This is a genomic window from Serratia sp. CoH_122_TC_1 (assembly GCF_058191755.1).
In genome coordinates, this window is sequence record NZ_JBXWLA010000001.1 from 1 (window position 1) to 57671 (window position 57671).

A 57671-nucleotide genomic window follows, 5' to 3' on the forward strand; every position below is an offset into this window, starting at 1 on the left:
GGCCTGCAATTAGCACTTACCCATCCGCAGTTGGTCGAAAAACTGGTGGTGGTCAACGGCTGGTCGACGCTGGACAGCCAGACCCGGCGCTGCTTTAACGTCCGTCAGGACCTGTTACTCAACAGCGGTGTGGAGGCCTACATACGTGCCCAACCTCTCTTCCTGTTCCCCGCCGACTGGCTGTCACAGCATGAGGCCCTGCTGGATGAAGAACTGCGGCATCAGACCGCACATTTTCAGGGCACGGAGAACCTGTTGCGCCGCCTGAAGGCATTGGTGAACACGGATTTCCGGCCGTACCTGGCGGACATCACCACGCCGACTCTTGCGTTGTGTTCCCGTGACGACCTGCTGGTGCCCTATCGCTGCTCGCATCAGTTGGCTCAAAGCCTGCCGAATGGCGAACTCGTAGAAATGGGATACGGCGGCCATGCCATGAGCGTGACCGACACCGAGAGCTTTAATCGCATCCTGCTGGACTGGTTGCTGAAAGCGCCGAACGCCAAAACCAGCTTCGTACTCTAGACCTGGAGGAACCTCATGCAAAGCCACATGCTGCTTGCCGATGCACCGCTACAACCGCGGTGCGTAGAAAAACAAGACTTCCGCGATGCCATGGCACGCCTGGGATCGGCGGTGAATATTATTACTACTGACGGCCCCGGAGGCCGTGCCGGTTTTACCGCCTCCGCGGTATGCAGTGTCACCGACACACCGCCCACTCTGTTGGTGTGCTTGAACCGATCGGCATCGGTCTATTCGGTGTTCAAACAGAACCAAACGCTGTGCGTTAATACGCTGGCAGCAGAACACGAGTCGCTGTCAAATTTGTTCGGCGGTAAAACACCGATGGACCTGCGATTCTCGGCGGCACGCTGGTCTACGCTGGTAACCGGCGCCCCGATTCTGCACGGTGCCATCGTGTCTTTCGACTGCCAGATTAGCCAACTGGTCAGTGTCGGCACCCACGACATTCTGTTCTGCCAGGTCGTGGCGCTAACCCGTAATGACGACGGCCACGGCCTGGCCTACTTCGATCGGCGTTATCACTCTTTGCTGAAACAGTAACTGGCGAATAACAGCCTGAAGCAGGCTCACCCACACCGCAAATCTGCCCCACACAATTTTGGAGATAACGATGGCGAATACCTGGTTTCCTCTATGGCGCGTGAAACAAGGCAGTCTGGACGGTGCAATCGTCGCACCCGATGAACGGTTACCGCTTGCGCAGACGCTGGTGATGGGTTTACAGCATGCGGTGGCGATGTTTGGTGCCACCGTTCTGATGCCACTCCTGATGGGCTTTGATGCAAATCTGGCGATTTTAATGTCCGGTATCGGCACGCTGCTGTTTTTTCTGGTGGTAGGTGGACGGGTACCGAGCTACCTCGGCTCCAGTGCGGCTTTTGTCGGGTTGGTCATCACCCTGACAGGTTACAGCGGCCAAGGGGCCAACCCCAATATTGCGCTGGCACTCGGCGGTATCATCGCTTGCGGCCTGGTGTATCTGTTCATCGGCTTTGTGGTGATGAGCGTTGGAACACGCTGGATAGAGCGTCTGATGCCGCCGGTGGTGACAGGTGCCGTGGTCATGGCGATTGGGCTTAACCTGGCACCTATCGCCGTACGCAGCGTTTCGGCCTCCCATTTTGACAGTTGGATGGCGGTGGTCACCATTCTCTGTATTGGCTCGGTAGCCGTATTTACCCGCGGGTTGATGCAGAGGCTATTGCTTCTGGTGGGGTTAATCGTCGCCTATCTGATCTACGTGGTGGCAACCAACGGTTTTGGTCTTGGCAAACCGGTGGATTACAGCGCACTGAACCACGCCGCTTGGTTTGGATTACCACAGTTCACCACGCCAGTATTTAACCTGCACGCTATGCTGCTGATCGCCCCGGTAGCGATTATTTTAGTGGCAGAAAATCTCGGGCATGTGAAAGCCGTGGCGGTAATGACCGGCCGGGATCTCGATCCTTACATCGGCCGCGCCTTCGTCGGTGACGGGCTGGCCACACTGCTATCTGGCTCGGTGGGCGGTACCGGGGTGACCACCTATGCTGAAAATATCGGCGTAATGGCCGTGACCAAAGTTTACTCTACGCTGATATTCGTTGCGGCGGCTATCGTAGCTATCCTGTTGGGCTTTTCACCGAAGTTCGGTGCGCTGATTCACACGATTCCCGGTCCCGTGCTAGGTGGCGCATCCGTCGTGGTGTTCGGTTTAATTGCCGTCGCCGGCGCACGTATCTGGGTGCAGAACCATGTAGATCTTGGTGATAACGGCAACCTGATTATGGTGGCGGTTACGTTGGTGCTGGGCGCCGGGGATTTTGCCTTGACCATTGGCAACTTCACTATGGGGGGTATCGGCACCGCCACATTCGGTGCCATTATCCTCAACGCGCTGTTGCGCAAGCGGAAAACATTGCCACTGGCGGACAGCCCCCTGCGTTAATGCCTCGCAATGGCCCGGCAACCGGGCCTTATTCAGCAAGCGCCGCCGCTTTTCCTTTGCGGCGTATGCGCAGTTCGCTGACCAACACCCCTAATACGATTAATGCACAACCTAACAACGCGATCCCGGGCAGGCGCTCACCGGCAAGGCGCCCAACCAGCCCGGCCCACACCGGCTCGCCCGCATAGATAACCGTGGCACGTGTCGGTGAAACACTGCGCTGCGCCCAGTTCATCGTTAGCTGAATGATGGCGCTGGCAAGCCCCAGTCCTATCGCGCTGTAGAGCAAATAATGGGAGTACGGCGGCACAGACTCGCCGGTCGGCACCATCATCAAAAACGCCGCCACCGAGGCTGTCGCCAATTGCACCACCGTTACCCGTTTAACATTCACCTTGCCGGCATAGGCACCAATCAAAATGATCTCGGCAGCCATGCCCAACGTACCTATCAAGGTCAGTAGCTCACCCACACTGAGCGTCATGTCGGTACTGCTCGGTGCCGCCAGCAGCATCAAGCCGGTGAATGCCAACAACACGCCGACCCACGCCATCACGCCGGGGAAACGCCCCAGCACGAGCCACTGCAACAGCGGTACCATCGGCACATACATAGCGGTAATAAACGCCGACTGACTGCTGGATATGGTTTGCAACCCCACGGTTTGCAGGCCGTAACCGAACATAATGGCAATACCGATAAACACGCCCGCTTTTAATTCATACCAGGTCAGCCCACGCAACGTGCGAAAGGAGAACAGCATCAGCACCAAGGTGGCGGCGGCAAATCGCAAGCCCACGAAAAAGAACGGGCCGCTGAACTTCATCGCGTAATGTACCGCCAGGAAGGTTCCGCCCCAGATCATGGTGATAAAAATCAACACCGCTTCCTGCCGCTTTATCGTGGGTATAAAGGTGGAAATAAAGGATTTTTTTACTGCAGACACCGGCTTGCCCTTCCTGCTGGGTGCAATATAATGCACAGATCCTGCCAGTATGAGGTAAAGCCCGCGGATGAGCAATGCAGAGAACAGCGGTAAACATGAAGCGCCCAAGGTGCTGCAATATCTGAGCAGCAATCTGCGCAGCTATCGCCAACATGCGGGACTAAGCCAAGTCGCGTTGGCAGAAAGATCCTGTGTCAGCCGCCGCATGCTGGCGGGTATTGAAGCCGGTGACCGCAACGTTAGTCTGGCGGTACTGGACAAGCTCGCCGACGCACTGAATATCGCCTTCACCGATCTGATCCAAGCGCCCGAAGCACGCGGTAGCCACCTGGTGGGTGAGTTGGCCTGGCAAGGGCAGCAACCAGAAAGCCAGGCGCTGTTCTCCGCCAGCGTGCCGGCGCGCCAACGGGTTGAACTGTGGGAATGGACATTGATGCCGGGCGAACACTATGACTCCGTGCCCGATGCTGAAGGCTGGAGCGAAATTATCTACGTGATCGCCGGCAGCCTGACGTTGGTATTGGAACAGCAAACATTGATTCTGGATGCCGGACAAACCCAGGTATTCAACAGCGATCAGCACTATGCTTACGCTAACCGGACAAATCACCCGTTACGTTTTATTCGCAACGTCACCTTCTGATCACCACGGCAGCCCGCGTTTTCCCTGCGCTGTCACCTGTCTGTCGTGCATATGTCATGTTGCTGTCGTGGCGATCGGCAATGTCTGCCCCTACACTTTGCCTTAGTGATGACTCACGTTGGAGAACGCAATGCAAACCTACCGCATCAGGCAACTACGGCTGGACAAGGGCTGGTCACAGGAACAATTGGCCACTATCGCCGGCCTCAGTACCCGCACCGTACAACGTATTGAAAATGGCGAGCAAGCCAGCCTGGAAACCCTGACCGCAATTGCCGCCGTATTGGGAGTACAGGTCAGCGACCTCTATCAGCCGATACCCGCACAAGATGAAAACACGGGTGAGGCCGAACAAACGCTTCGTCGGCAGGTTGAAGCGGAAGCCAAGTTGCTGAGCATGGCGGTACGTTTTGCCCTTATCGGCCTGATGCTGTTTGCCATCAACTGGTTTACCCATCCGCAATACCTCTGGTCGCTGTGGGCCATCGGCGGTATGAGCTTCGCGATCCTCATGCGGGCTATGCGGACCTTACTGCTACGTGACGTCATCAGCCGCTGGCAGCAGCAACGCCTGGCACAAAAACTCAGGCGTATGCCGTAACCTGCAGCCACTCGGCCAGCCGGGCCAGAGCACTGTCCGGCTGGATTTCCTGCGGCGTCAGCAAGCAGTAGCCGCTACCATCCGGCATGAAGCCAAAAGGCGCACTCAACAACCCGGAAGCAACGTCATCCCGCACCTGCTGCCATGGGCCGATAGCAACACCTATCCCCGCCACCGCCGCCTGCAAACTGAAGTAAAAGTGATCAAAACGCTGGTCCGTTCGCCCCTCAAGTGCCATACCCTGGAACTGCGCCCACTGTTGCCAGGCATCGGGACGCGTAGCGGAATGCAGCAATACGGCATCATGACTCAGGGTGGACTGGCCAGCATTAACGGCAATAAAACGTTGCACCATTTCAGGCTTGCACACCGGCCCGACCCGTTCATCGAACAGCGCCACGCTGTGCAGTTTATCGCCCCAGTCAAAATCGTTACGGCGGATAGCGGCGCTAATACCGTCTTGAAACGAAAACGGCCCGCCCCCCGCAACCAGCTGCAGGTTGATATCAGGGTGTGCTAACTGAAAAGCAGGCAAACGCGGTATCAGCCAACGCATCAACAGCGTCGGCTCACACGACAAGACCAGCGGGGCATCCTGCGCCTGCTGTCGCAGTGTTTGTGCCGTATGTTCCAGAATGCCGAACGCCTGTTGTGATGCTTGCAACAGCATTCTTCCGCCATCAGTGAGATGTACCCGCCGATGGCGGCGTTCGAACAGCGCAACGCCGAGCTCATCTTCCAGCGCCCTGACCGCACGGCTGACCGCGCCGTGCGTCAGGCTCAGGCTGTTTGCCGCCTGAGTGAAACTTTCCAACCTTGCTGCCGCCTCAAAACAACGCAAGCCCCCCAGCGACAGCGGCCGGTTAATCTTGCGTGAGTTTTTCTCACCGATATCGTCAGTTTTCATCGTTTGTCACCGTCGGCCATTCCTTTTATAAATCAGCCACTCTCTTCTGATTTTCCTACAGGATAACTATGACCGAACTCATCGCTGTCGTCACCATCACTTTACTCGCCGTCATCAGCCCGGGGCCCGATTTCGCTATGGTGTCACGCAATAGCCTGCTGCTTTCCCGCCGTGCCGGCGTGCTGACTGCCTGCGGCATTGGCGCTGGTGTGCTTATCCACGTCAGCTATACCCTGATTGGGGTGGGTGTATTGATCCAACAATCATTGTGGCTGTTCACGCTGTTGAAAGCGGTGGGTGCCGCCTACCTGATCTACCTTGGCGTCAGTATGCTGCGCCACGCCGGCACCAATACGGTAGACTCTTCGGCCACGCCGACCGCCGTTAGCGACTTCGCCGCGCTGAAAACTGGCTTTTTAACTAACGTGCTAAACCCCAAAACCACCATTTTTATCGTCAGCCTGTTTATGCAAGTGGTTAACCCACAGACGCCATTGAGTGTGCAAATAGGTTACGGATTATTCATTGCACTTGCTCATATCCTCTGGTTCGGTGCCGTCGCCCTGCTGTTTTCCGCGCCCGGTATCAATGCGCGCCTCCTGCGGCTGCGTAAAGGCATCGACAGGGTGTTTGGTGGTTTGCTGATCACCTTTGGTGCACTGCTGGCAGTGGCAGGGATAAAATAACGCCGTAAGGATAAGTTCCGCATTCACTCCTATGCTTAGGGGGCATATCTTTCAATCCCCCCGAACGGAGCAAGGAACATGGCGAAAATTTTGGTTCTGTATTACTCAATGTACGGACATATTGAAACCCTGGCAGAGGCGGTTGCAGAAGGCGCCCGCAGAGTCAGTGGTGCTGAAGTCACACTCAAACGCGTTCCGGAAACCATCCCGGCAGACGCCTTTGCCAAAGCGGGCGGTAAGCAAAATCAAAAAGCCCCTATCGCTACGCCACAGGAACTGGCCGATTACGATGGTATTATCTTCGGCACGCCGACGCGCTTTGGCAACATGGCTGGGCAGATGCGCACCTTCCTCGATCAGACGGGCGGGCTGTGGGCTTCTGGCGCGCTATATGGCAAGGTAGGTAGCGTCTTTTCCTCTACCGGAACAGGCGGCGGCCAGGAGCACACGATCACCTCCACCTGGACCACGTTGGCGCACCACGGTTTTATTATTGTACCAATCGGCTACGCCACCCCAGAACTGTTTGACGTTTCCCATACGCGCGGCGGCACGCCTTACGGTGCAACAACCATTGCCGGTGCCGACGGATCACGCCAACCTAGCCAAGAAGAGCTGACTATCGCCCGCTACCAGGGTGAACACGTGACGAAAATCACCACCAAGCTGAAAAGTTAAGCGATAACCTGCCGTTACCTGCCTGACGGGGCCGTTGATTCGTTCGGCCCCATCTTGTTGCCAACCCGCAGCAAGGTTAAAATGCCGCTCAGCCTGCCATTCACTACCTGAACGTCACGGTCGAAATTCGTTCTGCCCGTCAAGCATCGGCATTTGCCCTGATGACGGGCGTTCTGTTTTTGCGCATAGCGAAGGGAAATAAGTCAGTGTCTAAAGATTTTGATGAACTAATAAGAGACATGGATCTTATTATTGAAAATGTAGACAGTTTTAAGGCTATGGCCCCGCGCGCACCCGAACCCCCTGCGGCGCCGCCTGCGATCCATCACTACGATTCGTTCTGCGAGAATGTGGCACTGAAAGTGGTACTTAAAGTCCTGCTCTCGTCGGTGGATAAAATCGTCAAGGTGCAGATTGCCAATAAAGTCGAGCAAGAGATCGCTCAAATAGAACAACAAGTGGTACGTGCCGGCGGCGGCCCGGTGTCACCCGAGGATCTGGCGCAAATGACGCAATACGTGCGTCGCACTGTAAATAACCTGTTGGAATAATCACCAGCACGGTTAAAAAACGTGCCAACCTTCTCAGGCGATATGAATTTTTACGTTTTTTTTATATCGTCTGCCTTATTCTTTGTATTCTTAAAGAATAAATTGACGCATTGCCGACAGGCAACTCGGGCGCAAGTATGGTCAAGAACAAGCAGATTCTGGTCGTTATTCACCTTTGCAGTTTTTTAGTTTTTCTTTACAGCCTGTCGATGATCCCACCTCTACTGGTGGCACTTTTATATAAAGAAAAAAGCGTCTTTTCCTTCTTCTATACGTTGGTCATTGCCGGCTCACTTGGCGGCCTGGGCTGGTTCAGTACCCGACAGTCCAGGGTACAATTGCGCACTCAAGACGGTTTTCTGATCATTGTGATGTTTTGGCTTCTGTTCTCTGTCGTCAGTGCCCTGCCATTGTGGATGGATAACACGTTAAACATCAGCCTGACAGATGCCATGTTTGAAGGCGTCTCCGGTATTACCACCACGGGTGCCTCGGTACTTAATGACGTCTCTGGCTTACCTAAATCCGTCCTCTACTACCGCTCTCAACTCAATTTTATCGGTGGTCTCGGCGTCATTGTCTTGGCCGTCGCAGTGTTGCCGTTGTTGGGCATTGGGGGTGCCAAGCTTTATCAATCGGAAATGCCTGGGCCTTTTAAAGAAGAACGTCTGACCCCGCGCCTGGCCGACACCTCTAAAAATCTGTGGCTTATCTATCTCGGCTTGGGGCTGGCCTGTACGGTCGCATTTCGTCTTGCCGGTATGCCGTGGTTCGATGCCCTTTGCCATGGGATTTCCACCGTTTCACTCGGGGGATTCTCCACCCGTAATGAGAGCCTGGGCTATTACGACAGTTCGGCTGTCGAAATGGTCGGCGGTATTTTTTCTATTTTGGCGGCAGTAAATTTCACGCTGTATTTCGTCGCCGTGGGCCGCCGCAGCCTGAAACCACTGTATAAAAACCCGGAACTGCGTTTTTTCCTGTTGGTACTGTCGATCATCGTGGCGATTGTCTGTTTCGAGCTTTACCGTTCGGGGATGTACGGTGCCAAGGACGCCTTCGTTCACGGTTTTTTCCTCACCAGTTCGATGATGACCGATAATGGTTTAGCCACCGCCGACTATGCCAAAATGCCCTCCCACACAATCATGCTCCTTCTGGCAGCGAGCTTTTTCGGTGGCTGCGTCGGCTCAACCTGCGGTGGCATCAAAGCGCTGCGTTTTCTGATTATGTACAAACAGAGCCGGCATGAGATTAACCAACTGGTGCACCCTAACGCCGTTTTCACGATCAAGGTCGGCAACGCCCCCATTCAGGATCGCGTGTTGCGTTCTGTCTGGAGCTTCTTTTTCCTCTACGTGTTTTTCAGCTGTTTCTTCGTCTGGTTGCTGAACCTGATGGGTTATGACCTGGTCACCTCTTTTGCGACCGTCGCCGCCTGTATCAATAATATGGGCCTGGGATTCGGGGAAACAGCCGCCGGTTTTGGCACGCTCAGCAACGCTGCAAAATGGTTGATGTGCGCGGCGATGCTGCTTGGGCGTCTTGAGATCTACCCTATGCTGATCCTCTGCTCACGCGCCTTTTGGCGTTTTTAATACTTTTACGGCGCTGTCAGCCCAGTCTCTTTATTAATTACCCACTGTGCTGTACCAACGATGACACATTCGTAATGTGAATGTGTTTCATTGTTGTATTCGTTTCATTGAGATAAGTTAATTTTACTGTATATACATACAGCATAATTTTACTTATTGAGGATATGAATATGCGCTTTAACAAGATGTTCGCTATCGCCGCACTGCTATTTACTGCCCAGGCCTCCGCAGACACGCTGGAGTCTATCGACAACTGTGCGGTCGGTTGCCCAACGGGCGGCAGCAGTAACCTGTCAATCGTTCGTCATGCTTATACGTTGAATAACAATAGCACCACCAAATTCGCCAACTGGGTGGCTTATCACATTACCAAGGACACGCCTGCCAGTGGCAAGACACGCAACTGGAAGGCCGATCCGGCGCTGAACCCAGCTGATACGCTGGTGCCGGCAGACTATACCGGCGCCAATGCAGCGCTGAAGGTGGATCGTGGGCATCAGGCACCGCTGGCGTCATTGGCGGGTGTGTCAGACTGGGAATCCTTGAACTACCTTTCCAACATCACGCCACAAATGGCCGATCTGAACCAAGGGTCTTGGGCGCGATTGGAAGATCAGGAACGAAAACTGATTGATCGAGCAGACATCAGCTCGGTGTATACCGTAACTGGCCCACTGTACGAGCGTGATATGGGCAAATTGCCGGGTACTCAAAAAGCACATACGATCCCGAGTGCTTATTGGAAGGTGATCTTCATCAACAACAGCCCGGAGGTGAACCACTATGCCGCGTTTCTGTTTGATCAAAACACCCCGAAGAATGCCGACTTCTGCCAGTACCGCGTGACAGTGAATGAAATCGAAAAGCGCACTGGGTTAATTATCTGGGCGGGTCTGCCGGATGATGTGCAGGCTTCACTCAAGGCCAAACCGGGTGTTCTGCCGGAACTGATGGGCTGCAAAAGTTAACCTATTCACCGGAAACCCGCTGCGGCGGGTTTTTTTATTTGTTTGGATTAAAAAATAATAACGGCAGAGAAAATATAAATAAGCTTTATTAGTTTTCTATTTTGCTCTGAGATCGCGCGGCCAATGTCGCTCAATGCGCTGATTGTTTACCCCTCAATAATCGTAGTTATATTGCCCTCTCCCAACCTAACGTGGCGTTGCCCCTGCTTTTTTTGTTCTTTACGTGCTGTTTTGTCATGACACCTGAGCAAGTTTATTGCCGAAAGGTTATCGCCAAGTTAATATTCTCCAAAACTATTAGACGCAAAACTATAAACAATGGAGTTATTCCATTGTTGATTATTTTTTATCACTCTTTACCCGCTTCCCTTTGCCTTATTCGGCACTAACACCTGCTGTGAGAAAAACACATGGAAAACTTGTTATCGGACGATGGTGGATTACCGGCCAAAAATGGAACCGGTTTCAGTCGACGAGAAGTCCTGTTGGGACTGGCCTCAACCCTGCTGGCAACGTCCCTGCTTAGCTATCCTTTCCTCAGTCAAGCGGAACAACATACCGCCGCGGCCAACCCGTTGCAGTTTGCTCGTTTCTTCAAAATTTCTCAGACATTAACTGAACATGAGGATATCGATCAGGGAATGTCGGCGCGTATTTTTACCGCGCTGCATAACCGGGATGCCCAGTTTAGCTCGCAGATTGAGCAGATCAGCGGCTTGCTGCACACAGGCCAAAGTGCAAAACAGTTGCAACAGCAAGCGACACAGGCAGGCCTGCAAGACGTGCTTACGGCAATCATCACCGCATGGTACACCGGTACCGTCGGCCACGGGCAAACGGCAGAACTGATCGCCTATAAAGACGCGTTGATGTATCGCCCCGCCAGCGATGCCCTGATCGTTCCTACCTATTGTGGCAATGGGCCGCTGTGGTGGACCGCTACCCCGCCTGCCGTCAATGTTCCCCTGTGATCTGAGAGCTTTTTAATGAAAAAACCTGTATTTACCGCCGATGGCGATGCATCGGCTGATATCGTGATCGTAGGCTCCGGTATTGTCGGCGGCATGATGGCCGATCAATTGGTCAGCCAAGGCTTTTCCGTGCTGGTACTGGAAGCTGGCCTGCGTATAGAACGTGCCCAGGCTGTTGAGAACTGGCGCAATATGCCTTTTGATAACCGCGCTGGCTCCGATTACCAGGGGTTATACCCGCAATCAGAGTTTGCCACCGCACCGCTTTATTTCCCGGAAAATAACTATGTAGCCCTGAGCGGCCCCAGTGCCGGCAGTTTCAAACAGGGTTATCTGCGTACCGTCGGCGGTACCACCTGGCATTGGGCCGCCTCTTGCTGGCGCCACGTGCCCAGTGATTTTCAAATGAAAACGTTATACGGCGTTGGCCGCGACTGGCCCATCTCTTATGACGAGCTGGAACCCTACTATTGCCGGGCTGAGGAAGAGATCGGCGTCGCCGGTCCCAACGATCCGCAACAACAGTCTCCGGTTGAGCGCAGTAAGCCTTATCCGATGGATATGGTGCCCTGGGCTCACGGCGATATCCGTTTTGCTGAAGTGGTTAACCCGCACGGTTACCGTTCAGTTCCTATTCCACAGGGGCGAAGCATCCACCCGTGGAAAGGCCGCCCGACGTGCTGTGGTAATAACAACTGCCAACCTATTTGCCCGATAGGTGCTATGTACAACGGCATCCATCACGTTGAGCGTGCTGAAATGAAAGGCGCCGTGGTATTGGCAGAAGCCGTGGTATACAAGATCGATACTGATGAACAGAACCAGGTTACCGCCGTCCATTGGCTGGACAACAAAAAACAATCCCACAAGGCCACAGCCAACGCTTTCGCACTCGCCTGCAACGGTATAGAAACACCGCGCCTGCTGCTGATGGCGGCAAACGAACGCAACCCGAACGGCATTGCCAACACGTCCGATCAGGTTGGCCGCAATATGATGGACCACTCTGGTTTCCACTGTACTTTCCTGGCGAAAGAACCGCTCTGGCTGGGGCGTGGCCCCGCCCAAAGCAGCTGCTTGGTTGGCCCACGTGACGGCGAGTTCCGCAAGGATTACTCAGCCAATAAAATGATCCTCAACAATATCAACCGGGTGGTTCCTGCCACCCAGCAGGCTTTGGCGAAAGGGTTAGTCGGTAAAGAGTTAGATGCTGAGATCCGCCGACGTGCCGCCTATGGCGTCGATCTCTCTATTAGTCTGGAACCGTTACCAGATCCAAATAATCGCCTGACATTGAGTAAAACCCGTACAGATGCTCATGGTCTGCCTTGCCCAGACATCCATTACGACGTTGGTGATTATGTTCGCAAAGGCGCTGAGGCTGCACATAAACAGCTTGAGCATATAGGCCAGCTGTTTGACGCCGAAGAGTTCAACATCACCACCAGCTTGAATGCCAATAACCATATTATGGGTGGCACCATTATGGGCAATAACCCCAAAGACTCGGTAGTAGACGGCAACTGCCGGGCTCACGACCATGCCAACCTTTGGTTACCGGGCGGTGGCGCCATTCCGTCTGCCAGCGTGGTGAACAGTACCCTGACCATGGCGGCATTAGGCATCAAGGCCGCAGATGACATTGCGCGTAAGCTGGCGGTGAAAGCATGAAAAAACAGCTGAAACTAACACTGTTATCTCTGCTGCTTATTGGCGGTGGCGTCGCACAAGCCGCGGATGACACCGCGTTGAGCGGCGCTGCGCTAATCAAAAAAGGTGAGCACCTTGCCATCGCCTCGGACTGTCAGGCGTGCCATACCCAACCGGGAGGAGGTACGCCTTATGCCGGCGGCTATGGCATCAGTTCCCCTATGGGGGTGATTTACGCGACCAACATCACCCCTTCAAACGCTGAAGGCATCGGCAGTTATAGCGAAGAGCAGTTTGCGCATGCGGTCAGGGACGGGATTCGTGCCGATGGCACCCATCTCTATCCCGCAATGCCCTACACCTCTTATACAAAACTGAGCGATGCGGACATCAAGGCGCTGTACGCTTACTTTATGCACGGCGTGAAACCTGTCGATCAGAAAAATACGCTGACCGATCTGCCATTCCCATTCAACCTGCGTTTTAGCATGGCGGCTTGGAATCTGTTGTTCCTGAAAGAGGGCCGATTCGCACCGGATGCCAGCAAGAGTGAACAATGGAACCGAGGGGCTTATCTGGTCAATGGGCCAGGGCATTGCGATACCTGCCATACGCCACGCAACGTGCTGATGGCGGAGGACAGTGGCCAGGCACTGGCAGGCGGCATGGTCGGCAGTTGGTATGCTCCGAATATTACGTCTGATCCCATCAGCGGCATTGGCGGCTGGAACGAGCAGCAATTGGTTCAGTATTTGAAAACGGGTCAGGTCGCCGGCAAGAACCAGGCGGCTGGCGGTATGGCCGAGGCTATCGAAAACAGCCTGCAATATTTCTCCGATGAGGATTTATCGGCCATTGCCGTTTACCTGAAAAGCACGACGCCAATCAGAGACGCCAACGACCATCAGGCTGCTGATAGCTACGGCAAGCCGTTTAATGTAGAAGCGCAACTGCGCGGGTTACATCCAGCCAATGCAAATAACACCCTGACCGACGGCGCGGCATTGTTCAGCGGCAACTGCGCCAGTTGCCATCAGGCGGACGGTAGCGGCAGTAAAAACCAGGCTTATCCTTCACTGTTCAACAATACTGCCACTGGCGCCAGCAACCCAGCCAACCTGATCTCGGCCATACTGTTCGGCGTAGAACGTAAGGTCGGCGACCAGCACGTACTGATGCCGAACTTTGGCCCGCAGTCATATGTTAATCCGCTAAACGATCGGCAGATCGCCGCTATCAGCAATTATGTCCTGCAACAGTATGGCAACCCGGCGGTTAAAGTCAGCGCTGTAGACGTTGCCGTATTGAGACAGGGCGGACCAATACCCTTGCTGGCCCGGTTACAGCCTTATATGGCTCCGGCTATCGGCATTGCGGTATTGGCGTTGTTAATCATGGTGTGGTTGATCGGAAGGAAACGGCGTTAACCCAAAGACGTGCAAGCCGGGAAGTGATTCCTGGCTTGCAGGTGTGGCTGCAAGTCATGTAGAGATAGGCTCTGTCTGATGTGGACAGGACACGGCGAGGAATACTTAGTGGGTTTGATTTTCCACACGCGTAATTCCGTGTTTCTTCATCACTTCTTCCATTGTCAGATTGTCATCATCCGGTGTCTCGTCAATAACAACATCTTGGGGACGGACATAAGGCTTGGTTGCACGCTTGAACATCCACCACCAAACAAACACCAGAAATGCACCCGACTTCAGAAAGATCATCGTCCACAATGCTATTTGATACCCACTCATCTTGATCTCCATGACAGCGCGAAACACAATCGCGTAACCCTATTCTAACCTTTGCATTGCCCTGATCAATAGTTAACGGCACATCCTCCTGGGTTCTGACCACTGTTATAGGCGTTTCTATCACGATCTGCTCTACCACGCGCTAACAACACCGTTGTGTTACCAATATGCCCCCTATTTGCCAACCTGATGCTGTATTTATGTGCATACGGGTATTACTGATACAGCTAACGCATTTTTTCCTTCGAAAAGAGGGAATTACCTGCCCTGATTGTTTTATTTTTATATAGCTAAAACGTCTAATAAAGGTGTTCAAAATAGCCGTTTAAACCAAAAAATGTCAATTTCGTCGTTTTTTCGATATACTTATCGCGTTAAATTTCACGGGCACGTTGTTTGCTCATTTTTTATGGCGTTGTTTTAAAGGATTAACCCCATTTCCCTAACGGACTAGCTAGAAGGTATTCTATGAGCCAAAACGACACTGAAATTGTGGCACGTCGTAGCCATATCAATCCTCCGGTATTTTTTATCTCTGCAGCATTAATCATCGTCCTGGTGGCATTTGCCGCCCTCTATCCTGAATTAGCCGATCGTAAATTCAAAACGCTGCAACAGGGTATATTCACGAACGCCAGTTGGTTTTACATTCTGGCGGTTGCACTGATCCTGTTAAGCGTGACTTATCTGGGTTTATCGCGTTACGGCAATATCAAGCTTGGACCGGATCACGCCCAGCCAGACTTTAGCTATGTTTCATGGTTCGCCATGCTATTTTCTGCCGGGATGGGTATTGGCCTGATGTTCTTTGGCGTCGCCGAGCCGGTGATGCACTACCTTTCGCCCCCAACCGGGACGCCGGAAACAGTGGAAGCGGCTAAACAGGCAATGCGCCTAACCTTCTTCCACTGGGGCCTGCATGCCTGGGCGATTTATGCCATCGTGGCGTTGATTTTGGCGTTCTTTAGCTATCGGCATGGTTTGCCGCTGACGCTACGTTCGGCACTGTATCCGATCATTGGCGACCGCATTTATGGGCCGATTGGCCATGCGGTAGATATTTTTGCGGTGATCGGTACCGTGTTTGGCGTCGCAACCTCATTGGGTTATGGCGTATTACAGGTTAATGCCGGCCTCAACCACCTGTTTGGTTTGCCGATCAACGCCACGGTACAGGTAATTCTGATCGTGGTGATTACCGGGCTGGCAACGCTGTCGGTAGTGTCTGGTCTGGACAAAGGGATCCGCATTCTGTCCGAACTGAACCTCGGTTTGGCCGTATTGTTATTGGTATTGGTCGCGGCGCTTGGGCCAACCGTACTGCTTTTAAAATCCTTTGTTGAAAATACCGGTGGCTACCTTTCCGATATCGTCAGTAAAACCTTTAACCTCTATGCTTACGAGCCAAAATCCAGCAACTGGTTGGGCGGTTGGACACTGCTGTATTGGGGCTGGTGGTTATCATGGTCGCCATTCGTGGGTATGTTCATAGCCCGCGTTTCTCGTGGACGTACTATTCGTGAGTTTGTCACCGGTGTGCTGTTCGTTCCGGCGGGCTTTACGCTGCTTTGGATGACCGTTTTCGGCAACAGCGCCATCAATCTGATCATGAACGAAGGCGCGCGCGATCTGGCCAACACGGTGCAAAACGACGTAGCTCTGGCGCTGTTCAACTTCCTGGAGCACTTCCCGTTCTCTAATATTCTGTCGTTTATCGCGATGGCAATGGTCGTGGTGTTCTTTGTCACTTCTGCGGATTCTGGAGCGATGGTCGTTGATACGTTAGCTTCCGGCGGCACAGATAAAACGCCGGTCTGGCAGCGGATCTTCTGGGCCTCAATGATGGGGGTCGTCGCGATTGCATTACTGATTGCCGGCGGGCTGAGCGCGTTGCAAACCGTAACCATTGCCAGTGCCCTGCCGTTCTCGATGATCTTGCTGGTGTCGATCTACGGGTTATTAAAAGCCTTGCGTATCGATGCGTACAAACGCGATAGCCAAGTGATGACCACGATTGCACCGACTGCGGCACGTAACCCAATCTCGTGGCAGCGACGCTTACGTAATATTGCCTACTTCCCGAAACGTTCTCAGGTAAAACGTTTTGTCAGTGAAGTGGTTCAGCCAGCCATGATGTTGGTGGAGGCCGAATTAGCTAAACAAAACACCACGTCCTCGATTGACGATTCGCAGGACGACCGCATCCGTTTTGAAGTTGATTTGGGTGAAGATCTGAACTTTGTCTATGAAGTTCGCCTGCGTGCTTACATTCAACCGGCCTTTGCCTTGGCTGGGTTGAACGATGAGGAACGCGACGAAGAACATAAATACTATCGTGGTGAGGTGCATCTGAAAGAAGGTGGGCAGGATTACGATGTGATGGGTTGGACACAAGAGCAGATCATTCACGATATTCTTGACCAGTACGAGAAGCATCTGCACTTCCTGCACTTGGTACGCTAATCCCCTCAGCGACGACACGGCCGCCCCATCCGGGGCGGCTTTTTTATGCCCGCGGTACAACGCACTTTTCTGGACACAAAAAAACGCGCTTTTTCCACCGTTTCTTTGGTCCTGTCCGGAAACAGAGCATCCTGTAGCTCAGCCACACTCAGATGCATATTCTTTTCCCGTAGCGTCATTCTTCGTCACTCCAGGGACGAAAAACGACGTTAGTCCATCGGACACGGTTATTCGGGTAAAGAGTAGCAACGCTCATAGTTCTTAACATTTGTTTATTTTGATGCTTTCAGTTTTATTTCAGCATAACGGACAGTCAGTTGCTTCAGATGCATCTCCAGTTGAGCCATAGCCGCGGCAGGTAAAGGTTCTTGAGCCGGTTTTTCTGACAATGCTCGCAGTTGCTCTTCAGCCGGTATCGATTGATTAAAGGACTGCATGGTGGAAAATACCACTGATTTCAGCTCACTGACGGTCATGTATTTACCTTTCTGTTCATCAAGCCCGTTCAGCCTGTCACTCAGCTTTTGTAGCGTTGCCATTCCCTGATACCAGCCATTCAGGTTTTCTGTCGGTATGCTGGCAGCGTTCAACTGCCGCTGCCACTGTCGTACCAGAGGCTTAGCCTGTTCCGGCCACAACGACTGAGCCTGTTCCAGAAGCTGCCGGCTGTAGGCAATACTCCAGCCAGGGGGAAGCTTGTCCAGCCGGGCAAGCTGCTGCTCTGTTTGTGCGATTACAGTGTGTGGTAACGGAGATTGCTGACGCAACATATCCAATTGTTCAGGCGTGAGTATTGCGGGTAACGGCGCCAGGGAGGCAGCAAACTGAGCCTGTAACGGGTCAGGTCGGTGTAAGACATGCCAGCCCCACACCGTTACCGCACTTATCACCAGCATGGTGAACATTCCAGCAGTAAAGGATTTCCACTTTTTTTCCAGTGCTGGTGTCGCCCTCAAAACTTCTACGCTCGGCTGTTGTTCCGGCTGCGCAACGTATATCCATTTCTCTGCGCTGTCCGCTGCACTATTCTCCTCCGCCGGACTACCGGAAAGAGCCCCGGTGGATGCCCCTGCATCATTCATCACCGTAGCAGGCAACGTGATACCTGATTGAATAGTCGGAGCGGTGCGGGTTGCGTCATCGCTGTTTTCCAGTCTGACGGCATTGTTGTGCATAACGGTACGTAGGGTATCGAGCTGACTGAGATGTTTAAGCTCCAGGCGCTGTAATACTGCCCCCAAGCGAGCAAGGTGCTGTTCCGCCCGATAAAGTTGGCTAAGATCGCTGTAATTCAGGGGGAGCATACGCATCAGTTGCTGTAGCCGCTGACTCAGACTGCTTAGAATTTCCATGCGGGCATGTACCGGCTGCGGCCAGAGCACGCCCCATTGATGGCTTATCAGGGTCTCCAGGATGGATAATCCTTCATTCAGACCGAACACTCCGGCCAGCTGCGCGCGGGCCAGCGTGTACCAGGCTGCCGTTTGCAGCTCCACACCATTTTGCTCAAACAGCGAAAGGCAAAGTTTTTCAGCATAACGCCAGTTCACATCCGGGCGCGCAGGATGCGTCAGCTTACTCAGTTCATCGCGCAGGGTGACATAATCCGATAGTGTGCGCGGGTCGCTACCGGTTTTGATTTTACGGGAAGGAAAGTCTTTCATGACCAGATATCCATTTAACTCGTCTACCACGCCGGAGGGTTATTGTTTATGCTGGTTTGCAATTTCATTCAGAATGTCCATATAAGAAGGGAATACCAAAGCGCTGGTGCCATCCAGTTTGCTCAGGCTTACAGCGAATTATCAAGATACTGCTGTTGTTTCAGGTGGCGCAGCAACACCCTCCCCTCAGGCATAAACTCGGTGCCGTAACGCACCAGACCTATGCTCTTCAGCTCTGCATCGATGGCGTAACGCAGCTTACCGGGCTGAGTCTGCTCCTGTATCACTACATCAACGTTTTTAAGGCGTGGTTCATATTTCAGCAGTACCTCTGAGAGCATCCCCATCAATTGATGGGCGGTCCCCGGCATTCCCTGCAGGATTTTCGCCATATCAGGCAGGCCATAATCGGGTAAATGAGCCAGCGTGCCGGCGCGGCAGTTGAGAATGCGCTGCATATTGTCCAGCACGGACAATATGACCTGATTTTCTTCGCTGACCTGATTGAGACCAAAGCCCCCGGTAAAATGACCGGTGAGCATTTCATACAGCGAAGGTGATTGGTGAGTATGAGGCATCACTTATCCTTTACGTGGAGCAGCGTCAGATGATTGTTTCCGGCCTCGATCACCCGGGCCTTGTCCGGATCGAGCTCTTCACGGCCCATCGTCAGCCTCCAGGTGTTATTGTCCATATCCGGATGGCGGAATAACCCCACCACCGCCACAAACTGCGCCTCTTCTTCCATCGGCATGTCAAGGTTCACATCCCCGCCCGGTTTCAGCACCACATCACGGTTGGCAAGCAGGTCGTCTTTCAGAATGATGCCGTCATCCTTGAGCAGTTGCTGATAGACCGTTTTATCGAAGGTCTTGCGGTCTTTCAGCTGGTAAACGCGAACCACTACCGGCTCGGACAACGCGTTGCTCTCGCGGGAGTCGGTATTCAACGCCTCACGTGCCGTGAAATCCAGGTGCAGGACCTTAATCTTCTTGTAAAAGAGGGCGCTGAAGGCCGACTTGGTGCCATCGGTGACGCTCTGCGTCACCCCGCATCCCGCCAGGCTGAATGCTATCAGCGGCAACAGCCAGCGTGCGGTTCTAGTTAAACGTATACGTAACACGTCGGTTTCCTTGTTGTGGTGTGGCAGGTTTCATACCGCTGTAATAGCCCAGCTCCGTCGTGAAGATCTGAGGAATATCCTCTGAGAGTTCCCCCTCTTCAGCGCCCAGCACGCCGTTCATGCCGAGCCAGAAAGGCCCCTCGCCCAGCGGCGGAGCCACCAGCAGTCGGGTATGGGTCGTCAGGGTGATTTTTGCCTTAAAGCGCCAGCCGAGATACACCCGCAGCATCACCAGAAAATCCTGATAGAGCAGACCATCCGGCTTCCAGCCCTGCGCTTCCAGTTCGCTATCTGTCGTGAGCGCAATCCGCAGTTGGCTAGCGGCATCCATCGCTTCATCGCCGAGCGGCGTGTTGCCGTCCAAAAGAAAATCATCATCGCCGTAAAAACCCAGCGGCTGACTTAACGCCACCGGACGCAGGCAGTACGGACTCACCTGCACAGTGGTATTCGGGGCCAGCAGGGTCACCAACGCCTGCACTCCTTCCTGGGTTTTGCCCGGTTGCTGCAGCACACCCAGCAGCGCCAGAAAGCGGGACACGGGTGTGGCAATATGGTTTGCGGTGCCGGGAATACCCAGCCCCACCAGACCCAGCAGAGACTGAGAGATGCTGTCTGTGCCTCCGGGCTCGAACGTTGCCGGGTAGGAATATTTACGCCAGATGCGGTAAAACTGGGTCAGGATACGGTGGCTGAAGATATCCAGAAAACCCTGCAGTGCCTCATGCCCTTCCCGGCGCTGGGTAATGTCATCAAGATAGGCTGTCGGCAGTGGCGAATCCACGCCGTACATTCCCATAAATGTGGTGCGGATGACCGGTGGTTTACTGTCATCATCTTCGTCGTACTCAACTGCCTTCAACTCACTGGCAGGAAAGCCCATCCCTGGATGGGGCGCAAAGCGTACCGGGTCGTCACCAGGATGGCTGGTTGAGCCCATCAGCGGTTTGCCCGGATTACGCTTCTCCAGCAGTTGACAGAAACGGTAAAAGTTAATGCGGTGAAGGTCGGCTTCCAGTCGCGGGCTCAGCCGGGAATACGGCGGTTGTGCTTCTCTTCCCATTCCAGGCGCTCTCCGGTCGGTTGCAGGATGATAATCAGGCGGTTAAACAGATAGATATCGGTGTACAAGGCGAAGAAACGGCTCAGCATCTCCCCGAACAGGGAGATATCCCCTCTTCCCGCAAAGCCGTGGCTGTCGAGCGTCACTTCAATCTGCACGCCGCGTACCAGGTAGCCCTGCTCAAAACGCTCCGTTTCACTGTGTTTCACGTCGAGGATGGCCTCAAGGCGACGGCGGTTCATCTCACTGTCTGTCCACTCGTACAGCGCCAGGGTACCGCGCAGCACGTCGGCATTATCCATCATCGACAGAAACCCGCTGCCAAGATGGCTCAGCACCCGCCAGTGGAAACGGTCCTGCGCTGGGGGATAACAGGGCAGCGTCGGCGCACACAGGTTGCGCACGGCGATGCTGGCCGAGGTGGTTTTCATTACCGTATCAAGCACCGTGCTTTGCAGCGCCCGGCGCGGCAATTGACCGTTGGTGCCGGTGAGCGTCAGCGACAGACTTTCATCTTCCGGTATTGTGTGATTATCAAAGGCTTCACCACCGAGGATCAACCAGGTGTTATGCAGCCCGGATGGCCCCCGACGCACTCGGGTGTGGTAGTAATACTCCGGCGCTGCGTGGCGCATCATTCCGCCCTTGTGGCGAAAGCTCGAGAACGGCACGTAGGTATGCCGGCTTGATGACATCACCGAATCGACCGCATATATCTCGGTATGACCATCCTGCACGCGCATCGGGCGCAGCATGTATTCGGTCTGCAGGGAGTTGAGCGTCAGCGGGTCGGACTCCAGCGGGAACAGGTTAATCACCGGCACGCAGTTCAGGCGCAGATGTTTTTCGGTAAAGCTGAAGTCATGCGCCCAGCGTTCCGCCAGCACCACGTCAATTTCAAACCAGGGAAGCTCAGCCGGAAAAGCCACGGTCTCCAGCCCACGCAGGCCGATGAACATGAACTTCTCGCGGAAAGTAAAGTACTCCAACAACAGCTGGTAGCCGCTGAAACTGCTGTTGCTCTTCGGCCAGAGGGTATCGTCATCGGCAAACCCAAGCGCAGTGAAATGCCCCTCCAGCAGTCTTCTTTCCGCATCGCCGGGCATCCGCAGCCATATCCGGGCCACATTCAGAGTGAAGGCTTCGTGCATAGCGCAGGCCAGCGGCGCATCGGCATTAAAGTAGAACGGAATATGGCTGAGATCGACACGGCTCCAGTCCGCCAGTTCGCCGCAGCTAAAGCGAAGCGTGACAACCGAGCGACCATCCACATCGGTTGCCAGACGCGCACTTTCAAGTGACAGCGGCTGAAGGGTAACCTCTTGGGTGGTAGTGTACCGGCAGCGCGTACCCTTCTCACCGATCGGCCGCGAGTTCACCTCGAAGCCTTTGGCGATGCGCATCTGTTCTTTCATTTCGCGCCAGTCGGGGGTGAACTCCACCACCGACATCGACGGAATGGTGCGCAGATAGTGCGGCCACAGCAGACTGACCAGCCCTTCGGTCAGCTCCGGCAGGTCACCGGCCTGCGGGCCACGGATTTGTACACACCAGCCGTTGTTGATGAAGCTTTTCACCATGTTGGCGGCAAACGCAAAGGAGGCGTTGGTCCACAGGTATTTGTCGTGATCCGGGCCTTTCACTTCCTCGACATAATTGAAGCTGCGCACCGGCACGGTGTCCGGGCCATACGGCAGGCGACCCAGCACGCGAGGCATCACCAGACCGATATAACGAGAGTCGTCCGTCTCGCGGAAGGATTTCCACTTAATGTACTCGGCGCGGTCAAAGTAGTTGCCGATATCTTTAATCGCCGCGACTTCTTCCATCGAGTCCTTGAGGAAGAATTTCGGGCCCGCAGAACCAATAAATGGCATATGCGCGGCAGCTGAGACTTTAGAGATATTGCGCAACAGCGCGACGTCCTGCGCAGAGGCATCAAACTCATACGCAGAAATCAGTGCGGCAATCGGTTCCCCACCCGGGCTGTCGTATTCTGCGGTGTAGGTGTGCTGGTATAATCCGCTCTGAATAATCTCCGGCGCATCTTCAAAATCCTGACGCAAATCGTCTTTCGACAGGTCCAGCAGCTCGATTTTGACGTTCTGGCGGAAATCGGTTTTGTCAACCAGGGATTTCAGCCCACGCCAGGTGCTTTCTGTTTGCTGAAATGCCTCATGGTGCATGACTGCGTCCAACTGGCGGCTAATCTGAAAGTCCAATTCCGCGATATGGTGGTCAATCAGCGTTTTGTCCAGCTTCTCGATTTTTGAACCCGCTTTCGTCAGACACTCCAGAAAGACCTGCATCCCGGCAGTCAGACGCTCATCGGCGGTCGCATCCGACATCGCCTGGTTGTCCTGCCAGATATCCAGCGCACTCAGCTCTGACACCGGGTTCAGGTTGATTTTTTCAAACAGGGAGGCATACACACTACCCGCGTCCTGACTCTTCAGCACGGTGCTTTCGCCACCCGTGGCGTTCTCATTTTTTACAGACATCAGCATTTTCTCTTCGTTAATCCGTTAAACATCACGACCGCTAGGCTTGCTTCGGTGCCAGAGCAGACAGTTCGCTGCGCAATTCAGCGCTCAGCGCTGGGTCGAGCAGAATTTTTTCCAGCTCTTTACGGAAGGTTTGGTTGTCTAAAAGATTGGCTTTGAGGTCACGGAGCAAGTTGCGCATAGCGAGCATCGCCTTTAACTGGGGTATCTGGCGGGCAACCTGTTCAGGCTCGAAGTCTTTCATTTCATTGAAGGAAAGGCTGACGTTTTCCTCACTGCCATCGCCGGCCCGCGTGTTTACAACGGAAAGGTTTACAGAAGGGGAAAACTCGGCCATCACGCTGTCGAAGTTGTTTTTATTAACGTTGACCTTTTCACGCTCCGATAACGGACGTTGCTCGGCACCGTTGCTGTAATCCCCTACCACCATTAATTTGAGAGGCAATTCGACTTTTTTCTGCGCCCCACCGACATGCAGGTCGAGTTTGATATTGACGCGCGCTTTGGGGATCTCGGACTGATAGGAGTTAGACATGGCTGTCCCTGTTCTATGAAATATATAGAAATGGTCAATACCACCGTGAAATTAATAAGAAATATTAATAATTCCAGAGCAATTCTTCCCTTACGTCACCCAGCGACGCCAATAAAGCCAGGGTCAAAAGCAGGCACATTCCATTCACCAGCGAGCATGACACAATGTTTTTAAGCATTTTTCTGAAGCCGGAAGATTTCGGATAAATACCTATTGCCGGAGTGTAGAAACGTTAGCTGGGTCATTGGAAATAAATAAATGTAACATGATATTACAGAAAGTTAATTTAACAAAAATAGATCATTAAATTGATTAATAAGAGATTTCTTAGGCGATACTTTATAAACCGCATGGGGAAAGGGTATTCAGAGAGTGATCGATTTGACTTAAGTTCAAGATGGGATAACTTACGACAACGTTGTAAGAAAAGTCTCATTTAAGGCTTTATTTAAAAAAATGAGAGGCCACGCATAACTGGGCAAGCAAAAATGCAACGATCAGATTTAGCGGTAAGGTCGCTATCTTTTACTTAAGATAAATTTATTTATCTCGTAACATACGGGGGTGAGGAAATCATGGGTTGTGCAACCCGGCTAAGAATATCGATTCTACTCTCCTATTCACACTCTCTGCGCTCCCAGGATAACGGCATGCGGTGCTTTCGACTGAAAAGGTACTATGCGCATCGATGCATCCCCCGCCGCCTCAGTAGTTCGAACCCTGTCAGTCTGTCCCCCTGCCGGGCTTTGCCCTATTCGATTGGTAATCCCTGACGCTAACACCGCCATTTCCCCGAGTAACACTCTTAACAACATCGCATAGCGCCCGCCCTTAAACCGGCGGGTATTTTTATTTATGGAGACAAAACATGCAGACCGAACCGTCAGCGAAGCCAACATCCCCAGTTCTTTTGAACAACTCCCTCAGAGCAAGGGAGAGGTGTTTGAGCGGAGCGTTATCAACATGTTCAAAAATCTTAGTGGGGACTACAAATCGAATAGTCCCTGCATATTCGGGAAAAAGATTATTGTGGAAGGTGTCGTAAAACACGACGAATGGGGATTTGGACTCAACTGGGGCTGGCAAGGTGGCAAGTTAGCCGATCTTGAGCGCATGCGATGATACTCGATGGCCAACCTATTCCCGACAACCGCCCCGATGTTACCCATCATCTGGACGAATATATCCATGAGGAGCGGCACAGCGCCCGCTATAAGGATGAGACGTTTTCTATTAAGAATTTCAGAAGGGAATGGCGCGTATCACATTTAAGTGACGGGAACGGGTTGATAAGTTGAATGACATTATCGCCAGACATTATCCGGGAGCGCTGGCAACAAGATGAAACCGGAGGTGAATGATAACCTGTCCAATGTATTCTCATGGCTACCAGCGCAAGGCAGGCGGAATTGGCATACTGGATGGCATAAAACAAAAAAGCCCATGTTAATAAATAACATGAGCTAAATAATGGCGGAGGAGCAGAGATTCGAACTCTGGAACGGTTTCCCGTCGACGGTTTTCAAGACCGTTGCCTTCAGCCACTCGGCCACCCCTCCGCAACGAGCCGAACTATAAACAGAGCTGATCCGCTTGTAAAGCCCATTACCGTTCAACCGAACGAAAAACCAGCACTTGACGCGTAAGCGTTGAAGAAACCATCAACTCCCGCTTAAGGTTGCAACAATGATAACTAAGGGTAAAGATTGGTAAACAAACTTTAATCAAACGCTTGCGCTGCCTATCATCGTCACTAATTTTGTGATGACCTGATAAGAGAGATCATTATGGACCGTATTGTCGTCTCATCCTCCTCGCGTGACTCGTTGCTGAGTACACATAAGGTTTTGCGTAACACGTATTTTCTACTTTCTTTGACGCTGGCGTTTTCGGCGCTTACCGCCACTGCCAGCACCATGTTGGGGTTGCCGGCACCGGGTCTGTTGCTGATGCTGGTCGGTTTTTATGGGTTGATGTTCCTGACCCACAAGCTGGCAAACAGCCCTGCGGGCATTCTGGCCGCATTCGCACTGACCGGTTTTATGGGTTATGCCCTGGGGCCAATCCTCAGTTCATTCATTAATACCGGTGCTGGCGACCTGATTATGCTTGCATTGGGTGGCACTGCAGTCGTGTTCTTCTGCTGTTCAGCCTACGTGCTAACCACGCGCAAGGATATGTCATTCCTGTCTGGGATGATGATGGCTGGGTTTGTGGTACTGCTGGTTGCCGTCATCGCTAACCTGTTCCTGCAGATCCCTGCCCTGCATCTGGCTATCAGCGCGCTGTTTATCTTGTTCTCTGCAGGCGCAATCCTGTGGGAGACCAGCAACATTATTCACGGCGGCGAGACTAACTATATCCGCGCCACCGTCAGCCTGTATGTGTCGCTGTACAACATGTTCATCAGCCTGTTGAGCATTTTAGGCTTCGCACGCAGCAACTGATATCGCACGTGATAAATACCTAAAGCCCCGCTCCGGCGGGGCTTTATTTTTTGCAGCGGCAAAGTTTGCTAAACTGGCGACCGTTCTGAATTACCCGTTACCGAGGCAGTATGTTGGAGTATGAAGGTCAGGTTATTGAAACCGACGCACAGGGTTACCTGAAAAACAGCGCCGACTGGCATGAGGCCCTCGCGCCTTTGCTGGCCGCCCAGGAAGAAATAACGCTTACCGAGGCACATTGGGAAGTCGTGCGTTTCGTACGCGGCTTTTACCTGGAGTTTAATACCTCACCGGCAATCCGCATGTTGGTCAAAGCCATGGCGCAGAAGTACGGTGAAGAGAAAGGCAACAGCCGCTATCTCTACCGTTTATTCCCTAAAGGGCCAGCCAAGCAGGCAACAAAAATAGCGGGTCTGCCAAAACCGGTAAAATGCATCTGATGCATTAATAGCGAATGCTGAAACCTTGATAATCGGCCGTGCCGCGTGGCTCTACCAGTACGCGATCGACACGTGCGCTACGCGGGCCGCCATTTTTCAGCCATTCCACCAGCTTGTCTACCTGCGGTTGTGCACCGCAGGCCACCACTTCAACGCTGCCGTCATCAAGATTACGCGCATAACCGCTTAATCCCAACGCAGTCGCCTGATGCTGAGTGTTATAGCGAAACCCTACGCCCTGCACCACGCCATAGACATACGCAGCAATGCAAACTTGTGTCATAATCGACCCCCTTATCACTATCGTTTATGGTATTGCCTGTGTTTCCGTACGGCGATATCACTCTTTTTACCTAGCTGGCAGCATTCTTAATTATGACCGTACGCCTGTTTCTCGCCAAAGGACGTGAAAAGTCCTTACTCCGTCGCCACCCATGGGTATTCTCTGGCGCTGTTCAACGTATTGAAGGTAAAGCCCTTTCCGGTGAAACCATTGATATTCATGACGCCCAGGGAAAATGGTTAGCGCGCGGCGCCTACTCGCCAGAATCGCAAATCCGCGCCCGTGTCTGGACTTTCCAGCATGATGAAGAGATTAACATCGAATTCTTCATCCGCCGCTTACAACAGGCGCAAAGCTGGCGCGACTGGGTTGCAGAACGTGACGGGCTAGATGGCTATCGCCTGATCGCCGGTGAGTCCGACGGCATGCCGGGCATCACTATCGATCGCTTCCAGAACTTCCTGGTACTGCAATTGCTGTCCGCAGGGGCCGAATATCAGCGTGCTCCGCTGATTACCGCTTTGCAACACTGCTACCCGGAATGTGCCATCTACGATCGTTCAGATGTCGCGGTGCGTAAAAAAGAAGGTTTGCCGTTGGCGCAAGGCTTGGTTGTGGGCGATCTGCCCCCTGATTTGCTGCCAATCACCGAACATGGCATGAAACTGCTGGTCGATATCCAGCAAGGCCATAAAACCGGTTTTTACCTTGACCAACGTGACAGTCGCCTGGCTGCCCGCAATTATTCTGCCGGCCGACGTGTACTTAACTGCTTCTCCTATACCGGCGCCTTCGCCGTATCGGCACTGATGGGCGGTTGTACTCAGGTGATCAGTGTCGACACATCGCAAGCGGCACTGGATATCGCCAAACAGAACGTCGAACTGAACCAACTTGATCTGAGCAAAGCCGAATTTGTGCGTGATGACGTCTTCCAGCTGTTGCGTGCCTACCGTACCCAGGGTGAGAAATTCGATCTGATCATTATGGATCCGCCGAAGTTCGTCGAAAACAAGAATCAATTGGCCAGCGCATGCCGCGGATACAAAGATATCAACATGTTGGCGCTGCAGTTGCTGAATCCGGGTGGAATTTTGCTCAGCTTCTCGTGTTCCGGTCTGATGCCAACCGAACTATTCCAGAAAATTTTGGCCGATGCCGCTGTAGACGCCGGGCGTGATGTACAATTTATAGAGCAGTATCGTCAGGCTGCCGATCACCCGGTTATCGCGACTTATCCTGAAGGGCTGTATTTGAAAGGGTTTGCGTGTCGGGTGATGTAACTTGAAATACGCTGTTTTGCCCTCATATAGAGAGTAAGGCACTGTTTCTCAGGAGGTCATCATGATTGCCAGCAAATTCGGTATCGGACAACAAGTTCGGCATAAGCTGCTGGGGTATTTGGGGGTCGTGATTGATATCGATCCTGAATACTCTATGGAGCAGCCTAAAGCTGATGAAATAGCAGCGAATACTGACCTGCGTTTTGCCCCTTGGTACCACGTGGTGATGGAAGACGAAGAAGGGCAACCGGTGCATACCTATCTGGCGGAAGCACAGTTAGATGGGGAAGCGCAGGATGCTCATCCTGAACAGCCATCGCTGGATGAATTGGCGGAATCTATCCGTCACCAGTTACAAGCCCCCCGCCTGCGCAATTGATGTGCCAGGCCTGAGAAACACCCATAAGGGCCTGGCACGATGCCAGGCCTTTTATTTTATTTAGCGCTCTAGCCCCAAACGCGGGATCTCGATTTTAGGGCAACGATCCATCACTACTTTCAGCCCTGCCTCGGCCGCCAATGCCGCAGCCTGCTCATTAATGACGCCTATTTGCAACCACAATGCCTTGGCACCGATCGCAATGGCGTCTTGCGCCACCTCATAGGCCGCTTCTGAATTTCGGAATACATCGACCATATCTACCGGCTGTGGGACATCATTTAGCGTGGCATAGACCTGTTGACCGAGCAGTGTTTGCCCTGCCAACTTTGGGCTGACCGGTATAACCTGATATCCCTGCGAAAGTAGATAGGCCATCACACCAAAGCTTGGCCGGTTGGGTTTATCACTGGCGCCAACCAGTGCAATGGTTTTCACCTGCTGTAGCAGGCCGGCAATGTCATGATCTTGCATTCTCCGCTCCCAATTATTCACGGGTATTTTCCTACCTCGAGTGTAACCCATTGATCTGGGATCGGCTAAACGCACACGCATGGAAACTCCCAGCCATTTTTGCGGTCTGATGCTGTCACTGCCAGCATGTGCCGCGCCCAATAAATGTCAAAATAAATATAAATGTGTACATTTGTAAATGAAACGGTAATGCTGAAAAACTTTGACACAGTCTGTAGCCTGTTCAACACTAATAGCGATGCCACTTATAAGGAGATAACGATGAAATTTGGTCTGATGGTTGCGGGGCTGCTCAGCATCAGTATTAGCATGCCTGCCGTAGCTACGACCCTGAAACTCTCCCCCGACATCGACCTGTTGGTGGTCGACGGCAAGAAAATGACAGGATCGTTGTTAAAAGGTGCCGACAGTTTAGAACTGGATGGTGGGCAGCATCAGTTGCTGTTTAAAGTGGCTAAGTCAGTACGTACAGGGCAGAGCGACCGCACGGCTTACACCTCTCTGCCGCTGATTGCGACCTTCAATACGCAGAATGTGAGCTCCGTTGCTATTGAGCTGCCACGTATTGAAAATGTTCGGGATGGCCAGAGATTCGATAAAACACTTAACTATCAGGTTATTGATAAAAATGGCAACGCGCTGGCCATGAGGCACGACGTACTGCACCCTGATGGCGCTACGCTCAGTGCCGACCTGGAAAAAGTGATGGCGGATTACAATAGCCAGAATCGCCCAGCCTCAGTGCCGGCCTTTTCACAGGTTCGCGCCACCGCGCCAACCCCCCCTCTGGCCAGTGCAGCGTTAAACGCCCCCACGGTGACGCTGAAAGGTGAAAACGTTTCTGAGCAGATGCTGCAATACTGGTTCTTACAAGCAGACAAAGAGACGCAGAAGCGTTTTCTCCATTGGGCAAACAAGCAGCCTGTGCATTAAGCTTCTGGCGCCTTTTATCTAAAGGCGCGCTTTCTTCGCATTTTCAGGTGTAAACGCTAGGCAGTGAAAAGCAGTTTCAGTAATCTGTCGCACATCACCTGATTCGCGAAGGACACCAAGATGGAATTTACTACCCGCACTATCGCCGCGCGCAAACATATTGCGCTGGTGGCACACGATCACCGTAAACAAGCCCTGCTTGCATGGGTTGAAGACAATAAGTCCGTGCTGGAACAGCATCAACTGTATGCCACCGGCACCACGGGCAACCTGATCCAACGTGCCAGCGGTATTCCCGTACAAAGCATGCTGAGTGGGCCAATGGGCGGTGATCAACAGGTCGGTGCGCTGATTGCCGAAGGCAAAATTGATATGCTGATTTTCTTCTGGGACCCGTTGAATGCGGTTCCACATGATCCCGATGTGAAAGCGCTGCTGCGCCTGGCCACCGTCTGGAATATCCCCGTCGCGACCAACCGCTCTACAGCCGACTTCCTCATCGACTCATCGCTGTTCAAAAGTGAAGTTGAAATCGCGATCCCTGACTATCAACGCTATTTGCAGGATCGTCTGAAGTAACGATGAAGGCCTGGCCACCGCCAGGCCTCAGGTTTAAGGTTTCTTCTGCGATGGCACCCCGAGATCTTGCAGTTGTTCAACAAACACTGACGGACGCTCAGGATCCTGCAACAGCCACACTTGGTGTTTGGCGCGAGTCAACGCCACATACAGCAACCGCCGCTCCTCCGCATCTGGGAAGTCTTCCGGTTGAGGTAACAACACATCTTCCAGAACGGACTCACGTGCGACAGCAGGGAAGCCATCGTTGCCCTCGTGCAAACCGGCAATAATCACATATTCAGCCTGCTGTCCTTTACTGGCATGGATAGTCATAAACTCAATAGTCAGTTTGGGCCAACGGGTTGCGGCTTTGGACAACACTTGCGGTTTCAAATGATGGTAACGGGCTAATACCAAAATGCGCTCTTCAGGCTTAGCGTAACCACTCAGCTTATCCAATAAGTTCTCAAGCTGTTCATGCGGTAAAAGGGCCACCGATTTCTTATTGCCTTTACTCAGGCTGTTCAACGGTTTTTTCAGCTGATGAGGGTTCTGCTGCACAAAGCGATTCGCCACCTCACCGATACGTTCATTAAAACGATAAGTGGTATCAAGCGCGCACTGGGCACCTTCGCCAAAGTTCTCGGCAAATGCGGTGGTGAGCGTCAGTTCGGCACCGCTGAAGCGGTAAATCGCCTGCCAATCGTCTCCCACGGCAAACAGACAAGTTTGTTTATTCTGTTTACGCAGTGCAGCCAGTAATTGCGCACGTTGTGGTGAGATATCCTGGAATTCATCCACCAGGATATGCTTCCACGAGCTGACAAAGCGCCCTTTTTCCAAAATATTGACCGCCTGATGGATCAGACCAGAGAAGTCGACCGCACCTTCCTCTTTTAACGCCCCCTTCCAGGCTTTCAGCAAGGGTGCCATCAACCGGATGCGTTTTGAAAACAGGTCACGGACCTCTTCATCTGCCTGCTCTATCATCTCTGCCTGGCTACCCCCGTGCATGCGCATCAGCCCCAACCAGCGCTCGAGCCGCCCCGCCAGGCGTTCAGCCAGACGTTTGTCATGCCAAAAATCGCCTTCAGGCACCTCCCACTCAAGTTCTTCCGTTAACCATTGACGCCACCCTTTGGCCTGCGTTTTTTTCTCTGCACATTGCTGTTGCCAATGCGTCATCAGCAAAGCGCGCCGAGCCTTGCTGTCGGTTTCCAGCTTACTGATCGCCGGCACTTTACGATTACCCTGTTGGATGATCTGCAGCGCCAGGGCATGGAACGTTTTGGCCTGAATAGCCACCTTACCCAAACGCGCCTGAATACGTTCGTTCATCTCTTCTGCCGCCTGACGACCAAACGCCAGCAGCAATATCTGCCCGGGCTCAGCCTCCTGACGGCGCAGCAACCAACCTGCGCGAGCCACCAGCACCGAGGTTTTGCCGCTCCCGGCCCCCGCCAGTACCAATACGGAGTCTTCTCCATTGACCACGGCACGGCTTTGCGAATCATTCAGCGGTGAACTTTCGATGTTTTGGAAGAAATCGTGATGCGTCTCCAACATGCGTTCTGTCCACTGTTGATTGCGATGTGCAACGCTGCGTAAGCCGTGCTGCAACCATTGTTGGCAAAGCTGATAATCATCCCGACAGTTGTCGAACGTCTCAAGACGTGCCACCGGCATTGGCAGGGCGCCAAATGACTGGTGGATTTGTTGCTGTAATTTGCCCAGTTCGGATTTTTTAAACCACTTATCCTGTTGCTCGATACGTTGGATATGCTCAACCTGTTCTTGCAACACTCCCGCGCTGACCTCGCTCATCTCCGCGCTCCACTGCTGCCAGACCTGTTGCAAGTAATGATAGAAGCGCTGAGTTTCCTGCCATTCAGTACCATGCAAGCGCACGACTTTCTCATCTGGCAGCTCAAACTCCAGCTCGCCCCAGACGATACCGCGTTTGCATCTGACCTGAATTAATTGATTGAAAGGAATAAGGTATTCATGCTTTTCACCGCTCACCTCAACACCGGCGTGCAACAACCGCACACGATTGTAAGGATGCTGAGCCAGGTGTTTCCCCAGCGATGTCGCTTTAAGTTCCATATCGTCGCGCCATAACCATGTTGAGTTTAAATAACGGATACCTGCCAGTTTACCTGTGATAAGCAGTGGCACTCTAGCGCTAAAAAAAGGGTAGAATAGAATTTGCGTTTTGATACCAAGCGCAACCGCATCGCGGTTTGGCCATCATTAGAGCAGAATGACGACTATGCGTACTGTACTGAATATTCTTAATTTTGTGTTGGGCGGTTTTTTCACCACCCTTGGCTGGCTGGTCGCAACGGTATTTAGCGTTGTGCTGATCATCACCCTGCCACTGACCCGTTCCTGCTGGGAAATCACCAAGCTGTCTTTAGTGCCTTTCGGCAACGAAGCCATTCACGTAAATGAACTGTATCCGGAAAAAAGCAACGTGCTACTTTCCGCCAGCGGTTCGCTACTTAATATCATCTGGCTGATCCTGTTCGGCTGGTGGTTGTGCCTGTCACATATCGCCGCAGGTATTGTGCAGTGCGTGACAATTATTGGTATTCCGGTGGGAATTGCCAATTTCAAAATTGCCGCTATTGCCCTGTGGCCAGTGGGTCGTCGCGTGGTATCAGTTGAAATGGCACAACAAGCCAGAACTGAAAATGCACGGCGTCAGTATCAACAGCGTTAATTTTTTCTCCGTCTGAGGAGTTTTTCGTGCTTTCTTTTGCACCAGCAATACGCCGTTATGCCTACAACAGCAACCTGCTTTATGACCTGCGCATTTTTATCGCGCTGGCCGGCGCAGCCGCCGTACCTTGGTGGCTCGCCATCCCCAAGCTCACCATTCCGCTGACGCTGGGTGTCGTGGCAGCGGCATTGACCGATCTGGATGACCGTTTGACTGGCAGACTGCGTAATCTGGTGATCACGCTGGTCTGCTTCTTTGTTGCGTCCGCCTCCATTGAACTGCTGTTCCCTTATCCCTGGTTGTTTGCTCTTGGCCTGACCACGTCAACCTGCGGCTTTATATTGCTGGGCGCGTTGGGGCAACGTTACGCCACCATTGCGTTTGGAGCTTTACTGATCGCAGTGTATACCATGCTCGGCGCCTCGATGTATGACGCGTGGTATCAACAACCGACGTTGCTGATCCTTGGCGCTCTTTGGTACAACCTGCTGACATTGATTGGTCACCTGATTTTCCCCATCCGCCCTTTGCAGGAAAATTTGGCGCGTTGTTATAATCAGTTGGCGAATTATCTGGATGCCAAGGCCAACCTGTTTGATCCCGACGTCGAACATGATGCAGACTTGCCGTGGATGGACGTTGCCATGGCCAACAGTGCGCTGATGACGACGCTTAACCAGGCCAAGGTTTCATTACTGACCCGATTAAAAGGCGACCGCGGCCAGCGTGGGACCCGCCGCACATTGCACTACTATTTTGTTGCACAAGACATACATGAGCGTGCCAGTTCCGCCCACGTTCAGTATCGGGAGCTCAGTCGACAATTCCGTCATAGCGATATCCTGTTTCGTTTTCAGCGTTTGCTCAGTATGCAGGCGCGCGCATGCCAACAGTTGGCACAATCGATTTTGCTGCGGCAAAAGTACCAACATAACCCACGTTTTGAACCGGCATTTGGGCGTATCGATGAAGCGTTAGCGCAGATTACCGTTACCCCAGAGAACCGTGAGTTAACGAAAGCATTGACGCACCTGTTGAAAAATTTACGTGCGATTGACGCGCAGTTGGCGAATATCGAGTCTGAACAAGCACTGGCCAACGGCCAGGCGGAAGAAAACAGCTTGTCAGATGATCGTCTCACCGGCTGGAGCGATATTCGCTTACGTATTAGTCGCCATTTGACACCTCAGTCGGCCCTGTTCCGCCACGCCATTCGCATGTCAGTGGTGCTGTGCATCGGTTACGCCTTTATTCAGTTTACCGGTATGCAGCACGGTTATTGGATCCTGCTCACCAGCCTGTTTGTCTGCCAACCCAATTACAATGCCACGCGTCGCAGGCTTGCGCTGCGTATTATCGGCACGCTAGCCGGTATTCTTATCGGCCTGCCAATTCTCTATTTCGTGCCTTCGATTGAAGGACAAATGGTGCTGATTGTTATTAGCGGCGTCCTGTTTTTCGCTTTTCGAACCGTGCAGTATGCGCATGCCACCATGTTTATTACCTTACTGGTGTTGCTGTGCTTTAACCTGCTGGGTGAAGGCTTTGAAGTGGCCGCCCCCCGCGTTTACGACACCATTTTGGGGTGTGCTATCGCTTGGGCAGCGGTCAGTTTCATTTGGCCAGACTGGAAATTCCGCCAATTACCGGCAATCGTCAGTAAAACAATGAACGCAAACTGCCGTTATCTGGACGCAATTTTGGTGCAGTACCATCAGGGTAAAGATAACGGCCTTCCATACCGCATCGCCCGCCGGGATGCGCACAACAGTGACGCAGAGTTGGCCTCGGTGATTTCGAATATGTCTGCCGATCCCAAAGCCAATAAAGAGGTTCAGGATGCAGCCTTCCGGCTGCTGTGTTTGAACCACACATTACTGAGCTATATCTCAGCGCTGGGTGCACACCGTGAACGACTGAATAATTCCGCAACGCTGGATCTGCTGAACGACGCAGTATGTTATGTCGATGGTGCGCTGCATCTGGAAGAACAAGACAATCTGCGCATTACCCAGGCTTTGGAAAGCCTGGCTGAACGTATCCAACACGCGGCACCAGAACCGGAAAGCAAAGATCAATTGGTATTGCAGCAAATTGGGCTGGTAATTGAACTGTTGCCAGAACTCACGATGCTTAATGCACAAATAGGCAAATCGGCATGATTATTCGGGGTCTTTTATGAGGCCCCTAACGTCTGGATGATGCCCATGACGAAGCAACGACACGGTTCGCTCAAACCAACAGGTCAACTCGCTACGCAATTCAGAAGGTAAAGCCGCATGGTGATAACCGGCAATAGCCCCACCCAAGGAAAGCAGCACCCGTAGACCCAGGTTATGTTGCTGCTGCAATAAGCGAAGATAACTACGTTTAGCACCGTTCAACCGCAAGTCATAGACATTACGAATACCCGCTCGCCAGAGTAAACGCTCCATATTGATATCGATGTTTGGCAAGGTTTTAAGCCGACTCTGGTTATCTGTTTTGACTTGGAGCTCTCTGCGAGCTTCGCGAATAGCCTGCCAGGCGAGCCCGACGAGTTCATCGCGATCCCGCCACAAAACCTCATCCACCCAGTAATAACGCATGGTAATTGGCACCCCTCGCTTGGAGTAAACCATATTGACCATCCCGCGTGCACGAAAGGCGGGTTCCAAGGAATCCGTCGCCCGAAGGTACAGTTCTCCTTCAGCGATCAAGGCGAACATGACGCCGTCGGCCAGTAGCCCGTAACCACCGAATTGCGAGCGTGTAGTGATAACCCCTAATGCGTAAAAACAGGCTTTGGCCTGTGCGACCATTCCCGATGATGTCCCTTTCATAATGTTCTCCTGGTGTGAGTTACCGTCCTATCATTCCCCTCATCAATGAAATAAAGGTAACGTGAACAAGTAATTAGAAAAATACGCACTATCCGCAGCGATGCCAATCACTAAAGTTCATCGTCTAAAAAACAATCGCGATTATGAGACCTACTACGAATATTTGGGTTGATCTTATTCACAACAGGATGTACTGTATAAACATACAGTGACACTACGGGCGGGATACTTTATGCGTACTCAATCACTCTACAAACCCCATTTCAGCCACACCTCTTTTGCGGTGAACAATGCTGCAGAAAATACAGATGCCGGCAAAAAGAATGGCCTTATCAGTGAACTTGTTTACAACGAGCATCAGCCCGCTGTGGCACAATTGTTATTGCCCCTGTTGCAGCAACTAGGTCTGCAATCTCGCTGGCTGTTATGGCTGACTCCGCAACAAAAGCTGAGCAGATTATGGTTACAGCAGTCTGGGCTGCCGGTCGAAAAAGTGGTGCAGCTTAGCCAAATCAGTTCGCTAGATACGGTTGAAGCAATGGAAAAGGCGTTGCTGACAGGTAACTATAGTGTCGTACTTGGATGGCTACCCGATCTTACAGAAGAAGATCGTCTAAAATTAAGGCGTGCGGCAGAATTAGGTAACGCTTATGGGTTCATTATGCGTCCTCAACGTGACATAAACCCGGTTCACGGACACTGTTCCACCCTAAAAATTCACTCTTCTTTGTATCATTAAGTAAATTTAGGATTTTTCCCATCATTTTCATCACCCTCTAAGGGAACCTTTCAGGGATCAGGGACAAAGCGAGTGCGGCTGCGGTTCCGCACCAAAAAACGAGCGTAGATTTGCTCGTTTTTTGGTCGGTTAATGTTAGCAAATATGTACAATTCTGCGTTTTTTTTTAGAGCTTTATCACATCACACTTGTAACTTTCGCGCCACGTTGTAGACTTTACATCGCCAAGGTTGCTCTATAACGCCAGATAAACTGGCCGAGTAACAAACGAGGGCTCAAACCTTGGCGAAGGAATTTAACCAAGGGCTTAAAACAGCTTTAAAGCTCATTGCCTATTTGGATGATAACGAGGCGCAAAATGAAAAAGACAGCTATCGCATTAGCAGTGGCACTGGCTGGTTTCGCTACCGTAGCGCAAGCCGCCCCAAAAGATAATACCTGGTACACTGGTGCTAAACTGGGCTGGTCCCAGTACCATGACACTGGTTTCTACGGCAACGGTTACCAGAATGGTATCGGCAATGGTCCGACCCATAAAGATCAACTGGGTGCTGGCGCGTTCCTGGGTTACCAGGCGAACCAATACCTGGGCTTCGAGCTGGGCTATGACTGGCTTGGCCGTATGCCTTACAAAGGCAGCGTGAACAACGGTGCTTTCAAAGCGCAGGGCGTTCAACTGGCCGCTAAACTGAGCTACCCAATCATGGACGATCTGGACATCTACACTCGTCTGGGCGGCATGGTATGGCGTGCAGACTCCAAAGCTAACTACGGTGCAACTGGCCAACGTCTGAGCGATCACGACACTGGCGTTTCTCCGTTGGCAGCTGTTGGTGTTGAATACGCACTGACCAAAAACTGGGCTACCCGCCTGGACTACCAATTCGTTAGCAACATCGGTGATGCAGGTACTGTCGGCGCTCGTCCAGACAACACCATGCTGAGCCTGGGTGTTTCTTACCGTTTCGGTCAGGATGATGTTGTTGCTCCAGTTGCTCCAGCACCAGCTCCAGCTCCAGTTGTTGAAACCAAGCGTTTCACTCTGAAGTCTGACGTGCTGTTCAACTTCAACAAATCTACTCTGAAAGCACAAGGCCAACAGGCTCTGGACCAGCTGTACACTCAGCTGAGCTCTATGGATCCTAAAGATGGCTCTGTTGTAGTTCTGGGTTACACCGACGCAGTTGGTTCAGAGCAATACAACCAGAAACTGTCTGAAAAACGCGCACAAAGCGTTGTTGATTACCTGGTATCTAAAGGTATTCCTTCAGACAAAATCTCTGCACGTGGTATGGGCAAAGCTGATTCCGTCACTGGTAACACCTGTGGCTACAAAGCTGGCCGTGCTACCAAAGCACAGATCGATTGCCTGGCACCAGATCGTCGCGTAGAGATCGAAGTTAAAGGTATCAAAGACGTTGTAACTCAGCCACAAGGCTAAGCTACCGCTCTTAGTAAAAAACCCCGCATTGCGGGGTTTTTTTTCGTCCAGAACATGTGAGATTAGCAATAACAATGCTCTCGCAGGTTATCAAGTTATTCGTCGTCTTTACCAAGAATCGCTTTTAGATCCTGCTTCAAAAGCGACATCTGGCTCGCATATTTCTCTTTACGTTCCGCATCTTCAATCAGCTGTACCACTGTCTCTGACAATGTTACCCCTCTGCGACGGGCAAGTGCGGCAAGACGTTGCCAAACTAAAAATTCCAGATCGATGGATTTTTTACGCGTGTGTTGATGTTCTGCGTTAAAATGACGTTTACGTCGTGCGCGGATTGTTTGCTTCATCCGGTTATCCAATTCCGGATTCATGTGGCGGCTAATCCACGTAAGCACTTTTACCGGCTCATTTTCCAGTTTAAGCAGCTCGTCAATGGCTTCCTGAGCAACGCTGTTTTCAATGTGACGGGTAATAGCTTCCCCTTCCCGGTGCTTTTTCACCAGGTACTTCCATTTCCAACCGCTCTCCAGATTTTCCAGTTGCTGATATTTCATCGTGAACTCTTCAGTGACCGCGTAACTTTATTAAGCATAACAGCTTTGCGCCGAATTTCCCTGGCAATTGCGCCCCCTTTTAGACTGTTTTTTGCACAGTCGCCTCGTGATGTCAAACTCCCGGACACCAACTTCTACTCTGCATGTATCAAGCTGCCGTTATTCTTGTATAATCGCCCTTTCCCTTTTTGACGATTGCATCTAACACTTTGACCAATAACCGACTTGAATGGCAATCACTGTTGCCGGACGTTACGCCTTATCAAGCGATATTTGATACCGCCGCGCAGTTGGCTCCCGTGTCCTTTGCCTCTATTCAGCCACGTCTGGAAAATGCACTGACGCTGTTTTGCCACCCACAATCGCCACCGCGTTTCATGCTGTTGAAAGCGCAGGAGACGCGTGAGTATTTGGCGCTGATCGCCCATGCGGTTGAGCAACTGCAACCTAACAATATGGCGTTCAAGGGCAGTCACTATGTGATCCAAGGTAGCAAGGTAAGTGTAGAACCTGCCAGCCGCGGTGATGAGCCATTTTCCGCCGGGGGCGCCTGCGTATTTCAGGAGTGGGTTGAACCAGAACAGTTGTTTGGCTGCGTCAGGATCCACAATGGCGAAATCAGCCTGCAACCCGGCCTGGTGCATCAGGCCAATGGCGGTGTACTGATCCTGTCGGCACGTGCCCTGCTAGCCCAGCCGCTGCTGTGGTTGCGTTTGAAGCAGATGATCACCCAACGTCAGTTCCACTGGGTTTCCCCAGATGAAACACGTCCTTTACCAATCACTATTCCAGCGATGCCGCTGGAGTTGCGGTTGATCGTGGTCGGAGATCGTCACGGTCTTGCTGATTTCCATGATATTGAGCCGGAACTGAGCGAACAGGCAGTCTACGGTGAATACGAAGAAGATTTGCAACTCACCGAAGTTGATGACATGGTTCAATGGTGTGGCTACGTCAATGCACTGATTGATGAAAAGCAACTACCGCCTTTGGCAGCCGATGCCTGGTACCCTCTGATGATACAGGCGGTACGTTACAGTGGCGATCAGGGTAACTTGCCACTATCCCCGCTGTGGCTCGTCCAGCAGCTTTCTGAAGCGGCACTGTATGCCGAAGAAGAAAGCATCACCGCCAAAGCGTTTGAAGCCGCGTTAAATGCGCGTGAGTGGCGTGAAAGCTACCTTGCCGAACGCATGCAGGATGAAATTGAGCTGGGCCAAATCCTGATTGAGACGGAAGGCGAAGTCATCGGTCAGATCAATGGCCTGTCGGTATTAGAGTATCCAGGTCATCCACGCAGCTTCGGTGAGCCCTCTCGCATCAGCTGTGTCGTCCACCTTGGCGATGGCGAATTCACCGACGTCGAGCGTAAGGCTGAGCTTGGCGGTAATCTTCATGCCAAAGGCATGATGATTATGCAGGCGTTTCTGATTTCAGAACTTGAACTAGACCAACCTCTGCCCTTCTCCGCGTCAATCGTCTTTGAGCAATCTTACGGTGAAGTCGATGGCGACAGCGCATCACTCGCTGAATTGAGTGCACTGATCAGCGCACTGTCACTGCAGCCGATCACACAGCAAATTGCGGTTACCGGTTCTGTAGACCAATTCGGTAATGTGCAGCCCATCGGCGGCGTCAACGAGAAGATCGAAGGCTTTTTTGAAGTTTGCCAACGCCGTGGTTTGACGGGTAAACAGGGCATAATCCTGCCCGCAACCAACGTGCGCCATCTGTGTCTACGCCAGGATGTGGTCGATGCGGTACGCGAAGGCCAATTCCATCTGTGGGCTGTCGATAGCGCCGCGGAGGCCTTGCCATTACTCACCGGTTACCCCTACTCTGATGAACAGCAGCCGAATCTATTAGCTGCCATTCAGGAACGGATTGCACAGGTGAATCCGCAGGAGCGTCGGCGCTGGCCATGGCCGCTTCGCTGGCTTAACTGGTTCAACCACGGCTGATCGGACTTGTTCAGCGTACACGTGTAAGCTAATCTGCGCCCTTCAATAAAATAAGGTTTACTGAGAACATGGTAGAAAAACGCGACTCCTATACGAAAGAAGACCTCGAAGCATCCGGCCGTGGCGAGCTGTTTGGCGCTGGTGGCCCACCGTTGCCGGCAGGTAACATGTTGATGATGGACCGCGTGGTCAAAATGACCGAAGACGGTGGTACGCACAACAAGGGTTATGTGGAAGCGGAACTGGATATCAATCCGGACCTATGGTTCTTTGGTTGCCACTTTATCGGCGATCCGGTGATGCCGGGCTGCCTGGGTCTGGATGCCATGTGGCAATTGGTCGGCTTCTACCTCGGCTGGTTGGGTGGCGAAGGTAAAGGCCGTGCACTGGGCGTGGGTGAAGTTAAATTCACCGGCCAGGTGCTGCCAACCGCGAAGAAAGTGACCTACCGCATTAACTTCAAACGCGTGATCATCCGTAAACTGATTATGGGTGTCGCTGATGGTGAAGTTCTGGTCGACGGCCAGGTCATTTACACCGCAAGCGATCTGAAAGTGGGCCTGTTCAAGGACACTGCTGCGTTCTAACCGCAGTCACGGCGGCCCTTCCCGGTCGCCGTTTATTTTCCCGCCGTGATTATGTTGTGCCTTCATATACGCACATTTATAACGGCTAAATAGTAACTACAATTATTGTAGTTACTGAGAGGTGTGCCATGCAAAAAACCCGTTTTGATAACATGCCATGCCCGGTAGCCCGCACTCTGGATCGTGTCGGCGAATGGTGGAGTATCCTGATACTTCGCGATGCGTTTCATGGCTTATCCCGCTTTGATGAATTCCAACAAAGCCTTGGGCTTTCGCCCACGATATTGACTCGCCGTCTAAAGGGCCTGGTGGAAAGCGGTATTTTGTATAAACAGCGCTATCAAACACGGCCCGTTCGCTATGAGTATCTGCTCACCGAGCGTGGCAACGATTTTTTTCCCGTGCTTGCTGCGCTGTTTCACTGGGGTAACACCCACTTGGCCGAAGACGGTATTAGCGCAGAATTGGTCGATCGCCGTACAGGACAACCGATACGTGTACAACTGATCGACAGCATCACCCAGCAGCCTGTTGCGCTGCATAATATTACTTTGGCACCAGGGCCTGCGGCGACAGAAGGTATGCGCCAACGCGCAGCCCTGATGCAGCAGAACCTTTCTGCATTCCCCCCAGAATCATCCAAGGAGTCACTATGAACACTCGTCGTATAGTCATTACCGGCATGGGTGCCGTTTCGCCATTGGGATGCGGCGTAGAGGCTATCTGGCAGCGTCTGCTGAAGGGTCAGTCTGGCATTCGCCCATTACCGGAAGAAATCGTTGCTGACCTGCAAGTGAAAGTCGGTGGCCAGGTACCTTCGTTAGAACAAGATGCCGAGGCTGGCTTCGATCCCGATCGTTCTGTTGCGCCAAAAGATCAAAAGAAAATGGATCGCTTCATTCTCCTCGCCATGGCAGCCGCAGATGAGGCTATTCAACAAGCAAGCTGGGTAGCAGACACCGAAGATAAGCAGGAACGCACTGCAACGGTGATCGCCTCCGGCATTGGTGGTTTCCCAGCCATCGCCCAGGCGGTACGCACCACCGACAGCCGAGGTGCCAAACGCTTGTCGCCTTTCACCATTCCTTCTTTCCTGGTGAACCTGGCAGCGGGTCACGTTTCAATTAAACACCAGTTTAAAGGCCCGATCGGCGCCCCTGTGACAGCCTGTGCAGCGGGCGTACAAGCCATTGGCGATGCTGTCCGTATGATTCGTAACGATGAAGCCGATATCGCCCTATGTGGCGGTACAGAAGCCGCAATCGACACGGTAAGTCTGGGTGGCTTTGCGGCAGCGCGTGCCATGTCTACAGCGCCGGCAGATACTGCAGTGGCGGCTTCACGACCTTTTGATAGCGAACGTAACGGTTTTGTTATGGGGGAAGGTGCCGGCATGCTGGTGATTGAAACACTGGAACATGCGCTGGCTCGGGGAGCGACCCCGTTGGCGGAAATTGTTGGCTACGGCACCAGTGCAGACGCCTATCACATGACCTCTGGAGCCGAAGATGGCGACGGTGCCTACCGCGCAATGAAGATTGCCCTCAAGCAAGCAGGCGTAACGCCACAACAGGTACAACACCTGAACGCGCACGCAACATCCACGCCGGTGGGGGATTTAGGGGAAATTAACGCCATTAAACATCTGTTCGGTACAGATGGCGGTATAGCCGTCACCTCGACCAAATCTGCAACGGGTCATTTATTGGGTGCTGCTGGTGGATTAGAGACTATTTTTACCGCGCTGGCACTCCGCGATCAGATTGCACCAGCCACGCTGAATTTGGACAACCCAGACCCGGCTGCTGCAGGGTTACACCTGGTAGCGAAGAAAGCGGAATCAATGGCCATGACCTACGCGCTGTCGAACGGCTTTGGTTTTGGCGGTGTGAATGCCAGTATTTTGCTGAAACGTTGGCAAGGGTAATAGTACCTGAAACAAAAACCTCCGCGCTTGGCGGAGGTTGTTCCTTTTTTTGACAGGGAGCCGCTTAAGCGGTCACAGCCCTGTCTTCCATGGCTTCTCGCCAACCTCCCAGCCACTGAGACCGGGCGTCCACCGATGATTGGTAGGGACAATATTCCCTGGAACGCCCTAAAATACCTGCTTGATAACCTCTCGAATGCGCCCTTTCCAGACGATCGCGTTTCTGTCTCTTCATGCCTCGTTTCCCTCATTTTTTGGTCTGGTGGAAAGAAAACAATGGCTGCTTTTTGCGCAGCCACGTTTAACCAATAGCGCTAAATGACGGGAAGATCAATGCGCAAAATTCACGCCAATGTCATATTTGTGAACTACACACGTAGAATTTGCTAAGTGGCTGATATGCCAAAAATAAGTTAATGCATTGAAATAAAACAAAAATCCCTCCCAACCTGTAAATGTAAAATTTCACGTTGGGAGGGATTAGACTCTTTTAGTACAAATTATGACTAAAAACGACCGGCCTGGGCAGCAATGTCCTGTGCTTCTTGCTGCCACCCTTGTGCCAGCGTTCGCACAAGTGCATCGTAGCCGTCTTCACCCTGCTTCAGTTCCAGGTTGAACGGTCGTTTGGTCAGTTGACCTTGATGGTTCAGCACCCACTCGCCGCGAATAATCGCCTTGCCATCAAAACGCCCATGGAAGCCGCTAACGTTGACGTTAAGTACGTCCTGATCGCTGCTCATCGGCTGAGAAGATACGACCCAGCCTGGCATCGCGCTGCTCAAGTTAGTCACCAATGTCTGCTGCAACTGTTGGTCAAGCGGACTGGCCCAGAGGTTGTTCTGGGCGATCACGTACTGCACATCATTGGTTTGGTAAACCACACCACTTTGTGCCAAATAGTCCGCTACGCTTACATGCTCCAGCCACAGTTGGCGCGACGTCGCTCCCCCGCTGACCTGCGCCGGCGTACCCAATGCCGGCAGTTGATAGTAGGTTTTCTGTGGCGTACTGCTACAGGCACTGAGCAACAGCGCCAGGGCTACCGGAATCCATTTCATCATTTATTGGCCTTCTTCGGCTGAGGATCATTACTGCCCGCGGCTTCAAATACCAGCGCGTTGCTCTTTTCGTTCAGGGTACGCAGCACGGGTTGCAGTTCGCGCAACACCTGATCGAGACGCTGCATATCGCCGACCATCTTGTTGTAGGCCGGTGAACCTGGCTGGAAGCCTTTCATGCTGCGATTCAGTTCCTGCAGCGTTTTCTGCATATCCTGCGGCAGCGCCTTCATTTCTTTGCTGGCAATGATGTCGTTCAGCGATTGCATGGTCTGCTGTGTCGACTTCATGGTCTTCTGGCTTTCCGCCAGCGTTTTGGTCGCCTCATTGATCATCGGATTTAACGGCATCGCGTTGATCTTATCCAACGTCTGCATCAGTTTCTGTTGGATCTGCGCCAGACCGCCGCTGGTGGTCGGCATCAGTGGGTAACCGAACAGCTCGCGCGGCCCTTTCCAGGCTTTTTCTTGCGGGTAGAAATCAAGATCGATATACAGTGAACCGGTCAGCAGGTTGGCTGACTTCAACGCGGCGCGCATCCCACGAGCTTCAGCATCTTTCAGATGCCCTTCAATATCGAAATTGCCACCCAGCTGTTTCTGGAAGCGATCCGGTTCGATCCTGATCAGGACCGGAATACGATAATCGTTATCCAGTCGTTGCATCATGCCTTCTTTATAGAATGGCACCTGCGCCACGGTACCCAAACGGATGCCGCGGAACTCGACTGGCGCACCCGGCTGCAGGCCGCGAATCGAATCGGAGAAGAACATCAGGTAATCTTTGTGTACGGTGTACAGCGAATCCTGGATGCTGCGTTGGTTATCGAACAGCTGATATTCCGTCTTCTCTTTCGCCTGCTCACCGCGATCCCAGCCGTCCGGCACGTCAAAGCTGACGCCGCCGCTGAACAAGGTCGCCAATGAGCCCATTTCTACTCGCATGCCCTGCGCGGACATATCAAAGGCCACGCCGCTGTCTTTCCAGAAGCGAACATTGCTGGTCACAAGTTGATCATAAGGTGCGGAGACAAACAGCTGATAACGCATGGCACGCATTTTCGGATCAAAATAGCTGGTCTCTACCGAGCCGACACGGTAACCGCGGAACAGCACGGGGTCACCGGCATTCAACTGACCCGATTTTTCGCTGTCCAGTATGATGCGCAACCCTTTGGCATCTGGAGACGCCAATGGCGGTGCATCCAGCAGTTGATAGTCACTCTTGCCTGCTTTGCCTTTATTGCCCGGTTGCAGCTCGATATAGGCACCGGAAAGCAACGTGCCCAGACCGGAAACCCCCCCGCGGCCAATCTGTGGCTTCACGACCCAGAAAGCCGAGTCCTGGCGCAACAGTTTTTCCATACCGGAATTAAGGCGCGCCTCGACCACAACCTTGCTCAAGTCTTCGCTCAGCGTGACCGTCTCCACAATACCGACGTCGACACTGCGGCTTTTTATTTTCGTTTTCCCTGCCTCCAGCCCTTCTGCGGTGGTGGTGACCAATGTCACGACCGGGCCTTGGTGGCTAAAATGGTAGAACAGGATCCAGGCGCCGATCAGCGCAGTGACGATGGGGATAATCCACACCGGCGACCAGCGCTTGATCTTTTCAACGTCCGCGACGTTATGATTATTTTCCGTCACCTTGCGGCTCCTTTTTTATCGTTTCATTTACGCGATCCCACGTCAGGCGGGGATCAAACGTCATGGCAGCAAACATAGTGAGGATCACCACCATGGCGAACAACAGCGCGCCAGTAGCCGGGTAAATACTCATCAATTGTCCCATCCGTACCAATGCCGAGAGTACGGCAATCACAAACACATCGATCATTGACCAGCGGCCAACGAACTCAACCACTTCATAAATCAGGTGCATCCGTTCGCTATCGGCCCGGGGTTTATGCCTGCCGTTGGCATCCCAACATAGCCAGCCAATCGCCAACATTTTCAATGAGGGTACCATGATGCTGGCAATGAAGATCACCATCGCCACCGGATAAGAGCCTTCTCCCCACAGCAGGATCACCCCAGCCATGATGGTTGAGGTAATTTTATTACCCAGCGCCTCAGTGACCATGATAGGCAGCAAATTCGCCGGAAGATACAGCATGATCGAGGTGACAAGCAGTGCCAACGTCCATTGTAGGCTGTGACGGCGGCGAACGTAGCCCTTGGTATGGCACCGTGGGCAGCGGGTCAGTTCAGCCGGCAAGATCGCCGTGCAGCATTGGCACGAACGCAAGCCCTGGCGCAATCCGATACGGCCTACCGTCATGGGACGATCGTGTCGCGGCGCCGGTTCAATATCATTCCATAACCAGCGGCGGTCGACGCACTGGAAAGCTCGCACCTGCAACAGGCAAAACAGGCAATAAGGCACAAAGCTGCTGCCTACGCCAATATCACCGTAAGCCATCAGCTTAACGAAGCTGACCAGCACCCCGGCCAGAAAAATCTCCACCATGCACCAGGTTTTAAACTGGAACAGCAGTTTGGCCATCCACTCTTTCAGGCCGATAGGAATAGGTACCCTGGCGCACAAAAGAATGATCGCCACCATGCAAAATGCCGGGATCAGTTGAACGAACACCATAAACAGCGTGGCCATGCTGGCGTAGTCTTCCGCCACCATCACCTGCGGGATCTGGATCAGTTTGATTTCGTTACCGAGACCGGCAACACGCATATTAATAAAAGGGAAAATATTCGCCAGCAACAGCATGAACAATGCACTGAGGGCGTAGCCGATCGGCCGCTTACGCGGTTCATCCCAGCGGGAGCTGAGCGTCGTTTTACAACGCGGGCATACCGCTTTTGAACCATAGGCCAGCGGCGGCAATGCCACCAGCATGTCGCACTGCGGACACAGCATCAGGTTGTCCTGTTGCTGTTGTACGTGCGTTGCGTGGCTGTGCTGCTCGTGATTCTCGTGGGAACACACCATAATCCTCCTTAACAACGTAGCTCACCGGTACGGCAATACCGCCCGCAGCAGCGCGCGGGCGGTATTCTCAGCGGTTAGCCGTTTTTCATCGCTTCCAGCTCTTCCCAGCGGGCAAACGCCTCTTCCAGCGCCCCTTCGGCTGCGGCCAGTGCCGTCAGTACCTGCTGTGTTTCACTGTGGGGACGCGTGAAGAAGTCCGCATCGCTCATTTGCGCTTGCAACGCTGTAATTTCCGTTTCCAACTGTTCAAGACGCTGCGGTAACTGTTCCAGCTCACGTAACAAGTTATAGCTCAGTTTAACGGCAGGTTTCTTCGACTGTTCAGCCTTTTTTTCCGCCGCCGGCTTGTTCTGCTCGGCCGCTACCTGACGGATCGGTTTTGCCGTCGCACGTTGGTGGTGTGCGTCGTAGTAACCGCCGACAAAGGTGCTGATCACACCGTTACCTTCAAAGATCCAGCACTCGGTCACGGAGTTATCAACGAATTGACGATCGTGGCTCACCAACAGCACGGTGCCTTGATAACCGTCGATCAGCTCTTCCAGCAACTCCAGCGTTTCGACGTCAAGATCGTTGGTTGGTTCATCGAGAATCAATAAGTTACTTGGTTTCAGGAACAACTTGGCCAGCAACAGGCGATTACGCTCCCCACCTGACAAGGCTTTCACCGGTGTCATCGCGCGTTTCGGGTGGAACAAGAAGTCCTGTAAATAGCCCAGCACGTGACGGGAACGGCCGTTGACCATCACTTCCTGCTTGCCTTCTGCCAGGTTGTCCATCACCGTACGTTCCGGATCCAGTTCGGCACGGTGTTGGTCGAAGTAAGCGACTTCCAGCTTGGTCCCGCAATGCACGCGACCACTGTCGGCTTTCAACTGCCCCAGCATCAGTTTCAGCAGCGTCGTTTTACCGCAGCCATTTGGGCCGACTAACGCAATTTTGTCACCACGCTGTACCTGCGCTGAGAAATCACGCACCAGCACTTTACCGCCAACCTGATAGTTAACGTTTTCCATCTCAAACACGATCTTGCCAGAGCGTACAGCCTCTTCCACCTGCATCTTGGCGGTGCCCATGACTTCACGGCGTTCCGAACGCTCGTTACGCAATGCCTTCAGTGCACGTACACGGCCTTCGTTACGGGTGCGGCGCGCTTTGATGCCTTGACGAATCCACACCTCTTCCTGCGCCAGCTTACGGTCGAATTCTGCGTTTTGCAGCTCTTCCACTCGCAGCGCTTCTTCTTTGCTCAGCAGGTATAAATCGTAGTTACCCGGCCAGGACACCAGCTTGCCGCGATCGAGATCGACAATGCGCGTTGCCATATTACGGATAAAGGAACGGTCGTGGGAAATGAACACGATGCTGCCCTGGAATTCCTTCAAGAACCCTTCCAGCCAGTCAATCGTTGTAATATCCAGGTGGTTGGTCGGTTCATCAAGCAACAGCACGCGCGGGGAGCTCACCAGTGCGCGGCCCAGCGCCGCTTTACGCAACCAACCGCCGGAGAGAGAAGAAAGCTCTGCATCGCCGTTCAGACCCAACTGCAACAGCACTTCGCTGATACGGCTGTCGAGCTGCCACAGACCCTGGTGATCGAGGATCTCCATAATCTGCGCCATGCGCGTCAGGTTCTTTTCGCTTGGATCGGTTTCCACCAAATGCGAGATCGCATGATACGCTTTCAGGTGTTCCGCCTGTTCGGCCACGCCTTCCGCCACAAAGTCGAAGACTGTGCCACCGATATTGCGCGGTGGATCCTGCTGCAGACGCGCCACAATCAGATCTTGCTCATAAATCACCCGGCCGTCATCCAACGGAATTTCTTTACCGAGGATCTTCAGCAGCGTGGACTTACCGGCGCCATTGCGCCCAACCAGACAAACACGTTCGTTGTCTTCAATATGAATTTCGGTGTTATCTAAAAGCGGTGCATCGCTGAAGGACAACCAGGCACCGGACATGCTAATTAACGACATAGTAATTATTTTCCTTCGCCGGCATGGGTAACCAGCCAGCAGTTATGAATTTGACGGTTACGGGCAAAATCCTGTGACTGGGTCTGGGCGGTAATTTCTTTCGCCTCCAGACCCAATGCGCTCAGGCCGGCCATATCCATCTGGAAACCGCGTTTGTTATTCGAGAACATAATGGTCCCGTTACGACGCAGTAACCGTTTCAAATCTTGCATCAGCACCAGGTGGTCGCGCTGAACGTCAAAGGTATTCTCCATCCGCTTGGAGTTGGAGAAGGTCGGCGGATCGATAAAGATCACGTCGAATTGTTCGTCGGCATTTTGTAGCCATGACAGGCAGTCTGCATGGATCAATCTGTGCTGTTTGCCAGTCAGACCGTTAACCCGCAGGTTTTTCTCGGCCCATTCCAGATAGGTACGCGACATATCCACCGTGGTGGTGCTGCGCGCACCGCCCAGACCGGCATGCACACTGGCAGTGCCGGTATAAGCAAACAGGTTGAGGAAGTCTTTGCCTTTGCTCATTTCACCCAGCATGCGGCGGGCGATACGGTGGTCAAGGAACAACCCGGTATCGAGATAGTCAGTCAAATTAACCCACAGTTTGGCGTTAAACTCTTCCACCAGCAGGAACTCGCCTTTCTGCGCCAGTTTTTCGTACTGATTCTTGCCCTTCTGACGTTCGCGAGTTTTGAGGATCAACTGATTGGAAGGCAGCTCCAGCACTGCCAGCGTGGCGTTGATCACATCGAACAGACGCTGACGAGCTTTCTGCGCATCAATCGTTTTTGGCGGTGCGTACTCCTGCACCACGACCTTGCTGCCGTAGCGATCCACGGCCACGTTATAGTCCGGCAAGTCAGCATCATACAAGCGATAACACTCAATACCCTGCTGTTTGGCCCACTTATCGAGCTTCTTCAAGTTCTTGCGCAGACGGTTAGCAAAATCTTCCGCTACCTGCACACCACCAGTACCCTGTGGATTTTCCGCCAGTTGGTAATTTTTCTGTACGCAGTCCAACGGGCCGTTTTTAGCCTTGAACTGGCGCTCAGCACGCAACTGCAAACAGCTCAGCAGCTCTGGCGAAGCGCTGAACAGCGATAACTGCCAGCCACCGAACGCGCTCTTCATGATCCGACCCAGCATATTATGCAAGGCGATCAGTGCCGGTTCGCTTTCCAGGCGCTCACCGTAAGGCGGGTTGCAAATCACGGTGCCCGTCGGGCCTTCCGGCAACGGGTTGGTCAGTTTGGCAACGTCGTTGACGTTAAAGGTGATCAGTTCAGCAACGCCGGCACGACGGGCATTTCCGCGGGCCATTTCTATCACCCGGCGATCAATGTCAGAACCAAAGAAACGCGAAGTGGTTTCCTGCAAACCGCGACGTGCACGCACCTGCGCTTCGGTGATCACTTCACGCCACAGATCGGCGTTGTGGCCATTCCAGGCGGTAAAGCCCCAGTGCTGGCGGTGTAGGCCTGGTGCACGATCCGAAGCTATCATGGCCGCTTCGATCAACAACGTGCCTGAACCGCACATGGGATCCAGCATCGGGGTACCTGGCTGCCAGCCGGAACGCTGGACAATCGCCGCCGCCAGGCTTTCTTTTAGCGGTGCCTGGCCGGTAAGGTCGCGGTAACCGCGCTGATGCAGGCCCTCACCACTCAGATCGAGCGCTACGCTGGCCATATCGCGCTGCAGGAACACGTTGACGCGGATATCCGGCTGTTGTTTGGCAACCGTTGGACGCTGATCCATCTTGCGGGTAAAGCTGTCGACAATGGCGTCTTTAACTTTCAACGCGCCGTACTGACTGTTGCGGATCTCTTCGTTAACGCCACTGAAGTGAACGGCAAAGGTTTTATCCACGCCAAAAATGTTCGTCCAGTCAATCGCCTGTACGCCCAGATACAGATCCAGATCGCTGTGCACACGGAATTCATTCAGCGGCAGCAAAATACGTGAGGCCAGACGGCTCCACAGCAAGCTTTGGTACAGAAGACGATCGTCACCCTGAAAATGTACCCCACCCTGCACTACTTTACAGGCGTGAGCGCCCAGCGCTTCCAGTTCGCTTTTTAACAGTTCTTCCAGTCCACGCGCCGTGCTGGCAAACAGAGAGTTCATATCGTACTTATCACCAAAAAGAAAATTGTTGCGCATTATAGCTAATCCAGACCGCTTGTCATAAAGTTGCTCCCTTCTATTTAATAATCGCACGGGGATAAGGGTGATTACGCTTTCGAAACTCTACGTTCATCCGGTGAAATCGCTTCGTGGTTTGCAGCTTTCTCACGCGCAAGTTTCCAGTAGCGGTCTGGCTTTTGATCGCACTTTTATGATCACCGAACCGGATGGCACCTTTATTACGGCGCGCCAATATCCGCAGATGGTGATGTTCACTCCAGCACTGCTCCCCGATGGGCTGTTCCTGACCGCGCCGGACGGCGAAAGCGCCGCCATCCGCTTCAGTGATTTCGCCCCCGAGGCACAGCCGACAGAGGTCTGGGGCAACCATTTCACCGCCTTGATTGCACCGCAGCCCATTAACGATTGGCTAAGCGGTTACTTTCAGCGCGACGTGCAGCTGCGCTGGCTCGGCCCAGAACTCACCCGTCGCGTTAAAAAGCACCCGGAAATCCCCCTTTCCTTCGCCGACGGTTACCCTTATCTGCTGATTAACGAAGCCTCATTCAACGATTTGCAACAGCGCTGCCCAGGTAGTATCAAACTGGAGCAATTCCGCCCCAATCTCGTGGTGACGGGTGCCAGTGCGTGGGCAGAAGATGGTTGGCAGGTGATCCGCGTCGGTGACGTCATGTTTGATCTGGTAAAACCCTGCAGCCGCTGTGTACTGACTACCGTTAGCACCGAACGCGGCCGTAAGCATCCGAGCGGTGAACCACTCAGCACCCTGCAGAAATTCCGCACTGCTGACAACGGCGATGTCGATTTTGGCCAAAATATGGTGGCGCGCAACAGCGGTATTATCCGCGTTGGCGATACGGTGGAAGTCTTGTCCACTAAACCTGCACGCCCTTATGGCGCGGGTAAAGTCGTTGAAAGCCTTCAGGCACCGCAGGACAGTGCGCACAGCGTTACCATTGAATACGAAGGAAAGGTGTTTACCGGCAATAATCAGCAGATTTTGTTGGAGCAGTTGGAACAGCAAGGGCTCCGCGTGCCTTATTCATGCCGTGCGGGTATTTGCGGGAGCTGTCGCATCACCTTGGTCAGTGGGGAAGTGGCACCGCTGAAGAAAAGCGCAGTAGCCAACAATGGCACCATTCTCTGCTGCAGCTGTATTCCAAAAAGCGATCTGACGCTGGCGTAATCGGCCTTATACCGCCCTGTCGTAAGCCGGGGCTGAGGCCTCATCCTGCGCACAGGGTTTAAGTCTATCGTGCATGACTTTGATGGCATCGCCCAGGACCATGGTACGACCTGCAACTGAAAGTTGGCTTTGTGCCAGCAAGCACAGGCTGGCGTTATCGCCGGCTTCTACCACCAGCAGGCGGGCTTCAACGCCGCTTTCCATCACCTTCACCGCCGCAAGCTCACCATTCTTGGGTTGCAACGGATAATGTTGCTGAGAAAAATGCCAGCTTTTCGGCATCAAGGGTTTCAAGAACCGATAAGCCACCAGGGCATTTAATACCAGTTCTGCACGTTGCTCGTGGCTGAGTTTTATCTGTTTACACTGCTCTTCATAATTAAAATAAAGCGCCGCATCATCCACGCAAAAAGAGCATTCATCGAAAGCATCAGGCGTTAACATTTTGGCAGGGAAACGCGAACGAAAGATCATACCATTAGCTAAATCCAGCATTAGCCGATCGTGCTCGGCGTCAAAATACCAACGCCAATTATCGTCAGGTTTTATCTTCATCTCTTATCCTTCTGCTGCCCATGCCACGCTGTATTTACCTAAAAGGTGATTTTATCACCGCTAAAATCGCTTAAACATCGGATAATTCCGCGAACGATATTTATGCTAGTGGACAAAATATAGACGAGCCGGGAGAAGAAATAAACCCCCGGCCGAAAATGAAAGGAAAAATATTAGATGTAGTTAACGATATCTTTAATCAGGCGCGGACCTTTGAAGATAAATCCGGAATAAATTTGCACCAAGGAAGCCCCAGCTGCCATTTTCTCACGAGCCGCCATCAGGGAATCAATTCCGCCAACACCAATGATCGGCAAACGCCCTTGCAGTTCGTGTGACAAACGGCGTATCACGTCGGTGCTGCTCGCTTGTAATGGACGACCACTTAGGCCCCCCATTTGCTCGCAATAATTCAGCCCCTGGATCAATTTTCGATCCAGGGTGGTATTGGTCGCGATCACACCATCGATATTATGGCGAACCAAACTGTCGGCTATTTGGATCAATTCTTCTTCAGAAAGATCCGGTGCGATCTTAACAGCGACTGGCACATATTTGTGATGGCGCGCATGCAATTCCTGCTGCTTATTTTTAATCGCGGCCAGAAGATCGTCCAACGCGTCTCCGTACTGTAAAGAACGTAATCCCGGAGTATTGGGTGACGAAATGTTGATCGCGATATAACCGGCATACGGATACACTTTATCCATACAGATCAGATAATCGTCTTTTCCTTGCTCAACCGGGGTATCTTTATTCTTGCCAATATTAATCCCCAGAATACCGCCGAAATGAGATTTCTTAACGTTTTCAACCAGATTATCAACACCCTGGTTATTAAAGCCCATGCGGTTGATCAACCCTTCAGCTTCCACAACGCGGAACAGACGCGGTTTATCATTCCCCGACTGCGGGCGCGGCGTCACAGTCCCGACTTCGACAAAGCCAAAACCCATAGCACCGAAGGCATCGATACATTCACCGTCTTTATCCAGACCGGCGGCCAAACCCAATGGGTTTTTAAAAGAGAGCCCCATGCAGCTTACCGGCTTGGTCGGCACTGCCTGACGAATAAGGAATTCTAACGGGGTGCCGGTAACACGGCGAAGCTGTTGAAAAGTCAATTCATGCGCACGCTCGGGATCGAGCTGGAACAGCGCTTTTCTGATGAGGGGGTAGTACATGTACTCTCCTGATTTCCCGGTTGCAAACCGGGGGCGTATTATCCGGTATCCCCTGCCCAATTGGAATTGATTAAAAGCAAAAAAAGCGTTTTTTACGCAACCGTTTTCCCTCGCCAGGGTTCAAACCACCGCCAATCCGTATTTGCGCATATCAAAATCAAAAAATGAGATTTAAGTAACCCGCCCTTTTGCTGATAGGTTTAAAACACTTCTCGATAATTTACTCATTAAACCTAACTTTTAGTTATAAGGAGTGGCAATGCGCGTTATATCACTGGCCGGCAGTCCTCGTATCCCATCACGATCAGCGGCACTGCTTTCCCTGAGTAAAAGTTGGTTACAACAGCAAGGCGTGGAAGTGATCCCCTACACCCTGCACGACTTTGACGCCGAGGATTTGCTGTATGCCAACTTTAACAGCCCCGCAATCAAAGCCTTCACTGAGCAACTGGCGCAGGCTGATGGCCTGCTGGTCTCTACGCCAGTGTATAAAGCATCATTTTCCGGTGCACTGAAAACACTGCTGGACCTGCTGCCCGAACGCGCGCTGGACCATAAGGTGGTATTGCCGCTAGCCACCGGCGGTTCCATTGGCCATATGTTGGCAGTGGATTACGCCTTAAAACCCGTGCTGGCGGCATTGAAAGCTCAGGAGGTGTTGCACGGGGTGTTTGCCGATGACAGCCAGATCGTGCTGGACGGTGAAAAGGTCACCCTGTCCGAGAACCTGGCAGCCAGGTTGGAGGAGGCCTTGGAAAGCTTTTATCTGGCCCTCGGTCGCCGTAAACCCCCAAGGGTAAAGATCTCCCCGACCCTGCTTACACGCCAAACCGCCTGACAGCACAGCATATAAGGAAATACGCATGAAACGACTTTCTTCTCTGGGACGTTGGCTGGGTACCAGCGCATTGGCAGGCATCATCTCACTGGCGTGGATCAATACGGCCAACGCTCAGGATCCGGCACAGTTCCGCATCGGCTACCAAAAAGGATCGATTAGCCTGGTATTGGCTAAGTCCCACAAGCTGTTGGAACAACGGTTTCCTCATACCAAAATCAGTTGGATCGAATTCCCCGCCGGTCCGCAAATGCTCGAAGCGCTGAACGTGGGCAGCATCGATTTAGGCAGTACGGGGGATATTCCACCGATATTCGCCCAGGCCGCCGGTGCAGACCTGTTGTATGTCGGTGTGGAACCACCAAAGCCCAAGGCGGAGGTGATCCTGGTGCCGGAAAACAGCCCAATCAAAACCGTCGCGGATCTGAAGGGCCGCAAAGTCGCTTTTCAGAAGGGTTCCAGCTCCCACAATTTGCTGTTGCGCTCACTACAAAAAGCAGGGCTGAAATTCACCGATATTCAGCCTATCTATCTGACTCCCGCAGATGCCCGCGCCGCCTTCCAACAAGGTAACGTCGATGCCTGGACCATTTGGGATCCGTACTATTCCGCTGCCTTGTTGCAGGGTGGCGTGCGAGTACTGGGTGACGGTACCGACCTTAATCAAACCGGCTCGTTCTACCTTGCCGTGCGCCCTTATGCCGAAGCTTACGGGCCGTTCATTCAACACGTGCTCGATGTACTGACACAGGCCGATGCACTGACCCGCAGCGATCGGGCGCAAAGCGTCACACTGTTGGCAAACGCGATGGGCCTGCCGGAGAAAGTGATCTCCGCCTATCTGGATCACCGCCCGCCGACGTCGATTAAGCCTTTAGACGCACACACCATTGCCGCTCAGCAGCAAACTGCCGATCTGTTTTATGCCAATCATTTGGTGCCCGTGAAAGTCGACATTTCTCAGCGCATCTGGCACCCAAGCGCACAATAATTTAGGAGAACCTACAATGAGCCTGAACGTATTCTGGTTTTTACCCACTCATGGTGACGGCCACTATCTGGGCAGTACTGAAGGTGCCCGCAGTGTCGATTACGGCTATTTACAGCAAATCGCCCAAGCAGCTGACCGACTGGGTTTCGGCGGTGTATTAATCCCGACCGGCCGTTCATGCGAGGACTCTTGGCTGGTGGCAGCGTCACTGATCCCGGTCACTCAACGGTTGAAGTTCCTGGTGGCGTTACGACCCGGCATCATTTCACCCACGCTGGCAGCGCGTCAGGCTGCGACGCTGGATCGCCTTTCCAATGGCCGTGCACTCTTTAACCTGGTTACCGGCGGCGATCCTGAGGAATTGGCGGCGGAGGGCCTGCATTTAAATCACGAAGAGCGTTATGAGGCCTCCGCAGAGTTCACCCACGTCTGGCGCAAGGTGCTGGAAGGCGAAACCGTCGATTTCAACGGCAAACATATTCAGGTAAAGGGCGCAAAACTGCTGTACCCACCGGTACAACAGCCACGCCCACCGCTCTATTTTGGCGGTTCTTCCGCCGCCGCGCAGGATCTGGCAGCCGAGCAGGTTGAAATGTACCTCACCTGGGGTGAGCCTCCGGAGCACGTTAAAGAAAAGATCGCCGATGTGCGTGCCAAAGCGGCGGCCAAAGGCCGCAAGGTCCGTTTTGGTATACGCCTGCACGTGATCGTACGTGAAACCACAGAAGAAGCCTGGCGGGCCGCCGATCGGTTAATCGCCAATCTCGATGAGAAGACGATTGCCGACGCACAGAAGGCTTTTGCCCGATTTGACTCCGTTGGACAACAACGCATGGCGGCATTGCACGGCGGCAAGAAAGACAATCTGGAGATCAGTCCCAATCTGTGGGCTGGCGTTGGCCTGGTGCGTGGCGGAGCCGGTACCGCACTGGTTGGTGATGGTCCGACGGTGGCGGCACGTATGCAGGAATATGCTGACCTGGGTATCGATACCTTTATCTTGTCCGGTTATCCACATTTGGAAGAAGCCTACCGCGTAGGTGAACTGCTGTTCCCCCATCTTGACCTGGTTGAAAACGAAGCGCCCACTCAACGCCGACCGGTCAAAGCGCAGGGAGAAGTGGTGGCCAATATCTATATTCCGCAAAAAGCGTCGCAAAGCTGAGGAGCCGCACTATGGCAAACGGCACACAACGTATCTTGCATCGTCTCGCCCCTTGGGCATTGCCGATAGCGCTGGTGGTTATCTGGCAAATCTCCGTTGAGGCGGGCTGGCTGTCGAACCGCATTCTGCCGGCACCAAGCGCCGTCGTTACCGCCTTTTGGACGCTGACCAAAAGCGGTGAGCTGTGGCAACACCTGACAATCAGCAGCTGGCGTGCACTGATCGGCTTTAGCATCGGCGGCAGCATTGGGCTTGTGCTGGGTTTTATTACCGGCCTGTCACGCTGGGGCGAACGCCTGCTGG

General features: G+C 52.9%; 54 protein-coding genes, 1 tRNA gene and 2 pseudogenes (1 of these 57 running past the window's edge). 34 read left to right on the forward strand and 23 right to left on the reverse strand.

From position 1 onward, the window contains the following. The 3 genes and pseudogenes from AC2FC2_RS00005 to rutG form a co-directional block, all read left to right on the forward strand. A pseudogene (locus tag AC2FC2_RS00005) lies at nt 1-525 on the forward strand (pyrimidine utilization protein D); the annotation flags it as partial. 15 nt (nt 526-540) lie between these two features. Continuing rightward, complete coding sequence (rutF, locus tag AC2FC2_RS00010; protein ID WP_490658498.1) at nt 541-1068, forward strand: NADH-dependent FMN reductase RutF; 528 nt, start codon at nt 541-543, stop codon at nt 1066-1068. 70 nt (nt 1069-1138) lie between these two features. Next, a complete protein-coding gene (gene rutG, locus AC2FC2_RS00015) occupies nt 1139-2458 on the forward strand; it encodes a pyrimidine utilization transport protein G (protein ID WP_490658499.1) in 1320 nt (439 codons plus the stop codon). A gap of 28 nt (nt 2459-2486) precedes the next feature. Here the strand turns inward: rutG and AC2FC2_RS00020 are convergent, their stop codons facing one another. Then, nucleotides 2487-3404, reverse strand: coding sequence for a DMT family transporter (locus AC2FC2_RS00020; RefSeq protein ID WP_265555057.1), 918 nt, complete (start codon nt 3402-3404; stop codon nt 2487-2489). Between the two features lie 67 nt (nt 3405-3471). On the opposite strand from AC2FC2_RS00020, the gene AC2FC2_RS00025 reads away from it, so the two are divergent. Next, nucleotides 3472-4047: a helix-turn-helix domain-containing protein gene (locus AC2FC2_RS00025; protein ID WP_490658500.1), complete on the forward strand. Its 576-nt coding sequence runs from the start codon at nt 3472-3474 to the stop codon at nt 4045-4047. A gap of 130 nt (nt 4048-4177) precedes the next feature. Continuing rightward, a complete protein-coding gene (locus AC2FC2_RS00030) occupies nt 4178-4648 on the forward strand; it encodes a helix-turn-helix domain-containing protein (RefSeq protein ID WP_265555061.1) in 471 nt (156 codons plus the stop codon). Here the strand turns inward: AC2FC2_RS00030 and AC2FC2_RS00035 are convergent. Then, nucleotides 4632-5555 carry a LysR family transcriptional regulator gene (locus AC2FC2_RS00035; RefSeq protein ID WP_209632651.1) on the reverse strand — a complete coding sequence of 308 codons (924 nt, stop codon included), beginning with the start codon at nt 5553-5555 and terminating at the stop codon, nt 4632-4634. The two genes, AC2FC2_RS00030 and AC2FC2_RS00035, sit on opposite strands and share 17 nt — an antisense overlap. 68 nt (nt 5556-5623) lie before the next feature. Between AC2FC2_RS00035 and AC2FC2_RS00040 the strand changes: the two genes are divergently transcribed. From AC2FC2_RS00040 to AC2FC2_RS00075, 8 genes are all read left to right on the forward strand, one after another. Then, on the forward strand, nt 5624-6241 hold the full coding sequence (locus tag AC2FC2_RS00040) for a LysE family transporter (protein WP_209632650.1): 618 nt from the start codon (nt 5624-5626) through the stop codon (nt 6239-6241). A gap of 78 nt (nt 6242-6319) precedes the next feature. Then, entirely contained in the window at nt 6320-6919 is a 600-nt protein-coding gene (gene wrbA / locus AC2FC2_RS00045) for an NAD(P)H:quinone oxidoreductase (RefSeq protein ID WP_209632649.1), read from the forward strand. 239 nt (nt 6920-7158) lie between these two features. Next, a complete protein-coding gene (locus AC2FC2_RS00050; RefSeq protein ID WP_037419344.1) occupies nt 7159-7470 on the forward strand; it encodes a hypothetical protein in 312 nt (103 codons plus the stop codon). Nucleotides 7471-7607: 137 nt separating this feature from the next. Further along, nucleotides 7608-9068 carry a TrkH family potassium uptake protein gene (locus AC2FC2_RS00055; RefSeq protein ID WP_209632648.1) on the forward strand — a complete coding sequence of 487 codons (1461 nt, stop codon included), beginning with the start codon at nt 7608-7610 and terminating at the stop codon, nt 9066-9068. A 170-nt stretch (nt 9069-9238) separates the two neighbouring features. Further along, entirely contained in the window at nt 9239-10036 is a 798-nt protein-coding gene (locus tag AC2FC2_RS00060; RefSeq protein WP_209632647.1) for a DNA/RNA non-specific endonuclease, read from the forward strand. 410 nt (nt 10037-10446) lie between these two features. Then, the gene (locus AC2FC2_RS00065; protein WP_490307720.1) at nt 10447-11007 is read left to right on the forward strand and encodes a sorbitol dehydrogenase family protein; all 561 of its coding nucleotides are present in this window, start codon (nt 10447-10449) and stop codon (nt 11005-11007) included. 15 nt (nt 11008-11022) lie between these two features. Beyond that, nucleotides 11023-12678: a GMC family oxidoreductase gene (locus AC2FC2_RS00070; protein WP_265555073.1), complete on the forward strand. Its 1656-nt coding sequence runs from the start codon at nt 11023-11025 to the stop codon at nt 12676-12678. Next, a complete protein-coding gene (locus tag AC2FC2_RS00075) occupies nt 12675-14084 on the forward strand; it encodes a c-type cytochrome (RefSeq protein WP_265555076.1) in 1410 nt (469 codons plus the stop codon). The genes AC2FC2_RS00070 and AC2FC2_RS00075 overlap by 4 nt, the downstream gene beginning before the upstream one ends. Nucleotides 14085-14189: 105 nt before the next feature. On the opposite strand, the gene AC2FC2_RS00080 is transcribed toward AC2FC2_RS00075, so the two are convergent. Further along, nucleotides 14190-14405: a hypothetical protein gene (locus tag AC2FC2_RS00080; protein WP_037419327.1), complete on the reverse strand. Its 216-nt coding sequence runs from the start codon at nt 14403-14405 to the stop codon at nt 14190-14192. Nucleotides 14406-14873: 468 nt separating this feature from the next. On the opposite strand from AC2FC2_RS00080, the gene AC2FC2_RS00085 reads away from it, so the two are divergent. Then, entirely contained in the window at nt 14874-16868 is a 1995-nt protein-coding gene (locus tag AC2FC2_RS00085; protein ID WP_209632643.1) for a BCCT family transporter, read from the forward strand. A gap of 272 nt (nt 16869-17140) precedes the next feature. Here AC2FC2_RS00085 and AC2FC2_RS00090 read toward each other — a convergent pair whose 3' ends face one another. From AC2FC2_RS00090 to tssB, 6 genes are all read right to left on the reverse strand, one after another. Next, nucleotides 17141-18532 carry a VasL domain-containing protein gene (locus AC2FC2_RS00090; RefSeq protein ID WP_490658501.1) on the reverse strand — a complete coding sequence of 464 codons (1392 nt, stop codon included), beginning with the start codon at nt 18530-18532 and terminating at the stop codon, nt 17141-17143. Between the two features lie 128 nt (nt 18533-18660). Further along, nucleotides 18661-19110 carry a type VI secretion system baseplate subunit TssE gene (gene tssE / locus AC2FC2_RS00095; RefSeq protein WP_209632641.1) on the reverse strand — a complete coding sequence of 150 codons (450 nt, stop codon included), beginning with the start codon at nt 19108-19110 and terminating at the stop codon, nt 18661-18663. After that, a complete protein-coding gene (gene tssJ, locus AC2FC2_RS00100; protein ID WP_490658502.1) occupies nt 19110-19655 on the reverse strand; it encodes a type VI secretion system lipoprotein TssJ in 546 nt (181 codons plus the stop codon). Before tssJ ends, tssE begins: the two co-directional genes overlap by 1 nt. Continuing rightward, nucleotides 19633-20718, reverse strand: a complete 1086-nt coding sequence (tssG, locus tag AC2FC2_RS00105; protein ID WP_490658503.1) for a type VI secretion system baseplate subunit TssG — start codon at nt 20716-20718, stop codon at nt 19633-19635. Before tssG ends, tssJ begins: the two co-directional genes overlap by 23 nt. Further along, nucleotides 20682-23219: a type VI secretion system baseplate subunit TssF gene (gene tssF, locus AC2FC2_RS00110; protein ID WP_490658504.1), complete on the reverse strand. Its 2538-nt coding sequence runs from the start codon at nt 23217-23219 to the stop codon at nt 20682-20684. The genes tssG and tssF overlap by 37 nt, the downstream gene beginning before the upstream one ends. A gap of 40 nt (nt 23220-23259) precedes the next feature. Further along, complete coding sequence (gene tssB / locus AC2FC2_RS00115; RefSeq protein ID WP_209632622.1) at nt 23260-23757, reverse strand: type VI secretion system contractile sheath small subunit; 498 nt, start codon at nt 23755-23757, stop codon at nt 23260-23262. Between the two features lie 882 nt (nt 23758-24639). Here tssB and AC2FC2_RS00120 point away from each other — a divergent pair. Beyond that, nucleotides 24640-25102 (forward strand): annotated as a pseudogene (locus tag AC2FC2_RS00120) (DUF4942 domain-containing protein); the annotation flags it as partial. A 126-nt stretch (nt 25103-25228) separates the two neighbouring features. On the opposite strand, the gene AC2FC2_RS00125 reads toward AC2FC2_RS00120, so the two are convergent. Then, nucleotides 25229-25316 (reverse strand) — tRNA-Ser (locus AC2FC2_RS00125). A gap of 228 nt (nt 25317-25544) precedes the next feature. Here AC2FC2_RS00125 and yccA point away from each other — a divergent pair. Continuing rightward, nucleotides 25545-26204 (forward strand): FtsH protease modulator YccA, encoded by a 660-nt coding sequence (gene yccA, locus AC2FC2_RS00130; RefSeq protein WP_004942825.1) that lies wholly within the window; start codon nt 25545-25547, stop codon nt 26202-26204. A 110-nt stretch (nt 26205-26314) separates the two neighbouring features. Further along, nucleotides 26315-26644, forward strand: coding sequence for a sulfurtransferase TusE (tusE, locus tag AC2FC2_RS00135; protein WP_037419323.1), 330 nt, complete (start codon nt 26315-26317; stop codon nt 26642-26644). Nucleotides 26645-26648: 4 nt separating this feature from the next. Here the strand turns inward: tusE and yccX are convergent, their stop codons facing one another. Then, nucleotides 26649-26927: an acylphosphatase gene (gene yccX / locus AC2FC2_RS00140; protein ID WP_209632621.1), complete on the reverse strand. Its 279-nt coding sequence runs from the start codon at nt 26925-26927 to the stop codon at nt 26649-26651. A 92-nt stretch (nt 26928-27019) separates the two neighbouring features. Here yccX and rlmI point away from each other — a divergent pair, with 92 nt between their 5' ends. Beyond that, nucleotides 27020-28210, forward strand: a complete 1191-nt coding sequence (gene rlmI, locus AC2FC2_RS00145; protein WP_265555116.1) for a 23S rRNA (cytosine(1962)-C(5))-methyltransferase RlmI — start codon at nt 27020-27022, stop codon at nt 28208-28210. 61 nt (nt 28211-28271) lie between these two features. Further along, nucleotides 28272-28589 carry a heat shock protein HspQ gene (gene hspQ / locus AC2FC2_RS00150; RefSeq protein WP_020826181.1) on the forward strand — a complete coding sequence of 106 codons (318 nt, stop codon included), beginning with the start codon at nt 28272-28274 and terminating at the stop codon, nt 28587-28589. 60 nt (nt 28590-28649) lie between these two features. Here the strand turns inward: hspQ and AC2FC2_RS00155 are convergent, their stop codons facing one another. Then, nucleotides 28650-29063, reverse strand: coding sequence for a CoA-binding protein (locus tag AC2FC2_RS00155; protein ID WP_209632608.1), 414 nt, complete (start codon nt 29061-29063; stop codon nt 28650-28652). Between the two features lie 261 nt (nt 29064-29324). Here AC2FC2_RS00155 and AC2FC2_RS00160 point away from each other — a divergent pair, with 261 nt between their 5' ends. After that, nucleotides 29325-29996, forward strand: coding sequence for a DUF2057 family protein (locus AC2FC2_RS00160; RefSeq protein WP_490658505.1), 672 nt, complete (start codon nt 29325-29327; stop codon nt 29994-29996). A 120-nt stretch (nt 29997-30116) separates the two neighbouring features. Continuing rightward, entirely contained in the window at nt 30117-30575 is a 459-nt protein-coding gene (locus AC2FC2_RS00165) for a methylglyoxal synthase (RefSeq protein ID WP_265555122.1), read from the forward strand. 33 nt (nt 30576-30608) lie between these two features. Here AC2FC2_RS00165 and helD read toward each other — a convergent pair whose 3' ends face one another. Beyond that, nucleotides 30609-32663, reverse strand: a complete 2055-nt coding sequence (gene helD, locus AC2FC2_RS00170; RefSeq protein WP_490658506.1) for a DNA helicase IV — start codon at nt 32661-32663, stop codon at nt 30609-30611. 166 nt (nt 32664-32829) lie between these two features. On the opposite strand from helD, the gene AC2FC2_RS00175 reads away from it, so the two are divergent. After that, the gene (locus tag AC2FC2_RS00175; RefSeq protein WP_209632604.1) at nt 32830-33282 is read left to right on the forward strand and encodes a YccF domain-containing protein; all 453 of its coding nucleotides are present in this window, start codon (nt 32830-32832) and stop codon (nt 33280-33282) included. Nucleotides 33283-33308: 26 nt separating this feature from the next. Then, nucleotides 33309-35444: a YccS family putative transporter gene (gene yccS / locus AC2FC2_RS00180; RefSeq protein ID WP_209632603.1), complete on the forward strand. Its 2136-nt coding sequence runs from the start codon at nt 33309-33311 to the stop codon at nt 35442-35444. Here the strand turns inward: yccS and AC2FC2_RS00185 are convergent, their stop codons facing one another. Continuing rightward, on the reverse strand, nt 35445-36104 hold the full coding sequence (locus AC2FC2_RS00185) for a TfoX/Sxy family DNA transformation protein (RefSeq protein WP_265555126.1): 660 nt from the start codon (nt 36102-36104) through the stop codon (nt 35445-35447). A 232-nt stretch (nt 36105-36336) separates the two neighbouring features. Between AC2FC2_RS00185 and sulA the strand changes: the two genes are divergently transcribed. Both sulA and ompA read left to right on the forward strand, forming a co-directional pair. Further along, a complete protein-coding gene (gene sulA / locus AC2FC2_RS00190) occupies nt 36337-36843 on the forward strand; it encodes an SOS-induced cell division inhibitor SulA (RefSeq protein WP_209632601.1) in 507 nt (168 codons plus the stop codon). 358 nt (nt 36844-37201) lie between these two features. After that, nucleotides 37202-38284 (forward strand): porin OmpA, encoded by a 1083-nt coding sequence (gene ompA / locus AC2FC2_RS00195; RefSeq protein ID WP_061807249.1) that lies wholly within the window; start codon nt 37202-37204, stop codon nt 38282-38284. Nucleotides 38285-38379: 95 nt separating this feature from the next. On the opposite strand, the gene matP is transcribed toward ompA, so the two are convergent. Continuing rightward, the gene (matP, locus tag AC2FC2_RS00200; RefSeq protein WP_209632599.1) at nt 38380-38838 is read right to left on the reverse strand and encodes a macrodomain Ter protein MatP; all 459 of its coding nucleotides are present in this window, start codon (nt 38836-38838) and stop codon (nt 38380-38382) included. 209 nt (nt 38839-39047) lie between these two features. Here matP and AC2FC2_RS00205 point away from each other — a divergent pair, with 209 nt between their 5' ends. The 4 genes from AC2FC2_RS00205 (at nt 39048) to fabF (ending at nt 43313) form a co-directional block, all read left to right on the forward strand. Next, nucleotides 39048-40799 carry an AAA family ATPase gene (locus AC2FC2_RS00205; RefSeq protein WP_209632598.1) on the forward strand — a complete coding sequence of 584 codons (1752 nt, stop codon included), beginning with the start codon at nt 39048-39050 and terminating at the stop codon, nt 40797-40799. 68 nt (nt 40800-40867) lie between these two features. After that, complete coding sequence (gene fabA, locus AC2FC2_RS00210; protein ID WP_012006178.1) at nt 40868-41386, forward strand: bifunctional 3-hydroxydecanoyl-ACP dehydratase/trans-2-decenoyl-ACP isomerase; 519 nt, start codon at nt 40868-40870, stop codon at nt 41384-41386. Nucleotides 41387-41514: 128 nt separating this feature from the next. Further along, entirely contained in the window at nt 41515-42042 is a 528-nt protein-coding gene (locus tag AC2FC2_RS00215) for a winged helix-turn-helix transcriptional regulator (protein WP_490658507.1), read from the forward strand. Then, a complete protein-coding gene (gene fabF, locus AC2FC2_RS00220) occupies nt 42039-43313 on the forward strand; it encodes a beta-ketoacyl-ACP synthase II (RefSeq protein ID WP_490658508.1) in 1275 nt (424 codons plus the stop codon). The genes AC2FC2_RS00215 and fabF overlap by 4 nt, the downstream gene beginning before the upstream one ends. A gap of 64 nt (nt 43314-43377) precedes the next feature. Here fabF and rmf read toward each other — a convergent pair whose 3' ends face one another. The 6 genes from rmf to rlmKL form a co-directional block, all read right to left on the reverse strand. Continuing rightward, entirely contained in the window at nt 43378-43548 is a 171-nt protein-coding gene (gene rmf / locus AC2FC2_RS00225; RefSeq protein WP_071827009.1) for a ribosome modulation factor, read from the reverse strand. Nucleotides 43549-43819: 271 nt separating this feature from the next. Continuing rightward, complete coding sequence (gene pqiC / locus AC2FC2_RS00230; protein ID WP_265555132.1) at nt 43820-44377, reverse strand: membrane integrity-associated transporter subunit PqiC; 558 nt, start codon at nt 44375-44377, stop codon at nt 43820-43822. Then, nucleotides 44374-46020 carry an intermembrane transport protein PqiB gene (gene pqiB, locus AC2FC2_RS00235; protein ID WP_209632594.1) on the reverse strand — a complete coding sequence of 549 codons (1647 nt, stop codon included), beginning with the start codon at nt 46018-46020 and terminating at the stop codon, nt 44374-44376. The genes pqiC and pqiB overlap by 4 nt, the downstream gene beginning before the upstream one ends. Further along, nucleotides 46007-47323 carry a membrane integrity-associated transporter subunit PqiA gene (gene pqiA, locus AC2FC2_RS00240; protein WP_209632593.1) on the reverse strand — a complete coding sequence of 439 codons (1317 nt, stop codon included), beginning with the start codon at nt 47321-47323 and terminating at the stop codon, nt 46007-46009. Before pqiA ends, pqiB begins: the two co-directional genes overlap by 14 nt. A gap of 74 nt (nt 47324-47397) precedes the next feature. Beyond that, nucleotides 47398-49302: an ABC transporter ATP-binding protein gene (locus AC2FC2_RS00245; protein ID WP_209632592.1), complete on the reverse strand. Its 1905-nt coding sequence runs from the start codon at nt 49300-49302 to the stop codon at nt 47398-47400. A 5-nt stretch (nt 49303-49307) separates the two neighbouring features. After that, nucleotides 49308-51428, reverse strand: coding sequence for a bifunctional 23S rRNA (guanine(2069)-N(7))-methyltransferase RlmK/23S rRNA (guanine(2445)-N(2))-methyltransferase RlmL (gene rlmKL, locus AC2FC2_RS00250; RefSeq protein ID WP_404760285.1), 2121 nt, complete (start codon nt 51426-51428; stop codon nt 49308-49310). Between the two features lie 103 nt (nt 51429-51531). Here rlmKL and AC2FC2_RS00255 point away from each other — a divergent pair, with 103 nt between their 5' ends. Continuing rightward, nucleotides 51532-52635, forward strand: coding sequence for a YcbX family protein (locus AC2FC2_RS00255; protein ID WP_209632591.1), 1104 nt, complete (start codon nt 51532-51534; stop codon nt 52633-52635). 6 nt (nt 52636-52641) lie between these two features. Here AC2FC2_RS00255 and AC2FC2_RS00260 read toward each other — a convergent pair whose 3' ends face one another. Together AC2FC2_RS00260 and pyrD are read right to left on the reverse strand one after the other, a co-directional pair. After that, complete coding sequence (locus AC2FC2_RS00260) at nt 52642-53190, reverse strand: cell division protein ZapC (RefSeq protein ID WP_490658509.1); 549 nt, start codon at nt 53188-53190, stop codon at nt 52642-52644. A 173-nt stretch (nt 53191-53363) separates the two neighbouring features. Further along, nucleotides 53364-54374 (reverse strand): quinone-dependent dihydroorotate dehydrogenase, encoded by a 1011-nt coding sequence (gene pyrD, locus AC2FC2_RS00265; protein ID WP_209632590.1) that lies wholly within the window; start codon nt 54372-54374, stop codon nt 53364-53366. Between the two features lie 259 nt (nt 54375-54633). Between pyrD and ssuE the strand changes: the two genes are divergently transcribed. The 4 genes in view from ssuE to ssuC are tightly spaced (at most 25 nt apart) and all read left to right on the forward strand, a layout consistent with a single transcriptional unit that may run on beyond the window. Beyond that, nucleotides 54634-55212: an NADPH-dependent FMN reductase gene (gene ssuE / locus AC2FC2_RS00270; RefSeq protein WP_209632589.1), complete on the forward strand. Its 579-nt coding sequence runs from the start codon at nt 54634-54636 to the stop codon at nt 55210-55212. 25 nt (nt 55213-55237) lie between these two features. Beyond that, on the forward strand, nt 55238-56203 hold the full coding sequence (locus AC2FC2_RS00275; RefSeq protein ID WP_490658510.1) for a sulfonate ABC transporter substrate-binding protein: 966 nt from the start codon (nt 55238-55240) through the stop codon (nt 56201-56203). A gap of 16 nt (nt 56204-56219) precedes the next feature. Further along, nucleotides 56220-57368: an FMNH2-dependent alkanesulfonate monooxygenase gene (ssuD, locus tag AC2FC2_RS00280; protein ID WP_490658511.1), complete on the forward strand. Its 1149-nt coding sequence runs from the start codon at nt 56220-56222 to the stop codon at nt 57366-57368. Between the two features lie 11 nt (nt 57369-57379). Continuing rightward, nucleotides 57380-57671, forward strand: partial view of an aliphatic sulfonate ABC transporter permease SsuC gene (gene ssuC / locus AC2FC2_RS00285; protein WP_490658512.1) — the 5' portion only. Its footprint extends 503 nt past the window's final position; only the first 292 of its 795 coding nucleotides appear in the window; it begins with the start codon at nt 57380-57382; the stop codon falls past the right edge of the window.

What these genes read in the sequence shown, in the direction of transcription:
- rutF (WP_490658498.1), top strand. Translation starts at nt 541, where the DNA reads ATGCAAAGCCACATGCTGCTTGCCGATGCACCGCTACAACCGCGGTGC.
- rutG (WP_490658499.1), top strand. Translation starts at nt 1,139, where the DNA reads ATGGCGAATACCTGGTTTCCTCTATGGCGCGTGAAACAAGGCAGTCTG.
- AC2FC2_RS00025 (WP_490658500.1), top strand. Translation starts at nt 3,472, where the DNA reads ATGAGCAATGCAGAGAACAGCGGTAAACATGAAGCGCCCAAGGTGCTG.
- AC2FC2_RS00030 (WP_265555061.1), top strand. Translation starts at nt 4,178, where the DNA reads ATGCAAACCTACCGCATCAGGCAACTACGGCTGGACAAGGGCTGGTCA.
- AC2FC2_RS00035 (WP_209632651.1), bottom strand. Translation starts at nt 5,555, where the DNA reads ATGAAAACTGACGATATCGGTGAGAAAAACTCACGCAAGATTAACCGG.
- AC2FC2_RS00040 (WP_209632650.1), top strand. Translation starts at nt 5,624, where the DNA reads ATGACCGAACTCATCGCTGTCGTCACCATCACTTTACTCGCCGTCATC.
- wrbA (WP_209632649.1), top strand. Translation starts at nt 6,320, where the DNA reads ATGGCGAAAATTTTGGTTCTGTATTACTCAATGTACGGACATATTGAA.
- AC2FC2_RS00050 (WP_037419344.1), top strand. Translation starts at nt 7,159, where the DNA reads ATGGATCTTATTATTGAAAATGTAGACAGTTTTAAGGCTATGGCCCCG.
- AC2FC2_RS00055 (WP_209632648.1), top strand. Translation starts at nt 7,608, where the DNA reads ATGGTCAAGAACAAGCAGATTCTGGTCGTTATTCACCTTTGCAGTTTT.
- AC2FC2_RS00060 (WP_209632647.1), top strand. Translation starts at nt 9,239, where the DNA reads ATGCGCTTTAACAAGATGTTCGCTATCGCCGCACTGCTATTTACTGCC.
- AC2FC2_RS00065 (WP_490307720.1), top strand. Translation starts at nt 10,447, where the DNA reads ATGGAAAACTTGTTATCGGACGATGGTGGATTACCGGCCAAAAATGGA.
- AC2FC2_RS00070 (WP_265555073.1), top strand. Translation starts at nt 11,023, where the DNA reads ATGAAAAAACCTGTATTTACCGCCGATGGCGATGCATCGGCTGATATC.
- AC2FC2_RS00075 (WP_265555076.1), top strand. Translation starts at nt 12,675, where the DNA reads ATGAAAAAACAGCTGAAACTAACACTGTTATCTCTGCTGCTTATTGGC.
- AC2FC2_RS00080 (WP_037419327.1), bottom strand. Translation starts at nt 14,405, where the DNA reads ATGAGTGGGTATCAAATAGCATTGTGGACGATGATCTTTCTGAAGTCG.
- AC2FC2_RS00085 (WP_209632643.1), top strand. Translation starts at nt 14,874, where the DNA reads ATGAGCCAAAACGACACTGAAATTGTGGCACGTCGTAGCCATATCAAT.
- AC2FC2_RS00090 (WP_490658501.1), bottom strand. Translation starts at nt 18,532, where the DNA reads ATGAAAGACTTTCCTTCCCGTAAAATCAAAACCGGTAGCGACCCGCGC.
- tssE (WP_209632641.1), bottom strand. Translation starts at nt 19,110, where the DNA reads ATGCCTCATACTCACCAATCACCTTCGCTGTATGAAATGCTCACCGGT.
- tssG (WP_490658503.1), bottom strand. Translation starts at nt 20,718, where the DNA reads ATGGGAAGAGAAGCACAACCGCCGTATTCCCGGCTGAGCCCGCGACTG.
- tssF (WP_490658504.1), bottom strand. Translation starts at nt 23,219, where the DNA reads ATGTCTGTAAAAAATGAGAACGCCACGGGTGGCGAAAGCACCGTGCTG.
- tssB (WP_209632622.1), bottom strand. Translation starts at nt 23,757, where the DNA reads ATGTCTAACTCCTATCAGTCCGAGATCCCCAAAGCGCGCGTCAATATC.
- yccA (WP_004942825.1), top strand. Translation starts at nt 25,545, where the DNA reads ATGGACCGTATTGTCGTCTCATCCTCCTCGCGTGACTCGTTGCTGAGT.
- tusE (WP_037419323.1), top strand. Translation starts at nt 26,315, where the DNA reads ATGTTGGAGTATGAAGGTCAGGTTATTGAAACCGACGCACAGGGTTAC.
- yccX (WP_209632621.1), bottom strand. Translation starts at nt 26,927, where the DNA reads ATGACACAAGTTTGCATTGCTGCGTATGTCTATGGCGTGGTGCAGGGC.
- rlmI (WP_265555116.1), top strand. Translation starts at nt 27,020, where the DNA reads ATGACCGTACGCCTGTTTCTCGCCAAAGGACGTGAAAAGTCCTTACTC.
- hspQ (WP_020826181.1), top strand. Translation starts at nt 28,272, where the DNA reads ATGATTGCCAGCAAATTCGGTATCGGACAACAAGTTCGGCATAAGCTG.
- AC2FC2_RS00155 (WP_209632608.1), bottom strand. Translation starts at nt 29,063, where the DNA reads ATGCAAGATCATGACATTGCCGGCCTGCTACAGCAGGTGAAAACCATT.
- AC2FC2_RS00160 (WP_490658505.1), top strand. Translation starts at nt 29,325, where the DNA reads ATGAAATTTGGTCTGATGGTTGCGGGGCTGCTCAGCATCAGTATTAGC.
- AC2FC2_RS00165 (WP_265555122.1), top strand. Translation starts at nt 30,117, where the DNA reads ATGGAATTTACTACCCGCACTATCGCCGCGCGCAAACATATTGCGCTG.
- helD (WP_490658506.1), bottom strand. Translation starts at nt 32,663, where the DNA reads ATGGAACTTAAAGCGACATCGCTGGGGAAACACCTGGCTCAGCATCCT.
- AC2FC2_RS00175 (WP_209632604.1), top strand. Translation starts at nt 32,830, where the DNA reads ATGCGTACTGTACTGAATATTCTTAATTTTGTGTTGGGCGGTTTTTTC.
- AC2FC2_RS00185 (WP_265555126.1), bottom strand. Translation starts at nt 36,104, where the DNA reads ATGAAAGGGACATCATCGGGAATGGTCGCACAGGCCAAAGCCTGTTTT.
- sulA (WP_209632601.1), top strand. Translation starts at nt 36,337, where the DNA reads ATGCGTACTCAATCACTCTACAAACCCCATTTCAGCCACACCTCTTTT.
- ompA (WP_061807249.1), top strand. Translation starts at nt 37,202, where the DNA reads ATGAAAAAGACAGCTATCGCATTAGCAGTGGCACTGGCTGGTTTCGCT.
- matP (WP_209632599.1), bottom strand. Translation starts at nt 38,838, where the DNA reads ATGAAATATCAGCAACTGGAAAATCTGGAGAGCGGTTGGAAATGGAAG.
- fabA (WP_012006178.1), top strand. Translation starts at nt 40,868, where the DNA reads ATGGTAGAAAAACGCGACTCCTATACGAAAGAAGACCTCGAAGCATCC.
- AC2FC2_RS00215 (WP_490658507.1), top strand. Translation starts at nt 41,515, where the DNA reads ATGCAAAAAACCCGTTTTGATAACATGCCATGCCCGGTAGCCCGCACT.
- fabF (WP_490658508.1), top strand. Translation starts at nt 42,039, where the DNA reads ATGAACACTCGTCGTATAGTCATTACCGGCATGGGTGCCGTTTCGCCA.
- rmf (WP_071827009.1), bottom strand. Translation starts at nt 43,548, where the DNA reads ATGAAGAGACAGAAACGCGATCGTCTGGAAAGGGCGCATTCGAGAGGT.
- pqiC (WP_265555132.1), bottom strand. Translation starts at nt 44,377, where the DNA reads ATGATGAAATGGATTCCGGTAGCCCTGGCGCTGTTGCTCAGTGCCTGT.
- pqiA (WP_209632593.1), bottom strand. Translation starts at nt 47,323, where the DNA reads ATGGTGTGTTCCCACGAGAATCACGAGCAGCACAGCCACGCAACGCAC.
- AC2FC2_RS00245 (WP_209632592.1), bottom strand. Translation starts at nt 49,302, where the DNA reads ATGTCGTTAATTAGCATGTCCGGTGCCTGGTTGTCCTTCAGCGATGCA.
- rlmKL (WP_404760285.1), bottom strand. Translation starts at nt 51,428, where the DNA reads ATGAACTCTCTGTTTGCCAGCACGGCGCGTGGACTGGAAGAACTGTTA.
- AC2FC2_RS00260 (WP_490658509.1), bottom strand. Translation starts at nt 53,190, where the DNA reads ATGAAGATAAAACCTGACGATAATTGGCGTTGGTATTTTGACGCCGAG.
- pyrD (WP_209632590.1), bottom strand. Translation starts at nt 54,374, where the DNA reads ATGTACTACCCCCTCATCAGAAAAGCGCTGTTCCAGCTCGATCCCGAG.
- ssuE (WP_209632589.1), top strand. Translation starts at nt 54,634, where the DNA reads ATGCGCGTTATATCACTGGCCGGCAGTCCTCGTATCCCATCACGATCA.
- AC2FC2_RS00275 (WP_490658510.1), top strand. Translation starts at nt 55,238, where the DNA reads ATGAAACGACTTTCTTCTCTGGGACGTTGGCTGGGTACCAGCGCATTG.
- ssuD (WP_490658511.1), top strand. Translation starts at nt 56,220, where the DNA reads ATGAGCCTGAACGTATTCTGGTTTTTACCCACTCATGGTGACGGCCAC.